This is a genomic window from Pseudomonas amygdali (assembly GCF_002699855.1).
Taxonomy (GTDB): Bacteria; Pseudomonadota; Gammaproteobacteria; order Pseudomonadales; family Pseudomonadaceae; genus Aquipseudomonas; species Aquipseudomonas amygdali.
Genome location: NZ_LKBW01000068.1, coordinates 1 through 57671, shown reverse-complemented (window position 1 = coordinate 57671; position 57671 = coordinate 1). Strand labels below are relative to the sequence as shown.

The window sequence follows — 57671 nt, the reverse complement described above, 5'->3', positions numbered from 1 at the left end:
AGTGCCACCGCCACGCGGCAGTACGCTCAGAGTTTCTGGTTCGGGCAAAGCCCGCTTCATGCTCGACAGCCCGGTGCTTTCAGTCGAACAGAACCCGGCTGGCGGCGTGTGGCTGAACACGCCCAAAGCGCGTATCGAGGCCGATTTTGTGGTGTTTGCCACCGGGTTTCGTACCGACTTCCGGCAGCGCCCTGAATTTGCCCCGTTTTCGTCGCAGATTCGCGTCTGGCAGGATCGTTTCGAAGCGCCGCAAGGCGAAACCGACAGCGAACTGGCGGTGCTGCCGGATTTGGGCAATTGTTTCGAGTTTCAGGAAAAGACCCCCGGCGCCTGTCCGGGGCTGAACCATATCCATTGCTTCAGTTACCCGGCAGCGCTGAGCTATGGCGCGGTGTCCGGGGATATTCCTGCCATCAGCGAAGGCTCCAAGCGTCTGGCCCATGCCTTGGTCGGGCAGCTGTTCAATGAGGACATCGCGCTGCATTTCGACACCATGCTCGATTACGCCGAACCGGAGCTGCTGGGCGATGAGTGGGTGGCCAGCCAGCCGACCGCCGAAGAGCTGCGCCAATGATCGGCTGGGCGTTGCGCAGGCTCACTCAGTCGTTGCTGGTCATTCTGTTGATGACCGTGGTGGTGTTCGTCGGCCTCAACGCCATCGGTAATCCGATGGATATTCTGGTTGGTGAAGACCTCAATCAGGCCGAACGTCTGCAGGCCATCGCTCATCTGGGGCTGGATCAGCCGCTGTGGCAGCAGTACCTGATTTTTCTCAAAGGCGCGGTTCACGGCAATCTTGGGCAAAGTTTTGTGTACCACGAAGATGCAATGCGCCTGATTCTGCAGCGCTTGCCCGCGACCTTTGAGCTGGCGTTCAGCGCCTTGTTTCTGGCCGTAGTCATCGGTGTGCCGTTGGGCATGTTCGCTGGTATGTACCCCGAGCACCCGCTTTCCCGGCTGATGATGGCGGCCAGCATCGTCGGTTTTTCGCTGCCGGCGTTCTGGGTGGCATTGATGATGATCATGCTGTTCTCGATCACGCTGGGCTGGCTGCCGGCCAGCGGTCGGGGCGAAACCCGTGAATGGCTGGGTGTGCAATGGTCATGGCTGACGCTGGACGGTTTGCAACATCTGCTACTGCCTGCGCTGAACCTGGCGCTGTTCAAGATTTCGCTGGTGCTGCGCCTGACCCGTGCCGGAGTGCGTGAGGTGCTGCCTCAGGAATTCGTCAAATTCGCCCGGGCCAAGGGCCTTTCGCCGATGCGTGTGATGTGCATGCACGTCATGCGCAACACCATGATCCCGGTGGTGACGGTGCTGGCCATGGAACTGGGTTCGACTATCGCCTACGCCGTGGTAACCGAGAGCATTTTTGCCTGGCCCGGTGCCGGCAAGCTGATCCTCGACAGCATCAACATGCTTGATCGCCCGGTGGTGGTCGCTTACCTGATGGTGGTCGTGGTGATTTTCGTGGTGCTCAACCTGATCGTGGATGGCCTGTATTACCTGCTGGACCCACGCGTACGCATCGAGGCCTCCCGATGAATGTCATTGAAAAAGCCCCGATCGGCAGCACGCTGTTGCAGGCTCAATCGCCATGGCGGCGGGTGCTGACCGAGTTCTTCAGCTCACCGACTGCGGTGACAGGCCTGATGGTCCTTTTGGTCATTGTGCTGGTGGCTGTCCTGGCACCCTGGATCGTGGTGCAGAACCCCTACGACCTGATGCAGCTCAACGTGATGGATGCGCGAATGCCGCCAGGCAGCCTCAATATGGACAGCGGCTATACCTATTGGCTGGGCACCGACGGACAGGGTCGCGATCTGGTCTCGGCGATTATCTATGGCCTGCGCATCAGCCTGTGGGTCGGCATTGGCTCGGCGCTGATTGCGGCAGTGATCGGCACGTTGTTGGGGCTTGTATCTGCGTATGTCGGCGGCTGGGTCGATGCCTTGCTGATGCGTCTGGTCGACTTGCTGCTGTCATTCCCGGTCATTCTCATGGCGCTGATGATTCTCGCCTGGCTGGGCAAGGGCGTCGGCAACGTGATGCTTACCCTGATAGTGCTTGAATGGGCCTATCACGCCCGTACAGCGCGTGGTCAGGCGCTAACCGAAAGCCGTCGCGAATACGTCGATGCAGCGCGCGGGCAGGGCGTTGGTCCGCTGCGCATTGTGATCGGCCACATTCTGCCCAACTGCCTGCCGCCGCTGATCGTGATCGGCGCGCTGCAAATCGCCCGCGCCATTACCCTGGAAGCGACCCTGTCGTTTCTCGGTCTGGGTGTGCCGGTGACCGAGCCTTCACTGGGGCTGCTGATTGCCAACGGCTTTCAGTACATGCTCAGTAATGAATACTGGATCAGCCTGTTTCCGGGGCTGGCACTGTTGATCACCATTGTGGCGATCAATCTGGTCGGTGACCGTCTGCGTGATGTTCTCAACCCGAGGTTGCAGCGATGAGCCAGCCTGAGGTGTCAGCACAGCCAACCCTTGATGTGCGTGGCCTATGCACTTCGTTCCATACCCGCGCAGGCGTGCTGCCAGCGGTGCGTGATGTGTCCTTGAGCGTGCAGCCGGGGCGTATTCTCGGCCTGGTTGGTGAGTCGGGTTCGGGCAAATCGGTCACCGGGTTTTCGATTCTCGGCCTTGTCGATGAGCCAGGGCGCATCAGTGGCGGGCAGGTGCTGTTCAAGGGGCGTGATCTGACCAAACTGTCTGCCTCGCAACTGCGCGGCATTCAGGGCAACCGGGTGGCGATGATTTTTCAGGACCCGATGATGACCCTCAACCCGGTGCTGCGGGTCGACACGCAAATGATCGAAGCGGTGCGCGCGCATAGCCCGCTCGGCAGGCGAGAGGCCCGTGAGCATGCCAGTCGTACTCTGGCGCTGATGGGCATCGCCAGCCCTGAAGAACGCCTGCGCGCCTACCCGCATCAACTGTCTGGCGGCATGCGCCAGCGAGTGGCGATTGCCATCGCGCTGCTGCACGCCCCGGACCTGATCATTGCCGATGAGCCAACCACTGCGCTGGACGTCACCATTCAGGCGCAAATTCTCAGTGAGGTGCAGAAGTTGGTACGTGAGCAGGGCACCTCACTGATCTGGATCACCCATGATCTTTCCGTGATTGCCGGGCTGGCTGATGACGTGGCAGTGATGTACGCCGGACGCATTGTCGAACAAGGCCCGGTCGCCGAGGTGCTGGATCGCCCGCAACATCCTTATACACAGGGGCTGATCGACAGCCTGCCAAGTCGCAACAAGCGTGGCCAGCGCCTGCGTCAGATACCCGGCATGGCGCCGGACCTTCTGTCTATGCCTGCCGGCTGCGCCTTTGCGGCGCGCTGCTCCAGAGCGTCGCAGATATGTGTACAGAGCGACCCCGAACCCCACGAGGCGGGACCGCGCCAGACGGTTCGCTGCTTTCATCCGGGAGCTGCCGATGCCCAGTGATCTGATTCCCCTTATCGAGCTGCACCAGGTCAGCAAGACCTTCGGCAAACCGGTGGCCGAACACTCTCTTCAAGGACTGCTGCAGCGACTGCACCTGACCCGTCCGAAACCGGTGAGCCATGCTGTGGATCGAGTCGATCTGCGGATCATGCCTGGCGAAGTGGTCGGGCTGGTGGGCGAGTCGGGCTGTGGCAAATCGACCCTTGGGCGCATGGTCGCGGGGCTGCTGCCGGTCTCGTCAGGTGTCGCATCGGTGGACGGCAAGCCGCTCGACAGCCTGACCACGCAGGAGCGCAAGGCGCTGCGCCTGAAAGTACAGATGATTTTTCAGGACCCGTCGTCAAGCCTCAACCCGCGCCTGAGGGTCGACCGTATCGTCGGGGAGGGCGCGCTGCTGCATGGCCTGACCGACCGCAAAGGGGCTGATGATTACGTCAGTGCCCAGTTGCAACGTGCCGGGCTCAGCCCGCAGTTGCGCCAGCGTTATCCTCATCAATTCAGTGGCGGTCAGCGTCAGCGCATCGGCATTGCCCGTGCACTGGCGGTGCAGCCGGAACTGTTGGTATGCGACGAGTCGGTAGCAGCGCTGGACGTGTCGATTCAGGCCCAGATCCTCAATCTGTTCATGGACCTGCGCGACGAACTGGGGCTGACCTATCTGTTTATCAGCCATGACCTGGGCGTGGTCGAGCACCTGTGCGACCGCGTGGTCGTGATGTATCTGGGCCGTGTGGTCGAGACGGCATCGGTCGATGACCTGTTTGCGCGTGCCAATCACCCGTATACCCAGGCCCTGCTGGCGCAGATCCCGCGCTTTGCTATCCGCAGTACCTGTTATGACGCGATCCAAGGGGAAATCCCCAGCCCGCTGAACCCGCCAACCGGGTGTCATTTCCACCCTCGCTGTCCGCACGCCATGGCGCGCTGCCGCGAGGAAGTTCCAGCGCTGAGGGAGGTTTCGCCGAACCACCAGAGCGCGTGCCATTTGAATGATCAACGCTGAACGAGCGCCTGAAGCTCGTCACCCTCTGCCATTGCGTACAAGGAATCACCCATGAAACCACTCGTTCGTTCGTTGTTAGCGTCGGCCCTCGTTCTGGCCGCTGGCAGTGTCTCGGCGCAGGACTTGCGTATCGGTTATGCCGACCCGGTATCGTCGCTCGATCCCCAGCTCAACAACTATGCCGGCGACCGTTCGGTGGCGCTGCATGCCTTTGAATCGCTGGTCAGCCGCCGCGATGACAAGACCCTGCCGGGCCTCGCCAAAAACTGGAAGGTCGTGGACGACACCACCTGGGAATTTGCCCTGCGCGCTGACGTGAAATGGCAGGACGGCACGCCGCTGACCGCCGACGATCTGGTCTTCTCCTTCGAGCGCGCCCGCAGCGTACCCGGCAGTGTCGCGTCTTATGCAGGTGCCATGCGCACCGTTGAATCGGTCAAGGCCAAGGATGAGCACACGCTGATCATCAAGACTCGTCTGCCCAATGCCAACCTGCTGCCGGACGTCGATTCGATCTACATTGTCAGCCGCCATGCAGGTGCGACCGCCAGCAGCGCCGATTACAACTCGGGCAAGGCCATGATCGGCACCGGCCCTTACCGGTTTGTCTCATTCGTGCCGGGTGATCGCACGATCTTTGCCCGTAACGACAGCTACTGGGGCGCGAAACCAACCTGGGACAAGGTTGATTTTCGCTTCATCGCCAACGCCGCCAACCGTACTGCGGCCTTGCTGGCGGGTGATGTGGACGTGATCGACAAGGTGTCGCCCACCGATGTGGAGCGCCTGCGCAAAACGCCGAGTGTCAATGTCTTCGCCTATCAGGGCTTGCGTGCGCTGATCATTCAACCGAGCTTCCGTGCCGGGCCGAATGAGTTCATTCGTGACAACGCAGGCAAGCCGCTGGCCGAAAACCCGCTGCTGGATGTGCGGGTGCGCAAGGCGCTGTCCCTGGCGATCAACCGCCCGGCCATCAATGAACGCATCATGCAAGGCACCGTCACCGAGGCCAATCAATGGATGCCGGCCAATACGCTCGGTTACAACCCGCAGATCAAGAACATTCCCTATGACGTCAAACAGGCCAAGGATCTACTGGCGCAGGCAGGCTTTCCCGAAGGCTTCCAACTGACTGTGCATGTGCCAGGCGACCGTTATCCGCAGGCACCGGAGGTCATGCAGGCGGTGGCGCAATTCTGGACGCGGATCGGCGTCAAGGTCCAGCTGGAGGTATTGCCGTGGGCTGTGTATGCGGGCAAGGCCAACAAGAATGAACTGGCGATCAGTGTGATTGCCTGGGGCAACGGGACTGGCGAAGCGGCATATGCTCTGACCAACATTCTGACCACGGTCGACAGCAGCAAGGGGCAGGGCGCGTCCAACTGGGGGCATTACAGCAATCCGCTGGTGGACAAGGCACTGGCTGATTCGACCGCCGAATTCGACGAGGCCAAACGGCGCAAGATTCTTCAGGACTCGGTTCAGGTGTTCAGCGACGACGTCGGCATCATCCCGCTGTTCCACTACCAGAACATCTGGGCGGTGCGCAAAGGCCTGAAGGTCGAGCCGCTGGTCAGTGACCGCACGGCGGCAACCATGGTTACCGAACAGCCTTGATCTCCTTTCATTCCCGCGCCGCTTCTTGAAGCGGCTGCGCGCATGCAACCACAGCATTGCAGGACCTGTCATGACATCGACCACTGAACATTCAACGCCTCCGGACACTCTGGATAGCCTGTTGGGCATCGCGCCAGGCAGCCCGTTGCACGCAATTCGGCATGCGCGGGACAAGGTCGCAGTGGCGACCCAGGGTAGTCAGGATTTGTTTTTTGCTCCGACGCTGGAGCACAACCTGTCGTTGAACGAGCGTCTCTGGGTTGCCTATTACGCGACCCTGCTGAGTCTGCAACCGACCCTCAGCGAGCATTATCTTTCGCAATTGCAGGCGACTGGCGCGCAGGCAAGCGTACTGGCCGATGTGAGCGCCAGCCGAATCGACATTCTTGAGGACCCGCGCCTGGCTGCGATCCTGCGCTTTACCCGCACCCTGATCGAATCTCCGGTACACGGTGATCAAAGCGCCTTGCAGGCATTGCAACATCAGGGCCTGAGCACCGCTGAAATCGTAGTGCTGGCACAACTGATCGCATTCCTGTCCTATCAAGTGCGTCTGGCCCCAGGGCTGGATGCGTTAAAGTCTGCCGGAGCAGCCTGATGAGCGAACTGATTGAAATTGAAGGTTTCACCAATCAAGTACTGGGCTGGAAAGCCTGGCTGCCAACCGTGGACCTGAACAGCGCAAGCGCCGGGCAGGTTGCGGTGCTTGAAGAAAGCCACCCGCAGGCCAAGACCTCGGATTACTACCTGACCCTGGCACATCACCCTGACATCCTTCGTCAGCGCTCACAGGCGTTCAACGCGATCATGTACGCACCGGGTGGCCTGTCGCGCGCCGAGCGGGAGCTGGCGAGCACTGTCGTGTCGCGGATCAACCGCTGCGTCTATTGCGCGTCAGTGCACGCGCAACGCTTCGAACAACTGGCCAAGCGCAATGATGTTATCGCCCAGGTATTTGCCGACCCCCATACGGCAGGTACGACCGCGAGTGAAAAAGCCATCGTGCAGTTCGCCATCGACCTGACGCTCGAGCCGGCCTCGCTCAACGCCGGGCATATCAATGCACTGCGCGAGCAAGGGCTGGACGATGCACAGGTGCTGGACCTGATTCACGCCATCTCGATATTCGCGTGGGCCAATCGGCTGATGCTCAATCTGGGAGAACCAGTGTTTCCCGAGGTTTAAAGACTGCGGTGTTCTCAATCGCTGCCGCGCTTCAGTAATGGCCGGGGCGAAGTCTGGCCCGGTCGTTGCAGGTTCGCTGTACTAGTGGATAAGCGACCTGGTCACGATTGAGGTAATGGAATGCTGATAGCGCACATTTCTGACACGCATGTACGACCCAGAGGGCTGCTCTATCAAGGCGTTGTCGATTCGAATGCAATGCTGGCGGCTGCCGTCGACACGATAAACGCCCTGGATCCGCCGCCTGATCTGATCCTGTTCAGCGGTGATCTGGTGGACGAGGGGCGACCCGAGGAGTACGCAATGGCCCGAGAGCTGCTGCAGCCGCTGCGCCAGAGGCTTTTGATGATACCGGGCAACCATGATCATCGGCAGAACCTGCGTAGTGCCTTCCCGGAGCACGATTACTTCATCAATGAGGAAAACTGCAGCTTCGTCGACTCGGGTTCCGCGCCGATGCGCATCATCGGGCTGGATATCAGCGTGCCCGACCAGCACCACGGCGACATGACCGATACCGCCACCCAATGGCTGGATCGTACACTGGCGCTGGAGCCTGACAAACCGACGTTGATCATGATGCATCAGCCGCCGTTTTCAAGTGGCATTCACTGCATCGACGCCTATCGCTGTGAAAGGGGCGAGCGGCTGGCCGGGGTGGTCTCCAGATACCCGGCTGTCGAGCGAATCGTCTGCGGTCATATTCATCGTTTCATGCAGCTGCGCTTTGGCGGCACGCTGATGTGCACGGCCCCGAGCACGACGACGGCCATTGCCTTGCAACTGCGCCCGGATGCTGCCGACGCTTCCTATGTCGAGCCTCCCGCGCTGTTGCTGCACCACTGGAAGGCCGACACCGGTCTTATTACCCACTGGGTGCCGATAGGCCGTTTCGAGGGGCCTTTTGACTTCGCTTGAACCGACATATGAGCCTGGCAGCCATGCGCTGTCAGGCCACTTGTTCCTTGGCCAGATTGACCAGAATGATGCCCGCGATGATCAGGCCGATACCGCTCACGGCCATTAACGTGGGCACCTGTTGATAGCGAAACGCGGCAATGACAGTGATCAGCGTAATGCCCAATCCTGACCACATGGAGGTGATCAGGGACATGGGCAAGTCCCGTTGTGCATACCCCAGGCAGACGATTCCGAGCCCGTAGCCCGCGATAGAGGCAATAACCGGGACCCAACGGGTAAACCCGTTACTTTCTTTCAGTGCGATGGTCGCCACTGTTTCAGCGACAATTCCTGCAAGCAGGAACAAATAGGCTTTTATGAGCATGGCGGCAGATCGCTTTTCAGGCATTCAGGAAGGGAGAGAAATGATGCGGTCGGCGTAAAACCCGTTGAACGGGGTGCGCAGGGACACCGAGTAAGCGCCGGTCGATTGGAATTCCAGCCAGTCGCTTTCCCTGATATCGCTGGCGAGCGAGTAGGGGAAGGCCAGGCGATCCATGCTGTCGCAGGTGGGGCCGAAGATATTGAACGTGTTTTCCGCAGCACCGGTGTAAGGGGTGCCGTCTCGCCACACGCGTGCGGGAAATTGCAGCCACTGCTGGGCTGAGAGCAAACCGCCAAAAATACCGGCACCACAAAAAACGCTCTGTTCACGTCTTGAAAGCACCCGTGCAAATAGCGACATGCCGCCGTAGACCAGGCCACGACCCGCTTCGCAGATCAGGTTCAGGTCCTTCAGTGTCGGGCTGGTCTGGATATGGTCGCAGACTCTGCCAACCAGGTCTGGCGTGTTACCCATGGAGTTCAGGTAATTACCCGGAAACCCGCCACCGATATCCAGGTGCCTGACGTGCTCGGCGGTGTCGCGCACAATGGCATCGGCGTCATTGAGGGCCGCGAGCCACGGGCCGTCTTCAATGGCTTGCGAACCGACATGGAATGACAGCCCGAGTGACCAGTCGGTGCTGGACGCCACTTGGTGCACCAGTTGCGTCGCTAACACCGGACTTGCCCCGAATTTTCCTCTGAGATCATAAACCGCCGTCGACTCGGAGGGTGCGTAGCGCACGAACAGGCTGATCGTGCTGTCGCGTTCGGGCAACACGTCCCGCAACTTCGAGAGTTCCTCCTCACTGTCGAGCACAAATGAACGCACGCCATACCGATAGTAAGCCTCGTGCAGGCAATGGCGGGACTTCACTGGGTTCATCAGGTATTGAACTGCATTGGGCAGCGTGTTGTGTACCGTCTGCACCTCTGCAAGCGACGCCACGTCAAAATGATTGATACCACCCTGGCTCAAGGCTTCAAGTACTTGCTCAAGTGGATTGGCCTTCATTGCATACAGCACGGTACCTGGAAAACAGCCACTGAATTGCTGCGCATTCCGGGTGATCCAGCGCGGGTCAACGGTATAGAAGGTGTCGTTGGTGTCGTTGGTGTCGTCGGCTAATTGTGCAAGAAGTGTGTCCACGTTGAACTTCCCTGGCTTCGAAGTGTGAGCAGAGCTTGAGCAAGCTTCGTGCCACTGCTTTATCAGACGGCTGAACAAACTTAACGGCAGTGATCTAATAAACATGTATACAAGACGATAAGCCAAAACAGTGCGATTTCGACGCTATCGAGTCGGCGTGGTGCAGTTGCTTACGTGCCCTGAAATAATAAACATGGATAGCACTTTGCTACTTCTAAAAGTGGCTTATACATAATTCGATACATGTATTAAAGTTGTCATATTTAGAAAGCTTGCGTAAAAAAGTCAGTTAATTTAAAGGCTTGCCGATCTTTCAGTCACGCTTCAGGCCGGCGTTGGCGATTATCTGGCACCTTGCCAATACACGATGATCAATAACGGTGGCACTCCACTTGCTGGGTACAACATCGTGAAGTAATGGGGCTTGTTCCATTGCGTCAGCGCTCGCGTTAACGACGACAAAGTAATTCATGGTCATGGATCAGGCAGGGGGTTGCTCGGCAAGCCGAATAGCAGCCCCAATGAAGTCACCGTTATCGAGTGGAAGGTGTACATGGATTTTCGTGCTTTTTATTCAGGCAACGCCCTGCAGTTTCTGGCCTCGCGCCAACTTGCTTTTTCTGAACTGGAAGAGGTTGTAAAACGCCAGTATGCCGATGCACAACTGGCGCTGATCAGCAGCTCTCCCGTACATGGCATCGCTAATGCGGCCAGTGATATAGACCTGATATGTGTGACCGATGATCGGCAGTCCGATCAATCGATGGCCTCGCAGATTTACCACAATGAACACCATATGGAAGTGGTGGCATTTGCCCGCGAAGAAGTTCACAACGCGTTCTCCCAACTGGCGACGAACGCACACAAAACCATCGCACAGAAACTCGTTGCGTTCAAGCAGTGGGACAAACAGCAGGCGGTATCGCGAAAGTACCTGGAGCGCCTGGTCTGCGCGGTGTCGACCGATCAGTCGCTTCCTTATCTGGACAGTCAGAAGGACTTGAGTTCGATCTGGTCGGTGGCAGCGTTCGACGACTTCCGCCAGAGCGCCTGCTTTTCAGTGCTGGCCTGGCGCAGTGGCGAATACCGCGCGGCCGCCGCCTATGCCTGCAACGCCGCACTGCTTCTGATGAACGCGACGCTGGCCAGCCACGGCTGGGTCAACTCCAATCGCAAGTGGACACTCCTGCGATGGGACCGCGCGCTCAACCGGCACGGCATGCTGAATGACGACGTCCTTGCCCGTGCCATCGGGCAGCTGTGGCAACGCGCCTATCCTGCCTGCCTGCCTGCCTGCCTGCCTGCCTGCCGCAATGGATTGCAGGGGGCAGGCCTCATGCAATTGTGTGAATTGACCCAGCTCGCCGAGCAAACCTTTGCCTGCGAAGCGGACTATGCCGCGTTAAAACCAGGTATCGAGCGTTCCGCCGCCAGTGCGTTTTTGCCGGGGGTCGACTTTGTGCTCACCGACGATCAACAGGCGACGCTATTGGCACGTCTGGATGTGCCAGAGCTGTCCAGCACCCGCCCGATCGATCTTGCCGAGCAATCACCTGAGGCTGCCGCCTGTCTTCTGCGCGCTGCGCGTGCCGGACTCGTCAGCTTCTCACTCAAGGATCACAACCCGATGCAGGGAGCACACGCATGACTGCAATTTCAGCACAGGCAGCCGGTCGCCAGTGGTTTCCCCGGCTGAGTGGCGGCTATGTATACCCGGCAGGGCCTTACGCGCAAAAGCTGATATCGGTGGCCTGGTTGCTGATGACCGAGCTTGAAGCCTATCTGGAGGACCTCGAAGGCGCGGCGAACGAGCCTCAAGTGGTGGATGCGCTGAGAATCAAGCTGGCTGAATTGATGGTCGACATTGACTGCCGACTCGCCGGTGCCGACACCCCGAACGAGTTGCACCAGTTCGCCTTGTTCAGTGAATACGGGCTCACAGACGTGGTTGCTCACTCCGGGCCAGTCGCCGTCGAATGGCTGGGCGTCCCCACGGATACCGATGCCGACCGCGGTGATGAGGCGAGCCGGTTGATCGAGCTGTTCAAGGAAGTTCTGCAGGCCTTTCCCGGAAAGCTGTTCAACCCGTTGCTGCCGGGTACTCAGGGCCAGGTCCTGCGGACCCTGCGTGACTGGGACCGCTCCTGCCGCCTGGCAGGACGCGATGCTGCCTTTCTGGCTCCTTTGATGAGGTCTCTATGAACAGTCATGTCATGACCGCGCCTGCAGTGCCGGTGCGCAAATCATCGTTTGTCGAGCGTTACGGGGCGGTATTCGGCCGAGAGCAAGGCCTGATGCTGCGAATGGCAGGGCTTACCGCAGCCGAGCACTCGGCCCAGGGTTCGTGGATAACCGATGACACCGGCCGGCGCTGGCTGGACTTTGGTTCGTTCGGCCTGCACTTGCTGGGCCATCGGCACCCCGCGGTGGTTGCTGCTCTGACGCGGCAAGTGACGTCGCTGGGCCTTTCCAGTCGGATATTGGCCAACGAACCCAGCCTCAGCGCAGCCGAGCGCCTGGTGGCCTGTGTCGGTCGGCCGGGCAATGGCGTGCTGTACGGCAACAGCGGTTCGGAGGTCATCGAAGCGGCGCTCAAACTGGTGCGCATGCAGACCGGCAAGCGGCGAATCATCGCGTTGACTCATGCTTATCACGGGCGCACGAGTGGTGCGCTGGCGGTCAGCTATGGCTACAGGGGGCACGCCTCGATGATGCATGCCGAAGATGTGGTGTTCATCGATGCCGGTGATCTGGACGCTGCACGCAAGACACTGGCAGAAGGCGATATTGCAGCGGTCATCGCCGAGCCTGTTCAGGGAGAGGGCGGAATCAGGCCGGTGGACCTGAGCTTTCTGGGAGAACTTGCCGGGCTATGCCGCGAGCATGACGCGTTCATGATTCATGACGAGATTCAGTCAGGTCTGGGGCGCAGTGGTTCGTTGGTTTGCGGCGCGCCAGCCGACATCATCGTGTTCGGCAAAACCCTGGGCGGTGGCGTGTTCCCGGTTGCCGCCGCCATTTACGACAGCAGTCGGTTCGGCGCGCCCGCGCGTGATCCTGTCGTGCATGCCTCGTCCTATGCGGGCAGCGCCCTGGCCGGGGCAGTGGTCAACGCGGTGCTCGACGTGGTTAGCGATCCCGCATTCTGCGAATGCGTCAATGAGCTTGGGCAAGTGGCCATGGAAATCCTGCGCAAACGTCTGCAGGACTGCCCGGCAGTGGCTGAAGTACGCGGTAGTGGCCTGATGATCGGTGTGGAGTTCACCTCCAGCAACTATGTGGCGCAGACCCTGATCGAGGCCGCACACCGCAACGTGCTGCTGGCTTTCTGCCTGAGCACAACCCGGGTACTGCGGGTTTATCCCGACGCGACCATCACCCGGGACGACCTCGAACAGGGCATCAACAGTTTCTGTGATGCCGTCGATGCGGCCTATCGTTCCATCCAATGACGGAGATTTCCTATGCCTGATGTATCAACCAGTGTGCTTCTTGGTGACTTCGAGCCTGGCGAAGTGTGGCCGATCCTCTCGGACTTCGCCCGCTATCCCGACTTCATGAGTGATGTGCTGGAGGTGATCGTTCACCCCCGGCAGAGTGAATATGTCTCCAGTACGTGGCGCGTGCTGATCAATGGCAGCGAGCTGACCTGGACCGAGCAGGACTGGCTCTTGACCAACGAGCGCATCGAGTTCAAGCAGACCGATGGCGACCTTGAGGTCTGGTACGGCGAGTGGCTGCTGATACAACGCGCCGATGGCTTGCATGTGGACCTGAATGTCACCTTCGACCTTGGCATCCCGTCGCTGGCCGAGGTTTTGCACCCCATAGGCGAGCGCGCGATTCGCGCCAATAACATCCAGATGCTCGACGGTATACGCAATCAATTGCTCGCTCGCCGTCATCAGCGGGTTGCGGCAGGGGGCTGTTGATATGCGTTCGACACTGATCATTACCGGTGCCAGCGGCGCACTGGGCTCCTGGTTCGTGCGCGACTGGCTCAGTCAGCATCCGGAGTCGCATGTCATAGCCTTGTGTCGTTCCGGGCAAGCTGCCAGTCGCTGCCTGCAAGACTTGCCAGTGGACAGTCGCTCGCGACTGGAGTGCCGGATCGCCGACCTTACCGACGCCGCTTCCCTGAATGCGCTGGTGGACGCCATGCCAGCCATCGAGTGCGCCACGGCGGTCCACCTCGCTGCCGATGTGGCCTGGGACAAGACGTTCGAAGAGATGCATGAGCTGAATGTCGAAGGTGCGCAGCTGTTCTGCGGTTTTGTCCAGAAACTGGTGCGCAAGCCTCACTTCATCTATGTGTCCACGGCTTTCACGCAGTGTGAAGGCTGGACCTATCGCAACGGTTATGAGGAAAGCAAGGCCGCTGCGGAGCGGGGTTTACGTGAAACCTTCGGCAGGCAAATGCCGATTTCCGTGTTCAGTTGCAGTCTGGTCATCGGCGCTACGAGCGACGGCGCAATCAGCCGTTTTCATGGGCTGTATCCGTTGATCCGCTTCATCAATACCTTTTCACCGCCGTTTCTGGTCGGCAACCGCCAGGGGCTGTTTGACCTGGTGCCTATCGACTGGGTGGTCGACGAATTGATCCACCTGGTCAGTCATTGCGTGGCAGGTGGCGACGCGCGCGAGGTCGTGGCGTCGGCAGGAGATGCGCGGCTGCCTTATGAGCAGGTGATCCGCATCATCGAGTCGCGTGTCGACCGGGCGCGCCAGGCAGCAGGCGTTGCGCCGCTTACCCCGGCACCGATACTGCGCAGTCGGCAATGGGCGTTCCTCAAGCGCTCGCTGGTTGCATGGCGGCCGGAGGGTATTTCAACCAGAGATTTCCGCTATTTCGAGCGCTTGTTACAGATCTACGGCGTGTACGCCGAAAGCGATCTGGTCAGGCCCCCGTTGAATGTCCGGCACCCGGCACCCAGCGCAGAAATATTTTTACCCAGAGCGGTGGATTACTGGCTGGCTCATGCGCCCGATGCGCGGCTCAGCCTCGACAGGCTTGTCGCGAAATCAGCGGCAATGCACGGTTAGCAGGCCCTTTCAACGATTGAACGGGAGATGAAAGATGGAAGACACAATCGAACTCGACACGATGGACAGTGGCGCTTACGACCGACGCTCCGAGCGCGCTACGCTGGCACGTGACAACCTGTCACTGACCTCGGATCTCAAGCAACTCAGCAACTGGCGGCAGGCATTGCAGATAGGCGTGCAGTGGGCGGTGATTGTCGCTGCTATTACCTTGGCCGAGATCAGCGACTCGACGCTGGTTTGTCTGATCGCCGTAGTAGTCATTGCGACGCGACAGCACGCGTTGCTGGTGCTCATGCACGACGCGGCGCATTTGCTGATCAGCCGTGACAAGCGGCGCAACGACCTGATCTCCAACGTCTTTCTGACGTTCCCTCTGACATTGAGCACGTCACGTTATCGGGCTCACCATATTGCCCATCACAAGCACCTTAATACGCCGACCGACCCGGACTACGCCGATGCGTTCGCACCGCCAAGTTCGGGGTTGTTCTGGCAGGCCTTGCTGCGCGACATCAGCGGGTTGTCGACCCTGCAATCGTTACGCACGATGGACAGTTTCAGCGTGATCGGGCTTTTCACCAGCCCTTCGCCCGCGACCCGCACCGAGCGCTATCAGGCTTTGGCTTTTTATGCCTGTGCAGTGCTGCTCATCAGCGCTTTCAGTGCCTGGCCGGGCGTGCTGTTGTACTGGCTGGCACCGCTGGTGTTCTTTCTTCCGCCGATTCTGCGCATTCGCAGTCTGTCGGAGCATGCCGGGCTCTCGACCCAGAGCGTGAAGCGCGATGCACGCAGCGTCAGTCCGGGCTGGCTGGAACGAGGATTGTTTGCACCGTGCAATATCAACAGGCACTGGGAGCACCACCTTTTTCAAGAGGTCCCCAGCTATCACCTGGGCACCTTGTCCCGACGCCTTGCTCAGCGCCTGCCAGGCTCGGCCGCCGCCTGCAACACCGAAGGTTATCTCTGGGGCGCGCGCAGCATGCGAGCCGAATTGTACGGTGCGAACGGACAGGCACGTGCCGTGGCGTCTCTGGATCAGGAGGCTTGAACCCATGATGCTGACCGGTTCTGAAATAGTGAAAATGCGCGAGGTCGGCAGTGTCGTCATCGAGCCTTTCGACCCCATTCATGTCGAGGTCAATTCCTACGGCTGTCACCTGGCGGATCTGCTTCTGGAGTACCGCAGCGACCGCATCGATCCTCACGGGGAGCTGGAGGTGGTCGAGCATCATATTCCACCCGAAGGCTTTGTGTTGTACCCCAACCGCTTTTACCTGGGCGCCACGGCCGAGCAGATCGGCGGTATCGATTTTGCCAGTGAGCTTTACGCCAACGTTTCCACCGCCTCCTGTGGCGTTTTCATTCAGACCAGTGCGCCGCTCGGCCACACCGGCGCGGCCATCAGCTGGACCCTGGAGATCGTCGTTACCCAGCCGGTGCGGGTCTATGCCGGCACCAAAGTGGCCAAGGTCTGCTTCTGGGCAAACTTCGGCCTGACCACCTGTTATGCGGGACGCTACTTGGGCTCCAAGAGCACCGTGCCCTCGAAAATCATTCTGGATTGACCATGATACTGACCGGTAGTGAAATCGAAAATCGTGTGCGTTCGGGTGAAATCGTCATCAGTCCGTTTTCCCATGAGAACGTCAATCCCAACAGTTACAACTTCCGCCTGCATGACCAGATGAAGGTCTACGAAGACGATGTGATCGATGTGCGCACCGAGGCGTCCACCCGAACCATCGAAATCGGCCCGGAAGGCTATGAATTGCAGCCGATGAAGCTGTACCTGGCTTCAACCATAGAAACCATGGGCAGCACCCATTTCGTACCCACTTATGCGGCGCGTTCCTCGATTGCAAGACTGGGGATGTTCATCAACCTGTCGGCCCCACTGGGCGACATTGGTTTCGTCGGACGTTGGACCTTGCAGTTATATGCGTTGAACCGCATCCGTGTTTACCCCGGCATGAACATCGGTCAGATGATGTTCTGGAACGTCAAAGGCGATATCGAGCTGTATTCCGGGAAGTACCAGGGCGCGACCGAAGCCTTTGCGTCACGCATATTCATGGATTTCGAAAAGACGCCACGCCCACAGCCACTGGTGGTGCCCAATCTTGCGCCGTTTCCGGTTCTGGCAGCCCAGGAGGACGTTGATGCAGTCCCGGATGCACTGGCCAGTGGGCCCGCTCGGAGAGCCACTGACCTTCCACTGATAGCAGGAGGCCGTCGTGTCCAGTAAATACTCAACCCTGCAACAGCTTGCCGATACATTGCCGGTGCCGCCCCTGAGCGCACTGGACGATGCAGACTACCGCGTGCTCTGGCACGACTTCGAAGACCGCAAGCAGGCTATTGAAGACACGTTGAAAACCGTGCGCATCACCGCAGGTGCCTTCCTTGACGAACACATGGACAGAATCGCCCGACTGGCCGAGTTTGAATGGAGTGAGGCTGCTGACAGCCATCTCCAGGCGCTGCTTGAGCAAGCGAGCTTTGATGCCGGCAGCGAACTTGCCGTACGTTCTTCGGCGAATATCGAAGATGGTAATCAGCACAGTTTTGCCGGGATTTTCAGCACACACCTTTCGGTGCAGGGTTTGCCAGCGCTCAAGACGGCGGTGCTCGATGTATGGCGCTCCGGAGTTTCCCGCCAGGCCATTCTGGAACGCTTGCGAGCTTCGATGCTGGAAACGCCGGTAGAGATGACGGTGATCGTGCAGCGCATGGTCAAGGCCCGCTTCGCAGGCGTAGCCTTCAGCCATGATCCGTTGAGCGGGGAGGCAGTAACGCTGATTGAAACCGTCGCATCGCTGGGCGAAGCGATGGTCTCCGGGGTAGATAAGGGCATGTCGGCGCGGGTCAGCGACCAGCAATTGCTGGGTTGTGACCCCGCGCTGGAGCCTCACAAGGCGTTGCTGCTGGAGGTGGCGACACTGGCTGCCAATGCATCTGCGGCGCTGGGGCTGCCCGCCGATATCGAGTGGGCGGCGGATGACCAGAAACTCTGGCTGCTCCAGGCAAGGCCCGTCACCAGCCTGCGCGAAGCACGCAGCCTGGAGCCGGTCCTTGAATGGGCCGAACTGTATATCGCCAGTGATGATGCGCTGATGGATTTCCGGCCATTGCCTGCCTTTGCGCAGTATTTTCGAAGCAAGCGCCGCCCGCTGGCGTTGTTCGCGCAAACCCACGGCGTTTCTGCGGGCCAGGCGCTGTTGGTCAAGGCAAACCGTCAGGGACTGGTCGAGCCAGCAATGAGCCAGGTGCTTTTGGATCGACTCAATACCGATCAGGTCGTGCTGGACTTCTCCGATCAGGTACGCCAGCAGATCCTCGAGCGCGGCGCATTGCTTGAACGACTGCTTGAGCTCAGTGATGAGCGTGTTGTGTGTTTTGTGGCCCGCGAGTTTCTGAAAGGTGAAACAGGGCTTATCACTCAGGCGTGCGATGACGGCTCCACGACCTGCGAATGGTCATCGGAAGGCTTGCTGGCGATCAATCGCGGCATCGCCGGAACGCAACGCGCCCGGCTGGTAGCGCACGATCCGACTGGCCCGGCAGATGCCCTGCAATTGCACAGCATTACTCACGCCGCCGGCGAACTGTTGGGCTCGGTGCAACTGGAGTGGGTGAGAGCGGGCCAGCAGCTGCACCTGATTGATTTCTCGCCGTTGTCGACGTTCGTGCAGGTAGAGGACTCAACGGAGATCCGCCTGATTTCTCCAGGTTATGCCGACGGGCCGGTGGTTGTAGTGACTGCCGGGCGGCAACTGGAAGAACTGAGTATCTCGGCCACCGTGTCGATCAACTCGATCCCCACGTCCAGCTCTCTGGGGGCTGAACTGGAGGAGCTTGAGCGGCAACTGCGTGCTCATGACGGACAAGCCATTGTCGTCTCGCCACGCCCTTATGCTGCACTGGCGGCGTTGCTGCCGTTCGCGCGCGGGTTTGTCTTCGAGCAGGCGTCCATGCTTTGTCATCTTTCGATCCTGTTGCGTGAACACGGCATACCTGCCGTGGAGTCCGAGGCGCTGTATCAACAGGGTCTTGCCGGACAACGGATCACTTTCAGTCAGAGCCAGAAGGCGCTGCCTCACGCTGTCAACGAAGTACGGGAGCTACAATGACTACGGATATTTCACTGCTGTTCTTCGATCCGCACACCCTCAACGGCAGCCTTGATTCTGCGCTGGTTGCAATTGTCGACACAGAGGCTGCGCTGGCCCGTCACTCGGACAACGGTCTGTTCATTCCCAGTGGTACGTTGCATGCGCAGTGGCTTTCCAACGCTCATCACACCCATGTGCCGATGCCGATGAAGGACTTCGACTTTCAAGTCTTCAATGCCGGGCAGCGCAAGCGTACGCAAGACAGTCGCTCACGCATGCATGTGCTGGACCCGACGCTTCACCGTCGGCCGTCCGATCAGGCGCTGATGGCCACTCTGGCGGTGACGCATCACCTCGGTAAATGCAGCGTTTATCACTATATCCATGAAGGCGAAGCCGGTGCCTTGTTCCTGCACCTGATGGATGTCGAACCGGTAGAACGTGCTTCCTGGAGGGTTTGGCAACGTTTGGCCAGATCCGCCGCTGCGCGTGTGGCCGCTTCGCAACCGATGCTCAGCGATGACTGCTGGTACGTGCGCTGGCGCCCGGAAATGGAGCTGGAACGTAAATTCACCTCGTTTCAGATACCTGACATGTGGCAGTTGTCCACCGCGATGCACAAAGCGTTCGGAGAGGGCGCTTTCAAAGACCTGGTGCTGGAAATCGACCGTGACTTTCAAACCTACGACTATGAATCGCACATTTTCGAAGTGACGGGTGACCCGCTCGAAACCGGTTACATCTCGTTCATTCCTCAGGCCGATGGGCTGATGGCGGTCAAACGCAAATGGTTTCTCGAAAACGCCGAATTGCGCCGCGAGGACTTCAACACCGATCAGCCGGTAGCGTTTGCCGACATCGAAAGTCACGCCCGCTCGATGACCTCGGCAAATCTGTGTCGGCTCAAGCCGTTCAGGCGCACCCGGATCGACATCAATTTCGAATCGCTGAGGACCGGCAATGGTTTTGGCGCGTATTTCGATGTCTGCCGCATGGTTGACGGCAGCGCAGAGTTCGCCCAGGTCGAGGTCGAGTATTGCCGCAGCAGAACGTTGAAGAAGACTTTGAAACCGTATCCAACGTGATGCGTGATTTTCTGGCGGAGCGAACCCTGCCGTTTCAGCAGGATCTCTATTCGAAACTCGACTTTGCCCGTGAGGCGAGTCGGCTCTGAATTCACTTTGCCGGGGAGATAATCATGTCGCAATCCACGACCACGCAAACGGCTATTGTGTTTGGTAGCTGGAAGATCCGCCATCAGGAGCCTTTCGGTAGCGATGACCACACGTTGTATGCCATCGCTGCGGACACGGCGTTGCTGGGCGAGCTGACCGCGGTCGCTGACCTGCGAGGCAGCCACCGGGTTCTGGCCCGCTGGGACGCCGATGGGGCAATGCTTCTTGATGATGAAAACGGTGATCTGGGTGACGAAACTTGCCACAACCTGTCCGGAGCCGCCATCCCGCTTGCGATCATCACGTTACAGGCGGACCACGTATATATCAGTCACCTGCTGAATCGCATTGATGTGCATCGTTCGCTTTTCGTACAACCTCCGCTTGAGATCGAGCAGCCCGCAGTACCGCAGAACCTGTTGATGGCGCTGCGCGACGCGTTCGAACGTAACCACTTGGCGATCAACAATTGGGAATGTCGCTACGCCACCACCGAGCAGACGTATGTCGAGTCCTTCGAACTGCCCCCCGACTGCCATGCGCGGATGCTCGGCGAGGCCTGGTTCGATGCCAGTTTCAGCCCGACAATGGCGCCGTTCACCAGCCAGTGCGGTGACGAATTTCAGGTCTGGGATCATCAGGTTACCGCCGCCCGGGATGAGGACGGGGGCTATGTGTGGGTCGAGCATTGCAGCCGCAAACGCAAGCTGGCGGTCAATGAACCCATCGTGCAGTTGTTTCGCAGTGCGCCCGGCAGCTTGTCGGGCACGGTGAAGCACCTGGCGCTGGGCTCACCGACGCTGGAGGCCATGGCCATGAGCGTTGACAGCACATTGCAGGCACTTGGCGAGTATCGACGTTATGCATTCAGTGCGCCGTGCGAATCGGTGCAAAGCGGCAACCTGTTCGTGATCACGTTCGAGACCTGCACGCCGCTAGCTGCGCATTCGGTAAGTACGACACGCGGTGAAGTGCGCTTTCTCAAGTCCCGAGGCGTAATAGACCCTCAGGCAATTAACGCCGATCTGCACGAGCTGATGACGCGTCTGCACGCGTTTCTGGACGAGCGTCGCCAGGAATGCTGGCCGCTGGCCGACCGTTTTGCATTTCTGCACTCGCCATCGCCCTTTATCACCACCCGGGAGAGCCTGTACTCATGAGCCGCTATCTTTGCAATGGACGCTATCGATTCGAACTGGATGATCAGACCTCGGGCTCCGCACTGGCGCAGCGGCTGCGAGTGTTCCTGGCACCTTACTTTGCCGAAGTCGCGGACGACGGCCAGACCACCGTCGACTTGAGGGTCCGGCTGCACGACAGCACCGCCTTCAAGCCGGAATGGATTGGCCTCTGCGTCACCCCCGACATCATTCGCGAAACCTATGCCCCTGGTTTTACCCTGCGTGTTCTGCGTGGCCACGACCCGCAGGCCGGTCTGGACTATGCCTGGGATGCCGATACGCAGGTCGGCTACCGGATTGACCGGGCGCGTCACACTGTGGATTTTCACGGCGACGAAAATGCATTCATTCACTTGATCGAGCTGGTGCGCTACTACGGCCTGCTGGTCGAGCAGGCCAAAGGCAGTGTGATAATGCATGCGTCGGCGGTGGTCGGGCCGGACGGTGGAATCGTTGCCATCGGCGGTGCGAAGGGAGCTGGCAAGACCACTACCATGCTGGATCTGGTGCTGTCCGAGGGGTATCTGTACTTTTCCGGTGACAAGCTGTTGCTGGACTGCATCGACGGCCGGGTTCGTGCCCGTGGCTGGCCGGATTACCCGCATGTCGGTGTCGGCACGCTACGTACACACCCCGAACTGGCCAAGCGACTCGATCTGGCTGCGGTGGCCGATGACCTGTCGATTGCACACACCGAAAAACGCCTGTGCATGCCTGAAACCATGCGCGCCGCACTCAAGGCCAGCCCTGAAGGGTGTGGCTGGCTGCAAACAGTCGTACTGCCCAATGTAGCGGCGCGGGGCAAGTTGCAGATCCATGCGATGGGGCACGATGCGATTCTGGAGCAAATCCACTCGCCCACGCTCTTTGAGTGGCCGCACCGTTTCGTGACCTCAACCTGGCACGGCCTGCTTGACGCCACTTCGCTGACCGATACCGTGCCAGCGCAGATCGTCCGGGGGCTGCTCGGCGTGCAATGGCAAAGTCGTGTCGGCGTGACGCGTGAACTCATCAGCGCCTGAGATAAGGAGATCCCATGAACCACGCTACCCAATTGCGTCTGGCCCTGGTGGCCCCCAGCGGCTCCGGGAAGAGCACGACCGCTCAGTTGCTGCGTGAGCATTTCGAAGAGGCCGGGCTGTCGGTAGAGGTCATCAAGCTGGCCCAGCCACTGTATGAGTTGCAAGGCATGTTTTACGAACAGGCCGGGGTGGAGCTGGCAAGCGGCAGTCAGAACCAGCGCCTGCTGGAGTGCATCGCGCGCGAACTAAGGGTTCTGGACGGTCAGTCGCTGGTCAAGAACTTCGCACGGCGGTTGATGCAGTCCCGCGCGCAGGTTGTCATCAACGACGACCTGCGCGATGACACCGTCGACTGGCCGTATCTGTATGAGCAAGGCTTTCAGGTGATCAAGGTGCTGGCCGATTCATCCTTGAGGCAATTGCGTCTAGGCCTGCGCGGCGACATCAGTGTGGTGGAAAACAGCGCGCTTGATCTACAGATGCGCCGGATCGACGCGGATTACGTACTGCCCAACAGCGGTTCGCTGGCGCAACTGAAGCAGCGTGTTGCAGTGGTGGGCCGATGGGCAATGCACGGTGCTCAGCGCCGGATAGCTTCATGAAAGGCGCTGATCCGTTGATCTGGCTGTTGATCGACGGGCTGTCGTGGGAGCTGGTCAACCGTTATCGGACAAGAAAACCTGAACAGCCCTCTGCGCGCTGGCCGTGCTACCCGCTGTTGCCGTTGTCGCCCAATTGTCAGACCCCGCCATCGTTGCTGTCGATTTTCAGCGGCACACAGGTCAATGAGCACGGTTTGACCGGTTATCTCGTCCCGGCGCCGACACCTCGGAACAGCCTGGCCGTGGCGGATGCCTTTCAGGCCTGGCCGCGTGATATAGACATGGTTTGGGACGAATGGGCGCGTCAGGGCATTACTTTTCGCCTGTGCGCGGTGCCCTTTGTCCAGCCGGACAGGCTGGGCAGCGCATTGCTCGGGCAAAGCTGTGTGTATGAGGGCTTTTCCGTACCTCCCGAGTTGATCGAAAACGGCGGGCACCTGCGCATCGAGAGGCTGGGCATGGCTGCCAGGGTCAGCTCGCGCGATGACGGTGCAATGCTCGACTGGCCAGCTGAGGATGGCCGTGCACCCTGCTGGTTACCGCTGGGCAGTACGGTGCACTTGCCGCTGCCGGAGAAAGGGCCTGGCAACGTTTGCAAGGCAATTGCGCTGCGTGCCGTATGTGTCGAAAACCGGATAAGTGTGGTCAGTTTCGGCTACCAAGAGGTTCAGGCGCTGGATTTGCAGAGTGACAAAAGCAAGGCTTATGTGGCCAGAGACCTGACCGTGCTTTATCGCAGCGGGCAACTGGTCAAGCGGCTGGATGAAGGCGGGCAGGGCACAGCGGAGTGGCTGTTGCTGGAACTGATGCGGGAGATGCATGAAAGCTTTTGCAGTGACATTGTCGGCGCAGTCCGGGCGGGTGATGCACAGCGAGTCATCGGTTATTACCCGGTGGTCGATCTGCTTTCGCATCATTTGCTCAAATACCTTACGCCAGACTGGGCCAGTGAGCGCATGCGCGAGGTCGGGCAACAGTTGTTCGATGAAGTATCGGGTTGGGTCGACGAGCTGATTCAGCGCTGCATGGATGCGGCGGGTGGCGAGGTACGCTGCGTCGCTCATTCGGATCACGGCATGGCCCCGGTCCATCACGACCTATACCCCAATGCATTTTTCGAGCGTCAGGGCTGGCTGGTCTATGACTCGGCGTGCGTGCCGGATATGCATAAAAGCGCGGTAGTCTTTCATCCGGCAGACAACGGTCTGCTGCTGTTCAATGAGGCGCGGCTCGCGATGTCGGGGCATGACCCCCGTTCAGTCACCGAAGCCTGGCGGCAAAGCCTTGCGCAGCCTTTTCAACATGAATGGACGATGTTCGAGTACCCGGGCGAGCAGCGTTTCCCCGAAGGCTGGACGGGCTCCTGCTATTGGCAGGCTCCAAGAGGGGCCCGGCTGATTGCGGCACGTTCAGAGCACTGTGTCCGCCTTAGCCGTAAAGGTGGCGACCACACGGTGTGTGCCTCTGACCCGTGGTTGCGTGGCGTGGTGCTGGATGCCAGCAGCACGCCATTGCCACGTCCTGCCAATCCTGAACTGACATTGCCCGAGATTCGCCAATGGCTGACTGCCACGTTGTGAAACCTGCCCCGATCATTTCAGCCACAGGGAGCTTATCCATGAATTTTGACAGCCTGCTGTTGGACATCGACGGTACACTCATTCTCAAGGGACAGCCTTTACCAGGTGCAGCCGAGGCACTGAGTTTCGCCAGGGCTCAGGGGCTGCGCCTGCAACTGCTGACCAACACCACGGCAAAGATGCCGGAGGCCCTGGCGCAAGAGCTATGTCAGGCCGGAATCGAGGTGGTCCCCGACGAAATTCAGACTGCCACAACGGCCTGTGTGGGCTATTTGCAGCAGCATGCGCAACTCAAGTGCCATCTGCTGGTGCCCGACTCGATCAGAGCGGCCTTCAACGGCATTCTTACAGACGATACAAACCCTGACGTGGTGGTCATCAGCGATATTGGCGAGGCATTCGATTACGCAACGCTGAATCGCTGCTTCCGCATGCTGCGGGGCGGCGCTCGTCTTATTGCGTTGCAAAAAAACCTGTTCTGGTTCGATCGTGATGGGGAGCGTCTCGATTGCGGCACCTTCATCGTCGGTCTTGAGGCCGCAGCGCAGGTGCAGGCGTTGGTCATGGGCAAGCCGTCACCGATGTTTTTCGAGGCTGCCCTGCGCAAACTCGATACCTGCGCCAGCCGCACCCTGGTGGTGGGTGATGATGTTTTGACCGACTGCACCGGGGCGAAAGCCGTTGGTGCCAGCAGCCTGCTGGTGCGTACCGGGAAATATGATCTCGCACTTTTTGATGCCCATAGGCACAACGTGGATGCGGTGATTGACGGCATTGCAGATTTTCCGCGCTGGTGGGCGTCCGGCAATCCCGCAGATCGTCATGACCAACGTTAAGTAACCGGATTACAAGGACGAATCATCAATGCAGACAGCATGTGCCAAAAAGTCGAAAGAACGCCCGGAAAATATATCGGAGCGGATTTACGCTCGCATCAAAGAAGACATTTCCGAATTTCGTCTATTACCCGGCGAACGATTTACTGAAGGTGAGGTGGCAGAACGCGTTCAGGCCAGTCGTACACCGGTCAGACAGGCATTGTTCCGGCTGGAGCAGGAAGGGTACGTGGAGGTTTATTACCGCAGCGGCTGGCAAGTACGTCCCTTTGATCCCCGACATTTCGAAGAGTTGTATGACGTGCGTGTGGTGCTTGAACTGGAGGCGCTTGCCAGGCTGGGCTTGATGGACCTGAGCGTCGAGCCGCTGATTGATGAACTAACACGCACCTGGCTGGTGCCGAAACACGAGCGATTGAGGGACACCGATATCCTGGCCAGATTGGGCGAGCGGTTTCATTGTGCGTTGGTAGAGGCGGTGGGTAACCGGGAAATGGCGAGGCTGCATTACGAGATCACCGAGAAGACCCGGACTATCCGCCGTCTTGAGTTCAGCGCCTCCAGAGTCGATGCAACGTACGAAGAGCATGGCAGCATTCTTCAGGCCCTCTTGCAACATCAACCTCAACAGGCTCAGCAGTTGCTGGAAGCGCATGTCGAACTCAACAAGGAGGAAGCGCGCAGAGCCACCCAGCATGTTTTACGTCGCGCGCGGCATTACGCCGAGAAAAGCCGCGAGCCCGCCAGGCTGCGCGTGCAAACACAATGAGCGATGGCTGCGGGGCTGCGCGTTTCGGTCGTTTGATGAATCACCGGTAGCGCAATGCCTCCAGCACCTGAATCAGGCGTCCGGCTTCGATATGCTCGGCGACAAGGTCATGCGGAATGTAACTCCGGCCGAAGCCATCGAGTGCAGCATCCAGCAGTGGATAGACCCCGTTGAACGTGACCTGACCGGTGACACGCACGTTCATGCTCTCGCCATCCTTGGCGAACTCCCAGCGAGTGGGCCATCGCATTGATGCGGATCTTGCCGGCAGGCGTATCGCGCAGGTCGCTCAGGCCTGCCAGTTCGATTTCGATTTCATCGCCTCGGCGTTGTCCTGACGCAAATCGGCGAGCACGACGTGCCTGCCCGCACTGACACGCCGTGCTATGGCTTGCCCTATGGAGCCTGCACCGATGACTACGGTGACTTTTCTCGGGTCTTTCATGAACAGTTCCTCGGTGAAACGCGAGCGAATCCGCGTGTGCAGATTCGCTGCGTGATGTCCGGATCACCTTATAGCGCTGTCATTTGGTCAACAATGGGGTGTTATCGGGATAGGCTCATGAAACTGCTTCATGAATGAAGGTGCCTATTCACACTGGACTGTCATGTAGCCGCTCATACCAGCCTCGGCTGCACTGAATCCGCCAATTGCGTCAGGATCAGGCAGCACGACACCGCGCCGGCATCCAGCACGCCAAGCGATCGTTCGCCCAGGCGACTCGCTCGGCCTATCTTCGCTACCAGATCACGGGTTGAATCACGCCCTTGTGATGCGGCGCTTTTCATCGCATCAAGCGCCGCGCTGAATGATTCACCCCGTGCGTGGGCCTGCTCGAAGGCTTCGACGGCCGGAATCAGCGTATCCATCAGGCATTTATCGCCGACGCCGGCTTCGGTGATGTCCTGCAGTGAAGTGAGGCCGCCACGCAGCAGTTTGGCGAAGGCCGCGGCATCGATCTCCTCGCAGCCGCGTACCTGATCGGCCATGCCGATAAACAGGCTGCCATACAGCGGGCCCATGGATCCGCCGATGCCTTCCATCAGGCTCAGGGTCAGCTCATCCAGCGCCTCGGCGAGGCTCAACTGGCGGCCTTCGATGGTACGACCGCAGTGGGCGAAGCCCTTGGCCATATTGATGCCATGGTCGCCGTCACCGATCGCGCCATCTACTTCGCTGAGGTATTCGCGGTTGGCGACGATCACGCTCACCAGGTCGGCAACGATGGCAGTGCCATGTTGGGTAGAGAATTGCTCGCTCATGGTTCACTCCGCCTGGGTCATGCCGATGGAACGGCAAGGGTGGTCGATCAGGGTTTTCAGTTCGGCGTCCAGGCCAAGCAGCGTCAGGGTTACCCCCATCATCTCCAGCGACGTGAAGTAATTGCCCACGTAGCAACGATGGATTTTCAAGCCCCGAGCCTTGAGCAGACGCTCGACTTCGGCGTAGAACACGTAGAGTTCCATTACCGGTGTTGCTCCGAGGCCTGAAACCAGCATGACTACGCTGTCGTCCACGCTGAAATCCCGGTCGGCCAGAATCGGCGCGAGCATGCGTTCTGCCATGGCCGCCGCAGACTCGATGTCGATGACTTCGATACCCGGTTCGCCATGGTGACCGATGCCCAGCTCCATTTTGCCGTCGGGGATCTGAAAGTTGGGTTTGCCGACCGCCGCGATGGTGCAGGGCGTCAGGCCGATACCGATGGATCGGCATTGATCCACGGCCTTTTGCGCGACACGGATCACGCCGTCCAGATCGTAACCGTGTGCGGCGGCAGCGCCACCGACCTTCCACATGAAAATTTCCCCGGCCACGCCACGACGCTTGGCGATATCGGCTTTCGGCGCCGAGGCCACATCGTCGTTGGCCACCACGGTGCGCACTTGCAGGTCTTTGCTGGCGGCCATTTTCATCGCCAGCTTCACGTTCATATTGTCGCCCGCGTAGTTGCCGTACAGGCAGGCGATGCCTGCACCGTGATCGGCCGCGCGAAAGGCGTCGAAAAAGCTCTTGGCAGTAGGCGAGGAAAAAATCTCGCCGACCGCTACCGCATCTACCAGCCCTGGACCGATATAGCCGAGAAAGGCCGGTTCATGACCCGAGCCGCCGCCGGTAACGATACCGACGCGCCCTTGCTCCGAAGGCCGGGTTTTGCTGATGACCCGTGGATTACTGTCACTCTGCGTCAGTTCGGGGTGCGCGACCAGAATGCCGCGCAGCATGTCCTCGACCACCTGGTCCGGATCGTTTATCACTCGGTTCATAACGCAATTTCCTGTGTTCTTTTTATAAGGATCGGGTGGGTCAAGGTTGCAGAACGACCTTCAATGATTTGTCGCCACGCTCCATGACCGCGAACGCCTCCTTGAACTCCGCCAGGGGGAATTTGTGCGTGACGACATCGCGCATGTCGATCTTGCGGTTGCCAATGAAGTCGATGGCGCGCGGGTACATGTAAGGCCCCAGATGGGAGCCGAGTACGTCCAGTTCCTTACGGTCGCCAATGATCGACCAGTCCACCGTGGCCTCGTCGTTGAACACGCTGAACTCCACAAAGCGCCCAAGTTTGCGCAGCATCGCCAGGCCCTGATTGACCGCCTTGTGATGCCCTGTGGCTTCTATATAGATGTCGCAGCCGTAGCCGCCGGTTATCTCACGGATCTTCGCCAGCACGTCGACCTCGGCCGGGTTCCACACCTCGTCAGCGCCCATGCGCAAGGCGAGGGCGGCGCGCTCGGGTTTCATGTCCAGCACGATGAGTTTTTTCGGATTGCGCATACGCACTGCGCCAATGATTCCAAGGCCCAGCGTGCCCGCACCGGCGACCACCACGATGTCGTCGAAATCGACATTGGCTCGTTCTGCCGCGTGCAACGAGCAGGCCAGTGGTTCGATCAGGATCGCTTCGTCCGGGGCAATCGAATCCGGCACTTTATGGATGATGCCTTCTTTGGTGAAGATCATGTACTGGGCCATCGCGCCCAGCACGGGACGATCTGCTCGGAAATCACCCGGTCGCCGATCTGCACGCCACGCTTTTCTGCGCCTGGGCCGAGCGCGACCACCCGGCAGACAAATTCATGGCCCGGAATCATCGGTGGTTTGACGTAACGGGGCTGCTCGGCATCGCCCCAGAATGACGGAGCGCCGCGGTAGGTCTTGATGTCGCCCATGCAAATCCCGCACAGCTCTACCTTGGTGAGGATTTCGTCGGGGCCTGGCGTCGGCACATCGACGGTCTCCAGCCGGTAGTCTTCCGGGCCATAGCAAACCACCGCTTGCATGGTGGACGGAATCACGGGAGAGAGTTGTTCGGCAGTGCGTTCAATGACGGTGGACATGACGATAAACCTCGCAACAGAAAAGTGAATTACTGGATGCTGTAGCCGCCGTCGATCACCACGTTTTCGCCGGTGATCATGCTGGCGGCATCGCTGAGCAGGTACAGGGCCAGCCCGGCTATTTCCTCCGGCTGAGCGAAGCGGCCTGCCGGGATCTGCGATTTGGCCCGCTCTCCGACTTCGCCCGCCCAGGCTTTTTTGCCCAGCGCGGTTTCGACGATGGTGGGTGAGATGGCGTTGACGTTGATGTGCGGTGCCCACTCCATGGCCAGTACTTTGGTCATGCCGACCACGGCAGCCTTGCTTGCGCAGTAGGCGACATGCCGGTCCAGGCCGATTACGGCAGCCTGCGAAGCGAGGTTGACGATGCGCCCACTGCCTTGGGTGAGCATGTGCCGGGCGCAGGCCTGCGCCACGAAGAAACTGGCCTTCAGATTGATATCCAGAGTGGTGTCCCAAGCCTCTTCGCTGACATCGACAGCCTTGTCCAGCACGGCAACACCAGCGCTGTTGACCAGATAGTCGATGCGCTTGAAGTGCTCAAAGACGGTGTCGATGGTGCTGTTGACCTGATCGATCCTGCGCAGATCGACCGTGATGCCGATGTTCCCGCTGCCAAGGCTGGCAGCCACGTCGACCACTGTAAGGTCGCGGTCCAGAAGTGCCACCCGAGCGCCTCGCTCGACCAGCAGGCGGGCACAGGCAAGACCAATCCCTGCGGCCCCGCCGGTGATGACCGCGCAACGGCCATTGAGATCGAAGGCCTTGTTCCAGAATTCAGACATGAAAATGACTCCTTTAGCGCTGTTTTTTAAGACTCAAACACGTCAGCTTTTGATTCTGGCCGAAGGCCGTGGGAGCGAACCGGGCGACGCCTCGCTTGTTCGCGAAGAGGCCGGTATGAACGCCGAAAATGCGTCGTTTGAAACACTGTCTTCGCAAACAAGCGAGGCGTCGCCCGGTTCGCTTCCACGCCCTTCGGGCAGAAGCGGGAATCTCAGACCGGTTACTTGCCGCCGCTGACCTGTTGATACAGCGCATCGGCGTTGGCGTCGGTGACCGGTACCCAAGGCAGGATGTAGTTTTTGTCCGTGCCGTCACCCCATTTGACGTCCTTGGCGTAGCGCTGCCAGATCACCGACTGTGGCTTGTAGTCTTTCCCGGCCAGGGCGCGCAGGGCGACATCCAGTGCGCCCTGGGATTGCGCCTGGGCGTCTTGCAGGAAGGTGGTGATTTCATTTTTCTTCGCAGCCTGAATGGCATCAGGCATGCCGTCGATGGAGGTGATCGGCACGTCCGCAGGCTTCAGGTTGCGGGACTTCACCGCTTGCAGGGCCCCGAGAGCCATATCGTCGTTCTGCGAGATGATCCCGGAGATACCGCCGTTCTGATGCGCGTTGAGCCAGTCTTCGGTCAGCGTCTGGGCTTCGGCACGTGACCAGTTGGCGGTTTTCTTCTCAATGATCTTGATGTCCGGGTGTTTGCTCAGGACTTCCAGCTCGCCTTTTTCACGATCAATCTGGGCTGACTGGCCAATCGGACCCTGAATGATCACCACGTTGCCTTTGCCTTTGAGCTTGTCGACCATGGCCTGCGCCTGGAGGCGACCGCCCTCGACATCGTCGTTGCCGACGTAGGGCACTTTGTTGCCGGCAACCCGGGTGTTGGAAGCGATCACTGGAATGTCATTCTCCATCGCTCTTGCCACGGTGCCGACACCTGCCTTGGTGTCGATGGGCACAAAAATGATCGCATCGTAGTGCTGGGTGATCATGGTTTCGATCTGGTTGTTCTGGGTCAGTGCGTCGTAGTTGCCGTCGAACACGGTGATCTTCACGGTGCCGTCCTTGACCGCCGGATGCTCCTTGAGCTCACGCACCCAGTTCTGCATGAACTGGCCCTTGAGGCCATACACCGCCGCGCCGATCTTGTAGGTCTTGCCATCGGCGGCCATGGAGATACTGCTGGCAAGCAGGGAGAACGCCGCGACCGCGGCCAGGGATGTACCGAATTTCATGATGAGAACCTCGTTATTGTTGTAGTCAGTCGTTCATGCCGGTTTAGCGTTTTTTCTTGCGCCACACGTCAATCAACACCGCAAACACGATAATCAGGCCCTTGGCGACCTGCTGGTAATAGGACGACACGCCGAGCAGGTTCAGGCCGTTGTTGATCACCCCGATCAGCAATGCGCCGAACAGTGTGCCGACGATGCTGCCGGTGCCACCCGACAGGCTGGTGCCGCCGATGACCACCGCGGCGATGGCGTCCAGCTCATAAGACATACCGGCCTGGGGCAGGGCGGAGGTAGTTCTGGCGGACAACACCACGCCAGCCAGTCCCGCCAGCAGCCCGGAAACCACGTACACCGAAAACATCACCTTGCGCACACCGATCCCGGAGGTGCGTGCGCTCTTTTCGTTGCCCCCGACGGCGTACACATAGCGGCCATAAGTGGTGTAGCGCAGGACCATCCAGAAAATCAGCGCGACCACGGCAAAGATGATGATGGGCACACCAATCGGGCCGACCCTGCCGATGCCCAGCGCCAGATACTCTTCGGGCAAGTCCGTCACCGGGCTGCCGTCATTGAGGATGAAAGTCATGCCACGGGCGATACTGAGCATGCCCAGGGTGGCCACAAACGGCGGGATTGAAAGGTTGGCGACCATGAAGCCGTTGACCACGCCGAGCATGGCCCCGGCGAACATCCCGGCGCTGACCGCAGCCAGAAGGCCGTAACCCTGTGTCGCCACCAGCGCGCTGCACAACCCGGCGAACGCCAGAATAGAGCCGACGGAAAGGTCGATGCCCTTGGTCAGGATGACGTAGGTCATGCCGACCGCGAGAATGCCGTTGATCGAGGTCTGGCGCAGGATGTCCATCCAGTTGCGCCAGGTCATGAAATATTCGCTGGCAAAGGCCATCACCAGGCACAGCAGAATGAACACCAGCGGCAGGCCAAAGCGATCAACGGACAAGCGCAGGCGGCTGCGTGGCGCAGTGGTGGCAGGGGCGACAATGGTTTTGGCATTCATGAGGCAAGACTCAGCAGGACTTCCTGGGAAAGATCGGCATCGCTGCTGATAGTCACCAGCCTGCCACCCTTGAACACAGCGATTCGATCACTCAGGCGCAACAGTTCCGGTGCTTCCGACGAAACCACGATGGCGGCCCCGCCAGCGCGTACGAACTGATCCAGCAGGTGATAGATTTCCTGTTTGGCGCCCTCGTCAATGCCTCGGGTCGGCTCGTCGCAGAGCAGGCAGACCGGCTCGGTCGAAAGGCATTTGGCGAGAACCACTTTCTGCTGGTTGCCGCCGCTCATCGACGCAACGGGCAGATCCAGTGATGCGGTCTTGATCTGCAGGCGCCTGACCATGTCTTCGGCCAGCTTGTGCTCTTTGCGCGCATCGATCAGCGACCAGTTCGACAGCTGTCTATAAGCCGACAAGGCGATGTTGGAAAGAATGCTGCCACTGAGCACCAGGCCGCTGTCCTTGCGGTCTTCGGTGACCAGTGAAACGCCTGCGCGGATGGTTGCCTTGGGCAGACCGATCGGCATGGGTTTGCCTTGCAGGGTGACACTGCCCGAATCGGGCGTGGTCAGGCCGTACAGGCAGTTGAGAAACTCGCTGCGACCCGACCCCATCAGCCCGTAGATGCCGAGAATTTCACCGTGACGCACGTGCAGGCTGATGTCTTCGAATTCGCCGTTGCGGCTCAGGCTTTCGACATTCAGGCAGCACTCGGCGGCGCATTCACGACTCACCTTGTGGTCGATGCGCTGCAACTCCTGGCCCACGATACCGCGCACCAGGTGTGCCCGGTCGATATCAGCCATGCGTCCGCTTTCGACGAAAGCGCCATCGCGAAAGATGCTGTAGTCGTCGGCAATCTGCGCCAGCTCGCTGAGGCGGTGAGAGACATAGATGATGCCTGCGCCTCGAGCAGCCAGTCGGCGGATGGCCTTGAACAGGGTTTGCGCCTCGCGCTCGCCAATCGCCGAGGTGGGCTCGTCCATGATCATCACTTCACAGTCGTGACTGAATGCCTTGGCTATCTCCACCAGTTGTATCTGCTTGTATCTGCGCCACACTCAGCAAGTGCATGGGGCTGGTGGCGTCGACATCGAACTCCAGCTCTTCCAGCAGCTCGCGGGTGCGCCGATTCAATTCCTTGCTGTCAACGATGCACCCGGCCCTGCGCGGTTCGCGGCCCAGCCAGATGTTCTCGGCGACGGTCATGAAGGGGATCGGCTCCAGTTCCTGGGTGATCATTGCGATTCCGGCTGCGAGGGCGTCGCCAGGACGGCTGAACTGAACCGGTTCACCATTGAGCAGGATGGTCCCGGCATCGCGCTGGGTGATGCCCATCAGAATACTCAGGAAGGTGGACTTGCCCGCGCCATTGCCGCCACACAGGGCATGCACGCTTCCGGCTCGCAATGACAGACGCCCATCGCGCAGGGCGGGGATACCGGCGTAAGCCTTGGTGACATTTTCAGCCTGGAGCAGTAATGGCGTAGCCATTGGCGTGTCCTCGTGCTGTGAATTCTTATTAGGTGTACTGATTCGTTGCTCAGTGAGCATATGTGTATCAAATGAAATTCTGATCAGTCAATCTCTTTCATATAAAAGTTTTAAAGCGTCGATTTCTGGCTCCGCTCATCGCAAATGAGAGCTTTTGCCCAGTGTTCATGCAAAAAAGCCGCTTGACAGTGCGTCGTTAATGCCCGAGAAATGACTGATCGGAATTTCACCGATTGAACATTTGGTCAGACAATAAGAACTCGACAGCGGAGCCTGATGCCATGAACACACCTTTCCCGGTGGCTATCGGATGTGATGAAGCGGGTTATGAACTCAAGGAACTGTTGAAGCGCCATATCGAGTCACTGGGTTATCCGGTGACTGACTTCGGCACTCATTCCACTGCGCCGGTGCTCTATCCGGACATCGCTCTGGCGGTCGCCACGGCGATCAATGCCGGCCAGCAGCGGCTTGGCGTGCTGGTCTGTGGTACTGGAATAGGCATGGCCATCTCCGCCAACAAGGTCCTTGGCATTCGTGCAGCTCAGGCTCACGACACCTACTCGGCAGAGCGGGCACGCAAGAGCAACGATGCGCAAATTCTTTCCGTCGGTGCACGGGTGATCGGTGCGGAACTGGCGAAAAGCATCGTCAAATCGTTTCTGGAGTCGGAGTTCGAGGCGGCTCGCTCCGGCGCCAAGGTCGAGCGTATTAACGCGATAGAGCGCGACGAGCATCAATAGAGAGTGGACGGCACAGGGCGGGAGTAGGGAGAATGCGCCTTTGACGTCGAAACGGAAGCTCGTCCACATGAGTGACAGTACCGAGCGCATGACCAGCGACATCGATCTGATGACTGAAGTCGCGATGCTCTATTACCTTGAGAACGTCACTCAGGAAGCCATCGCCAAGCGCTTTGACCTGTCGCGCGCAAAAGTCAGCCGGCTGCTCAAGCGCGCACGCGATGAAGGTATTGTCGAAGTGCGCGTGCTGCAGCACCCGGCAATGAACAACGAGCTGGAGCTGGCGCTGGTAGAGCGCTTTCAGCTCGACAGGGCGCTGATAGCAGTCGACCACAGCGACCCTGACACCCAACGTTCGGCGGTCGCCAGCCTGGTTGCCAACTACCTGAACAAAACCCTGAGCGATGGAATGATCGTTGCCGTCGGCATGGGCCGCAATGTCGGCGCAGTGGCGGATAACGTGTTTTTGCCGGTCACGCGCAACTGCACATTTGTCTGCGCCATTGGCGGTTCGCTCAAGGCTGGCGAATACATGAACCCCGATCATATCTGCCGCCGTCTGGCGCTGCGCTTCGGTGGCGAAAGTGAAAGCCTGTACGCGCCTGCCCTGGTGGCCAACCCCGAGCTGTGCAGCATTCTGATCAGCAATGACACTGTGCGCTCCACACTGGACCGTGCCCGCCGCGCAGACATGGCGCTGATTGGCATCGGTGACATGAGCGAAAACAGCAACATGGTGCGTATGGGCTGGTTTTCTCCGCAGGAGATTGCCCAGGCCAGATTGTCCGGTACCGTGGGCGACATGATGGGCTATGATTTCATCGATATTCACGGCCAGCCGGCAGTCAACGCCATTCAGGGCAGGGTTATCGGCCTGACCGTGCAAGAGCTGTTTCGTATCCCGGATGTAGTGGCCATCGCCAGCGAAAACACCAAAGCAGCGGCCACGCTGAGTGCATTGCGCTCAGGTGTGATCAATACCCTGGCGACCACAGTCACTAACGCCCATACCATCCTTGCGCTGGATGACGCGACGCGCAAAAACTGAATCGACACGCAGGATGGCGTGGCGTCGAAAAAGCTTTGCAGCGCAAGGTCATAACAAGAAAGGACAAGGACGATGATTCTGAAAGTGACAGGTATCGTGATCGCGATACTGAGTTTTATTCTGCTGTTCATGGGTGCGCAACTGGTCGCTGCCGGGGGTTCTCCTGCCTACTCGATCATTGCTCTGGTCTTGCTGGTCACGGCAACCCTGATCTTTCTGAAAAAGAAGTCGGCGCTGACCCTGTATGCATTGCTTATGTGGGGGATTCTGATCTGGATCATCTACGAAGTCGGCTTTGACAAATGGCAATGGATCCCCCGCGGTGATCTGTTTGCGCTGATCGGCCTCTGGCTGGCGCTGCCCTGGGTGGTGCTGCCGCTTTATCAGGCAGGTTCGAGCTTCGATAACCGTCGTTTTCATCCCTTTCTCGGCAGTACGCTGGGGGTGATGCTGGTGATCGTGGTTGCGCTCATGTTTCATGACCCGTACCCGCTTCAAGGGCAGATCAGTAATGCAACGCCCACCCGTAGCGCCGAGTCGGCAGGCAAGGACTGGGCGGCTTATGGCGGGACCACTGCCGGTCAGCGTTTTTCCAGCCTTGATCAGATCACCCAGAAGAATGTCGGCAAGCTGTCGGTCGCCTGGGAGTACCACACCGGCGACCTGCGTGACGCAGGCAAGGATGCGGGCGAGTACACCTTTGAAGCGACGCCGCTGAAGATCAACGACCGGGTGTATGTATGTACGCCGCATAACGAAGTGCACGCGTTGAACCCGCAGACCGGGGAACTGGCCTGGAAATACACGCCCGAGAAAAAACGCTCCTACTTGCAGCAGCATCAGACCTGTCGGGGCGTCAGCTATTATTCCGCTGCATCCAGCTCGACTGGCCAGGCACCACAGCCCGCTCAATGCGCAAAACGCATCATCACCGCCACCGCAGATGCCAGGCTGGTCTCGCTTGATGCAGACACTGGTAAATTGTGCGGCGATTTCGGCAACGGTGGCGTGATCGACTTGAGCGTCAACATGGGCGAGATTCGTCCACACGCGCTGATGCAGACCTCTGCGCCACTGATTGCAGGCGAGTTGATCGTGATTGGCAGTTCGGTGATGGATAACGGCTACGACGACGGCAACCCGTCCGGCGTCATCCGCGCCTATAACGTCATGACTGGCCAGCTGGTGTGGAACTTCGACCCGCAAAACCCCGACACTACCCAGCCGATAGCGGCCGACCAGAACTATCCGCAGGACACACCTGTTGCCTGGGCAACCCTGAGCGCTGATGTTGAAAACGGTCTTGTGTACGTTCCCTTCGGCAATGCCTCGCCCGACGAAACCGGCACCCGGCGTGACCCCGACAGCAACTCCGAGAAGTTTCGCGATGCGCTGGTGGCGCTGGACTTGAAAACAGGTGCGCTGCGCTGGAAGTTTCAGTCGTCGAACAATGACCTGTGGGATCGCGACAACCCTTCACAGCCGTCGCTGCTTGCTGTGGGAAAAGACGGCAACAGGCAGCCTGCATTGCTGTTGCCGACCAAAGTCGGGAATATCTTCGTGCTCAACCGCCTGACCGGCGAGCCGATAGTGCCTGTTGACCAGGTCAGTGTTCGCACCGAAGGCGCGGTTGCGGGCGAGCGTTTTGCGGCGACCCAGCCGGTCTCGAGGCTTAACTTCATTCCCCCGGCGTTGACCGAGAAGTCCATGTGGGGCATTACGCCTTTCGATCAGATGGCCTGTCGGATTACCTACAACTCACTTCGTTATGACGGCAATCCCTGGACACCTGCGACAGAGGCGGGCTCGCTGATCTATCCCGGCAACATCGGTGTGTTCAACTGGGGCTCAGTGGCGGTTGATCCTGACCGCCAATTGCTTATTGCAGCACCGGTACGCCTTGCTTATATCTACAACCTGATCAAGCGACCCGATCAGGACGCGCAAAAGCGTTTGTTCACTCAGGAAGGCAAGCCGTACTGGAACGAAAACTTCAACGGTGACTACGCCATTCGCATCTCAAGGTTCGCCTCCAGCCTTGGCATTCCCTGCACCGCGCCACCATGGGGAACCCTGGCAGGGGTTGACCTGGACACCGGCAAAACCGAATGGATACGCCGGGTCGGCATCGCCAAAAACCTCAAGACCAGCTTCATGCAGGAGCGTTTTCCAGTCGGCTTTCCGATGGGCATGGTAGCCCATGGTGGTCCGCTGGTTACCGCAGGTGGTCTGGTATTCCATGGGGCGACAGCGGATAACTTCTTTCGCGCTTACGATGTGAATAACGGAGACGTGCTCTGGGAGCATGAATTGCCGGCTGGAGGGCAAGCGACGCCTTCGACCTATACCGGCAGTGATGGCAAACAGTACGTGATCATCGCGGCTGGCGGCCACGGATCGCTTGGTACGACACTGGGTGACAGTGTGATTGCGTTCCGGCTTGATTGAGATCGGGTCAGGGCAGGGGAAAGGGCCGGAAAGGCCCTTTTCAGCATCCGTATGATGCCTGCGCATTGCGTCAGGCAGTATCAGCCGCCTGCCATCCAGCGTGCCAGGCCATGCCGGCCGCTGACGCCGAGTTTGGCGGTGGCGCGCTTGAGGTAGGTTTCCACCGAGCTGTTCTTCACCTTCAGGCGCTGCGCCATTTCGGCCACAGTGCCGCCGGTCAGCAAACCCAGACACACCTCCTGCTCGCGTGCGGACAGCGTGACCGAATCCTGTGCCAGCCTGCCACTGAATGCCTGATCCAGAGAACCGGGCTCCGGCTCGATACTGGGCTTGCGATGGCCTGCCTGGGCAAGGATTTGTGCATGATGCTCGACCAGCGGCAACAGGGTGTCGGAGAGACTCTTGAGCAATGAAAGCTCGGTCAGGGAAAACGCGCGCAGGGAAGTCAACCTATAAACGCAGATGATCCGTCGACGGTCACCGCTGCTGGAAACGAGATTGCACTGGTGAGTGTTTTGCTGTGGGCGTTGCGCGTCAAGCGGGGTTTTGAGCTGGACCAGCAACGGTGCCTGCATGTGCAGAATGCTTGATAGCAGAGGATGGTCAGTTGTTTCGGTGCTCGGAGGATCGTGCTGCAGGCCGGCGCTGCCGAGTAGATTGATGCGACTGATACTGCTTTGACGCACGTCCAGTGTCCATTCACTGAGCTCAAGCCCGTGAATAGGCACCAGCGAACCCACCAAGTGCAACATCTGCTCGGAAAATGTGCCGGCACCGGTACTGGAAACCAGTTGAGCCAATTGCAGATAGAAGCGTGGATCGTCGCTGTATTCGAAATGTTGCGCCGTGTTCATCTTGAGCTTTCCTGATTCCGACCGCGCAAAAAGGACCTTGGTCGACTGCTGCGCGGTAACTACTGATTGCAATAACTGACAAGCCTGATGACTGGACTGGGTCTTTGGTATTCAGCCAAAGCTTTTGTCGTGCGTCTGTAACGGAAAACGGGGACAGATTTTCAACCTGCCAAACATGTATGAGCGATAAAGAGTGGCAATAAGCCAGTCGCCGGGGTCTGTCCGGGTTTAAGGGGCCATACATAGGCAAGTCGGCAGTGCTTAATCCGCGGCTTACCTGTCAAGAAGGATCTTGAGCCATGTTTGCCCCAGTTTCCCTCTGACCGCTGCTCAGCGTGATATCTGGCTTGACCAGATCAGCCGTGGCGATTCTCCGCTTTACAACATCGGCGGCTACCTGCAACTGACCGGGCCGGTTGACCCGGCGAATCTGCATCGAGCGCTGGAACAACTGGTTGCCGCTCACGAAAGCTTGCGCACAGTGCTGATGCCGGGAGCAGGGGCGGATGGCTTGCCGCTTCAGTCATACGCTGCTGTCATGCCGCTGACCCTACCGTTACACGACTTCAGTGATCACCCCGAGCCGACCCGTGCAGCGCAAGCGCTGGTCAATGACTACATGCGGCGTCCATACGCACTGGATGGCAGCCCACTGCTCGATTTCCGCCTGATCCGTCTTGCCCAGGATCAACACTGGCTGGTGGGCCAGGCCCACCATCTGATTCTTGATGGTTGGGGCTTCGGCCAGTTGTTCAAGTCCCTTGGCGAGCTTTACAGCGCATTGATGGCAGGTGAATGCCTTGAACTCAGTGCGCCAGGTTACCGAGCCTTCATTGCCGACGACGCGCAGTACCAAGCGTCGAAGAGCTATTCGCTGGACAAGGCCTATTGGCTGGAAAAATACCGTGAACTGCCGGAACCGTTGCTGGTATCGCGCTACCACAACCGTCGGGCGACAGATCCGGCGCCGTCCCATGCCTGGGTGCAGGCACTTCCCCAGGCATTGCATGTGCGCATGAAGCAATTTGCCGAGCGCCACAATGCGTCGGCGTTTCATGTCTTGCTGGCGGTTCTGCATGTCTATTTCACGCGCACGGCGCAACGCGACGAATGGATTGTGGGCTTGCCGTTACTCAACCGCAACGGCGCGCGCTTCAAGGCCACCCTCGGCCACTTCGCGCAGGTCAGTGCGGTGCGCATGGCCTTCGCCGACGGGCTGGACTTCGGTGCTCTGGTGGTCGAGGTAGGTGATGCGCTGAAACGTGACTTCCGTCATCAACGTTTCCCCCTGAGCGAGCTCAATCGCAGCCTGGAGTTATCCCGCGAGGAGCGCGCGCAGTTGTTCGAAGTCTCGGTGTCCTACGAGCTGGAAGACCACGATTACTGCTACGGCGAAGCTGAGGCACACACGGTAAAAGTCTCCAATGGCTATGAGGCCACGCCGCTGGTCATACACTTGCGCACCAACAGCTACAACGACGATGCGGCGCTGCATCTGGTCCACCATCGCGCCTGGATCGAAGATGCCGAAGCCCAGGCCATCGCCGGGCGTCTGCTGCACATACTGGAGCAGGGCCTTGAAAGCCCGACGCTCAAGCTTCAAGACTTCCACATTTCAGCGCCAGCCGAGCAATTGCAGATACAGGCCTGGAACCAGACTGAAAAAACTGCTGCCGACGAGCAATTGATTCATCGACGCATCGAGCAACAGGCACGAATCCGCCCATATGCGGTGGCAGCGGTTTATCAGGGGCAGCACCTGACCTACGCGCAACTCAACCGGCAGGCCAATGCGCTGGCCCAGCGCCTCATCTACCAGGGCGTACGGCCTGACGACCGGGTTGCCATCGTTTCCCGCCGTAGCCTGGAGACCCTGGTCGGGCTGTTGGCGGTCCTCAAGGCTGGGGCTGCCTATGTGCCCATCGACCCGTCACACCCACGCGAACGTTTGCATTACCTGCTCAGCGACAGTGCGCCGGTGGTGGTGTTGACGCTATCAACGCTGATCGACCGTCTGCCACCGCTGGCAATGCCGCTGATCGAGTTGGACCACTGCGCAGACGGCCAGGGGGCTGACAACAATCCGCAGGTAGCGGGGCTGAGCAGTGACAATCTGGTTTACGTGATCTACACGTCGGGCTCCACCGGTCAGCCGAAGGGCGTGATGGTGGAGCATCGTACGCTGGCCAATCTGGTTGACTGGCATTGCAGTGCGTTCGATGTGAAGGCAGGCAGTCATACGTCCAGCTTGGCCGGATTCGGCTTCGATGCAATGGCTTGGGAGGTCTGGCCGACCCTGTGCGCTGGCGCAACCCTGCACCTGGCCCCGGTTCAGGACAGCGGGGAGGACATTGAAGCGATGCTGAACTGGTGGCGTGCCCAGCCGCTGGACGTCAGCTTCCTTCCGACTCCAGTGGCTGAGTACGCCTTCAGCCAGGACGAAGAACATCCGACCCTGCGCACTCTGCTGATCGGCGGCGACCGCCTTCGTCAATTTGTTCATAACCGCCGTTATGCGGTGGTCAACAATTATGGACCGACCGAAACGACGGTAGTCGCCACCTCTGGCCAGATATTGGCCAATGGCTCGCTGCACATCGGCGGCCCCATCGCCAACACACGGGTTTACGTGCTCGATGAGCAGTTGCAGCCAATGCCCGTGGGCGTTCCCGGTGAGCTTTACATCGGTGGCGCAGGCGCTGCGCGCGGTTACCTGAACCAGCCGCAATTGACCGAAGAGCGGTTTGTCGTCGACCCGTTCAGCGATGTCGAACAAGCGCGTATGTACCGCAGCGGTGACCTGGTGCGCTGGAACGCCGACGGGACCCTGGATTACCTGGGGCGCAACGATGATCAGGTGAAGATTCGTGGCATGCGCATCGAGCTGGGAGAAATCGAGGCGATGCTGGCCAGCCTGGAGGGTGTCAAGGATGCGGTGGTACTGGTTCGCGACTTGCAGCTGCTGGCCTGGTTCACTGAAACGTCTGCGGTCGACACCGACGCACTGAGCCCTGCGATGCGGGCGCGACTGCCGGGTTACATGGTGCCGCGCGCGTTCACGCGTCTGGCTTCACTGCCGCTGACGGCCAACGGCAAGCTTGACCGTCGCGCGTTGCCTGACCCGGACCCGGCGTACCTGCTGGGGCAAGCCTATGAGGCACCTAAGAGCGAGGTGGAGATCGCAATGGCGGCCATCTGGGCGCGAGTCCTGGGTGTGGAGCGGGTAGGGCGACACGATAACTTCTTCGAATTGGGCGGTCATTCCTTGCTGGCCGTGAACCTGGTCGAGCAACTGCGCAAGGCGGGGCTGACGGCAGATGTGCATGCGCTGCTCAGCCAGCCGACACTGGCTGCGCTGGCCGCTTGGCAAAACGATGCTCAGGCATTCAAGGCACCTGCAAACCTTATCCCGCCAGGGTGTGCCCGGATCACACCGCAGATGTTGAGCCTGGTCTCGCTTGAACAATCGGCCATTGATCGGATTGTCGCCAGCGTACCGGGCGGCGCTGCCAACGTGCAGGAAATCTACCCGCTGGCACCGTTGCAGGAAGGCATTCTTTACCATCATCTGACCGCCGGGGACAGTGATCCCTACCTGTTGCAGCCGCAGTTCGCGTTCGCCGACGTGTCGCGGCTGAACGCTTTCTGCGATGCATTGCAGCGGGTGATCGAACGCAACGATATGCTGCGCACCGCGTTGTTCTGGGAAGGTTTGCAAACGCCGGTGCAGGTGGTCTGGCGTCAGGCTCCCATGCTCGTTCAAGAGACAGCGTTGCACGACCTTTTCAATGCCCCACGCATGGACCTTACTCAAGCACCGCTGCTGCATCTGGTTTATGCCCATGACCCGGCCAACCACAGGATTGCGGCGGTTCTGCGTTACCACCATGTGATCATGGACCATATTGCCCTTGATGTACTGAGCCATGAATTGCAGGCCGTACTGCTGGGCAACGAAGCTTCGCTCGTCGCGCCCGTGCCATACCGAAATTACATTGCCCACGTCCTGCAAGGGCCTGGCGACGAGGCCCATGAAGCGTTCTTCCGCGAGCAGTTGGGCGATGTCGATGAGCCAACCCTGCCTTACGGCCTGGTAATGGCATCGGCAGATCAGATTCCTGGCGAGGCCAGACTCACACTGGACATCGCCCTGTGCCGTCAGGTTCGTGATCAGGCAAGGCAACTGAGCGTCAGCGCCGCTACTTTGATGCACCTGGCCTGGGCTCAGGTCCTGGGGCAGTTGTCCGGGCGCGACAGCATGGTATTCGGCACCGTACTGCTTGGACGGTTGCGCGGTGGCGAAGGCGGCGAGCGGGCCTTGGGTGTGTTTATCAACACCTTGCCGCTGCGCATGAACCTGGGCGGGCATTGCGCGCGCAGTGCGGTGCTCGACCTGCACGCTCGTCTGGTCGGCATGCTCACCCACGAGCATGCTCAGTTGGCACTGGCCCAGCGATGCAGCGCCTTGCCGGCTGGCGCGCCGCTGTTCAATACGTTGCTCAACTACCGCCACAGCGCTGTGCCTGAGGTCGATGACCAGGCAAGCAACGCTGCATGGCAAGGGATTGAGGTCGTGCATGCAGAAGAGCGCAGCAACTACCCGCTGACCCTGTGTATCGATGACTTCGGCGATGCGTTCAGCCTGACTGCCCAGACTGCGCCGGGTATTGATCCGCAACGGATTTGCGCTTATGTGCAACAAGCCCTTGTCCATTTGGTGCAGGCACTGGAGCAATCGGAAACGGCTTTGATCGAATCATCGGTGCTGCTGGGGCTGACCTACAAGCCACCGCAGGGTGAGATTGAAGTGGCTCTGGCGCAGATCTGGGCTGAAGCTCTACAGATTGAACAGGTAGGCCGCCACGACCACTTCTTCGATCTGGGTGGGCATTCCTTGCTGGCCATGCGCATGGTGTCGCAGCTGCGTCAACAGATGGGCATGGAGTTGCCGTTGGGCGAGCTCTTTGCGCTGGGCGAGCTGGCTGCCGTCGCCAGTGCGCTGGCCGGTGCCGGGCGCAGTGAACTGTCGTTGATCCTGCCTGCACCGCGTGATCAGTCGTTACCGCTGTCGTTCGCCCAGCAGCGCTTGTGGTTCCTGGCGCAGATGGAGGGTGGCAATGAGGCGAACAACATCCCGCTGGCCCTGCGCATACGGGGCTTGCTGGATGTAGCTGCGCTGACCGCTGCGGTATCACGGATCGTCGAGCGCCACGAAACCCTGCGCAGCCGGTTCATCGCCTGCGAAGAGGGCGCAGAGGTGATGTTTACTGCGTCTGCGGCCATGCCGGTCCTGCATGTTGAAGATCTGCGTCAAATGCCGGAAACACTGGCCGAACGTGTTGCTGTAGAGGCTACCGCAGCGTTCGATCTGACGCGTGGGCCGCTGATTCGTGGCTGCCTGCTACAGGTGGAAGACGAGCAGCATGTGTTGTTGCTGACGGTGCACCACATCGTCGCCGACGGTTGGTCGCTGGGCGTGCTGACTCGCGAATTGCTCGCGTTGTAACCGGCATTGCATCAAGGCAAGGACGATCCCCTGCCAGTCCTGGCTATTCAATACGCCGACTATGCGGTATGGCAGCAGGGCTGGATGAGCGGCGAGCGCTTGCAACATCAGGCAGCCTATTGGCGACAAGCCCTGGAAGGCGCACCGACGCTACTGACGCTGTCTGCCTGCCGACCGGCCCCGCCCGGCGCAGCAGGACTTCGCCGGTGCCAGCCTGAACGTGCGGCTGGACGGTCCACTGACGGCAGGCTTGCGAGCGCTGGCGCAACGGCAAGGCGTCACGCTGTACATGACCTTGCTGACCGCATGGGGCGCATTGCTGGCGCGTCTTTCCGGTCAGACCGAAGTGGTGGTCGGCAGCCCGATTGCAGGACGCGGTCGTGCGGAGCTGGAAGAGCTGATCGGGCTGTTCGTCAACACCCTGGCCGTGCGCATCGATACACCCTCGGCGCTGACCGGTAATGCATTGCTGGCACAGGTCAGGGAGCGGGTACTGGAGGCTCAGGGTCATCAGGACCTGCCACTCGAGCAGGTGGTGGAAATTGTCCGGCCGACCCGCAGCCTGGCTCACTCCCCGTTGTTCCAGACCACGCTCAACTGGCTGGCCGGGGAAACCTCGTTACCGGACATGGACGGTTTGTCGCTGAGCGTGGTCGAGCAGGAGAGTCAGGTCTGCAAGTTTGATCTGTCGTTGAACCTCGGCGAGCAGGGCGATGCGCTGTTTGGCACGCTGGAATACGCAACCGCGCTGTTCGATGAGCCCACGGTGCAGCGCTATTACGGCTATTTCGAACAGTTGCTGCATACACTGGTGAATAATGAAAACGCGGTGCTGGGTGATATTCCGCTGGTGGGTCCGCAGGAACGTGAGTACCTGCTCGAGAGCCTTAACGCCAGCGCGGTGAGTTTCCCGCAAGGTCAAACCGTTCATGGCCTGATCGAAGCTCAGGCCGCACGTCAGCCTGAAGCAGTCGCTGCCCGGGTTGGCGAGCAGTCGCTGAGCTACGCAGAGTTGAACCGCCAGGCGAACAGCCTTGCCCATTATCTGATCAGCCTTGGCGTGCGCCCGGACGATCGGGTGGCGGTGATTGCGCGCCGCGGGCTGGACACGCTGGTGAGCCTGCTGGCGATCCTCAAGGCCGGTGCCTGCTATGTGCCGGTGGCTCCGGCGCATCCCGAGGAACGCCTTGGCTACTTGCTGACCGATAGCGCACCGGTGGTGGTACTTACTCAACAGACCTTCATCGCACGCTGCTTAGCTGACGACGTTCATTGTCCGAAAACTCATGCGCAGGCAGCGCCCTGAAGACGGTTATCTTGCAGCTGAAGTTCTCCGAGGCCTGCGCGGGATAAAGATGGATCGAGTCGCTGAGCAACAGGGTGCCGGGTGAGGACGTCACCGTTTCGTTGAAAACCGTGGGTGCCGACGCGGGCAACGTTTGCCATGGCTGTGGCAGTGAGGAGAGGTGGGTGGCATCCACGGCAAGCTGAGTATCGATAAGCTTGTGGAACATGCTGGAAAAATGGCCGCTGCCGATGCTGGCTATGGCCCTGCCTATGTGGGGTAGTAGTGTGTGTGGCATTGAGTCATCCATGATTTCAGAAATGCTGACACTAGCTTAGACGTTAAACGCAAACAGCGGTCACATCAACTTGGCCGTGGGTGATGTGGCCGCTAGATGCCCGTGTTAGATGCCTTTTAGAACACGGCTAGTTGAAGTGAGCCAAGAATAACGATCTGATGTTACATAATACTGGGTCATCACAAACAGTGATTATCGTTGGCGGTTCGAAAGGCAGGGCAGGCGGGCATATCGAGCCGGGGCGACGTCCTGTCACCTGACGCGGTTGCTCGGCAAGCGTCTATTTGCCGAGCATGAAGCGGGTTACAAGGCGTGTCAGCCGTCCATAAGGTGCCGAGACCTTGTCAGACATGTTGAAGCGACTCAACTTGAGAACACCGCGTGCATGGGACAGACGAACGAAGCCCTCATAGCCGTGATAGGCCCCAGTGCCACTTTGCCCGACGCCGCCGAACGGCAGATCATCCTGAGTCGCGTGCAGCATGGTGCCATTAATGGTCACACCACCGGATTGTGTCCGGTTCAGCACCTGATTCACGGACGTCTGGTCGTTTGAAAAACAGTAAAGGGCCAGAGGCGCGGGGCGATCATTGATGAAGGCTATGGCTTCATCCAGGGAGTCATAGGCAAGTATCGGCAGCAGCGGACCAAAAATCTCTTCCTGCATCAGGTCCGCATCGAGCGGTACATCCGTGAGCGCCATGGGCGCAATTTTACGTTCGAGGGTCGACACCGACGCACCGTGTTGCCATGCTTTCGCCCCTTTTGAGAGGGCCTGATTAGCCATGCTCACGAGGCGGTCGTGGTGGCGCTGAGAGATGATCGAGGTGTAGTCCGGGTTACCTTCGAGTGTCGGATAAAGTTTTTTCGCAGCGGCCAGCCACTCGCCGGCAAAACTGTTTACATGTTCGCGCGGGACCAATATGTAGTCGGGTGCGACGCAGGTCTGCCCAGCGTTGAACAGTTTGCCGATAGCAAGCATCCGTGCCGCTTTTTTAATCGAATAGTCGTCGCAGATCACTACCGGTGATTTGCCGCCCAGCTCCAGTGTCACCGGCGTCAGGTTACGCGCAGCCGCCGCCATGACATGGCGACCTACATGGGTCGACCCGGTGAACACAAGGTGGTCAAAGGGCAGCTCACTGAACTGGCTTGCCAGCAGGGCATCTCCCGTGACCACTGTGACCTGTTCGGCAGAGAAAGTTTCACCCAGCAATTGCCGGAGCAGCTCAGAGGTTCTGGGGGTCAATTCCGAAGGTTTGATCATCACCCGGTTGCCCGCTGCCAGTGCCTCTATCAAGGGCACCAGCGTCAGCGTCAGTGGATAGTTCCAGGGCGCGAGAATGCCGACTACGCCCAGCGGCTGATAAATGACCCTGGCAGTCGCGGGCTTGAAAACAATACTCACCTTGCGTCGGGAGGGCCGCATCCACGCCTTGAGATGCGAGCGGATATGCTTGATGCCATTGATGACAGGCATCAACTCGCCGAGCCTGGTCTCAGCGAACGAGCGGTTGCCGAAATCTGCGCTGACCGCTTCGAGCAACCTGTCCTGATTGTCGCTGACCACTCGCAGAATGGCGTTGAGGTCGGCGATTCGTTGAGCGTAAGAGGGCACCCCTTGAGAGCGAGCTGCAGCTTTCTGCGCCTCAAACAGCTCGGTTAGCCCCGGAGCGGGAGACGGCGTAGTGGGCGTGATCCTTGCGGGCTGATTCATGAAGCTGCTCCTGTGGCTGCGTGTTTTTATAAGATAGATGCAGTGTTGCGATTACGTTCTGGCTCACGTAACCGTACAGAACCATCGCCAACCGATGAAGGGGCGATCCGGCCGGTTCAAGTGGCCGAAACGGTCAACCTGTTTTCGCGTATTCATTTGTCAGGTGCAGGTTCGGGATCAAGGCGATCCAGATGGCTGACGATCATTGCCGCTACCATGGCGCAGGTCTTCGCAGGGTCCAGGGGCTCATCGAACAGCAATTCGATGGTGGCGTAAATCATCTCGACCGCCACACGGGCAACCATTGCTATTTGCTTGGGGGCAGCCTCGGGAATAGCGCTGGCGATGATCGTGGCCTGGGCTTTGGACACCCTGCGGTGAGAGTCGAGCCGCACATGCTCCAGCGCAGGAACCGCCCTTAAAGCCTTCAGCGTCCACATGCCGCCCAGCGTGGCTTCGGTAACCCGGTAAGTATCCAGAATCAGTTCGGCAAGCGCCTGCTCCAGAGCCTGCGGCGTACCTGCGATCAGCTCGGGGGTGATCCAGTGATCAATCCGCTCGTTCTGTTTCTCCAGCAAACGTTCGCCAAGAACCGTCAACAGCGCGTACTTATTGGGGAAATAGCGGTACAGCGCTGGCGGTGTAAGGCCAGCCCGTTCGCACACCAGATTGGTCGACAAGCGCTCTATACCGACCTCGCACAAGGTGTTTGCGGTGGCGACCAGAATACGTTCGTAGGTTTCAGTAGCGCGTTGCTGCGCAGGCAGCTTCTTGCGCTCGGCGGTTTTGCCTGCGACCTGCGCAGGAAAGGGTTCAGTTTTCAGCCTGGCCATAAGTACCTGTCAAAAAAGAGTGGGGCGTCAGCAGGACGGTCGAAAAAAACAGTTGCTCCACGATAAAATGATAGCTATAACTATCGTGTAGCGATGACTATCATAACTGAAGCGTCGTTAGTGTTTCGGTCTGTTAAAACAAAAAATAAAAAAAGGTGACGCTATGAACGCACGGCAATGGCTTTTCCTCTCTTCTGTTCTGATGTGCTCCACCGGTATTCATGCTGCTGCGGGACCGCTGGAGGCAAAGGGCCTTTGGTTGACGGCGGAAAAAGACGCCGTGGTCAAGCTTGACGACTGCGCAGACAAGGTAGGCGCCATCTGCGGGCAGGTTGTCTGGGTCAAGGATGTTGCCTCGACGTCGAGTGACTGCGGTGTACAGATTCTACAGCTGACCCGCTATGACCAGGATGCCTGGCGCGATGGCTGGGTGTACGACCCCCGTGATCAGAAAAAATATAAGGGCGCTGTCCGGGTCAAGGACGGACGCCTCAATGTAAGGGCTTTTGTCGGCACCGAAGTTCTCGGCAAGACAGAGCAATTCGAGCGTATCGCAACACTGCCTCCTGCCCCGGTTTGCAAATTGTAAATCCGGCCCTTCAGCGTGGGAGAGAATCATGCGCACTTATACAACTCGCTATGTAATGGCTGCAGCATTGTGCTCCGCAGCAGGCAGCACCCTGGCTATCGCCGATGAAATGTCGAGCTATGCGGTGGATATCACCGCCAAGGCCAGCTCGGACATTCGCACCCGCGGCATTTCCGATTCCCTGAATCGCCCAGGGGCCAGAGTAACCATTCAGGTCGCTCATGAAACAGGCCTGGTGGCGCTTGCCGAATTTTCTACGGTCAGCAAGAAGCAGTTCCTCGACGGTGATGGTCTGGGAGTGCTGCTCGCAGGGGGTTATCGCTTTGGCGATCCCGATGCCTGGCACTATGGTGTAGGGCTGGCGGCGGAGATGTTTCCGGGGGCTCAGTTCAAAGCGCCCAATCGCTTCGACTTCGAGACCTTCACGCCGGGCGATGAGCATACGACCAATTACAACAGTCAGTTTGCCGTGCTGGAAATCGGTTATGGCGCACTTGAAGGCCGAATTGCCAGGGTGCTGTCGAAGAACTACCGGGGTGCCAACAGCGGTGGCGTGTGCGGGGCGCAATTGCAGTTCCGTGAAGACCCTACCAAAGGCCTGGAATGCTACGCCAAGGGTGACCAGAACTCCCGAGGCAGCATGTTGTATGACCTGGATTATAAATACGCGCTGGGCATCAATACCAACCTCAAACTGCACGCCGGTTATCAGCAGATCGCCAACTTCTCGGAAGCGAACTTCGCTGACTACGGCGTAGGTCTGGTCCATCACTGGTGGGGCTTTGACTGGGGACTCGACTGGGTGACGACCAAGACTCGGGCGCGTGAGCTGTATATGGCCGAAGACGACGGACATGTGCGAACCACGGATGGCAATCGCTGGGTGGCGTCGATTTCCCGCACATTCTGAGTAGACCTTTATGACTTCGCTTTTCATTTCCCGGACGCCTGAGGCGGTTACCGGCCTGGAGCAACTCGTCCTCGCGATTGACTTGGGAACGTCCGGCTGCAAGTGCGCACTGGTCTCCATGGAGGGAGACATCCGTGCCTGGGCGTTTCACGGTGTGCCGTTGCATGTCAGTGGCTTGAGTGCAGAACAGGAGCCGGAGGACTGGTGGAATGCTTTCATGCTTGGCGCCCACGAGTTACTGGGAGCCGACCCGCTCAGACGTCGTCAGGTCGTGGCCATCTGTTGCTCCACGCAAAGCGAAGGCACGGTCTGTGTCGACCGCAATGGGGCCGCGATTGGCCGGGCACTGCTGTGGCTGGACAAGCGCGGCGCCGACTCCATCAAACAGCGAATGGGCGGAGGCTGGTGCAATCTGGGCGGCTACGGGCCACTCAAGCTCTGGCGTTCGTTGCGACTGACAGGCGGGGTGGCGTCTCTGTCCGGGATGGACTCGGCCGGGCACATGGCCTACATCCTTGATCATGACCCTGCACGGTATGAAAAGACCCACAAGTTCCTGAATGTTCTCGACTACATGAACATGCGGTTGTCGGGTCGTTACTGTGCGACAGGCGACTCGATGCTGACCGCCTGGATTACCGACAATCGGGACCCTCACCGCATTCGCTACGATGACGGGCTGATAAGGGCGCTGGGCATCGACGCTGGCAAACTGCCTGAGCTGGTGGGCTCGACCGAAGTCATTGGCACATTGAAACCCGAGCTGGCGGATGTACTGGGGCTACCTCGATCCACGCCTGTGGTTGCGGGTGCCGTAGACACTTCGGCAGTGGCTGTTGGTGCCACGGTACGTGACTTTGCTCCACACCTTTACCTGGGCACCTCGTCCTGGGTAGGCGCTCATGTACCGTTCAAGAAATCCAGTGTTCGCCACCATATTGCTGCGGTTCCCAGTGCGGTCAAGGGCCGTTATCTGGCAATGGCCATGCAGTCGGCTGCAGGTGCCAACCTGTCGTTTTTGCGTGACAAGGTGCTTTACCACCCGGACGAGCTGTTGAGCGATGAGCAACAGCCGGATGTGTATGCCTTGCTTGACCGTATTGCAGCGCGCGTGCCGCCTGGTTCGCGGGGGCTGATCTACACGCCATGGCTGTGTGGCGAACGCTCCCCGGTTGGTGATCCGAGCCTGCGTGCCGGCTTGATCAACCTGAAACTCGAACATTCCAGGGAAGACATTATCCGGGCCTTCATGGAAGGCGTTGCCCATAACACACGCTGGATGCTGGAGCCGTTCTCGCGGTTTATCGGCCAGTCGAGCGAAATCATCGTCGCCACCGGCGGCGGAGCGCAATCGGATGTGTGGTGCCAGATCATGGCCGATGTCTGCGGGCGGGTCATTCAGCAACCGCACAATCCTATTCAGACCAACGCCCGCGGCGCTGCGTTCATCGCTGCAGTAGCGCTCGGGAAGTTGCAGTTCAACGATCTTCCGACAATGCAAAGGCCGCATCGACTGTACGAGCCAGCCCGCTCAACCCGAAACCTGTATGACGACCGCTTCGCCACGTTCAAGGAAGTCCGCAAACGCCTGGCACCACTGTATCGCAGGTTGAACCCATCGCAGGAGACGACACCATGAACAATGTCCAACAACAGATCGTCGACCTGTCGCGGCACCAATCACGCCGCGGCTTCTTCGCCGCCACCGGCGGCAACCTTGCGCTGCGTATCGACGCGCTGCACATCGCGGTCACACCGTCGGCCACCGATTATTTCAGTATGCGACCGGAGGATGTCTGCGTCCTGCGACTCAAGGATCTGCAGCAACTGTCAGGTGAACGTTCGCCTTCGGTGGAAAGCGAGTTGCACGCCAAAGTCCTGCGCAGTCGCCCAGATGTCAATTGCAGTATCCATACCCACCAACCCCTGGCCAGTGCCTGCACATTGTTCGGCAAAGCGCTGGACGTGCCTTACCCGCCGCTATGGAAGTCGCTGGGCAAACGCATTCAACTGGTGGGTTATGCGCCGTCCGGGTCCGGCTGGCTGGCCGGCAAGCTCGGCAGGGCCATACGGTCGGATCACAACGTTTACCTGATGCGCAATCACGGCGTTCTGTGTTGCGGTGCGGATATCGAAACCACCCTGACGCGCCTGGAGGACCTGGAAACATTCTGCCGTGATCATCTTGTCAACCAGATCAAAGTCAATACCCGTGGAAAACCTGAGTCACGCGCTGCAGTGGCCCGCCTGATCAATGCCCTGACCAGTTCCAGCTCGCACGCACTCAGCCCTCAGACTTTTTCAGAGACTCAATCATGAACAAACCTCTTGATCCTGCCAGCATGCCTGCAATTCCCGAATCGGCTGTATCGCAATGGCCGGACGTCGATTCCCTCTACCGCCGGTTCGACGAACTGGTGAAGCAGCCCATTCGCCCGATCAAACGCGAAGCAATGAGCAAGGTCATGGGCTATTTCGACGAGCGCTGTCAGGGCTCCAAGCGTCTTTCCGAGGCAGCCAAAAAAGTCATACCGGGAGGTGTGCAACACAATCTTGCGTTCAACTATCCGTTTCCGCTGGCCTTCGCCCAGGCCAAAGGTGCGCACCTGACGGATGTCGACGGCAACCGCTACACCGATTTTCTACAGGCGGGTGGCCCCACTTTGTTGGGTTCGAATCACCCGGCCATTCGCAAACAGGTCAACCGTATTCTCGATGAATGCGGGCCGGTGACCGGCTTGCTGCATGAGTACGAGGTCAAGCTCGCCGAACTGGTCTGTGAAGTGATGCCCGGTGTCGACATGCTGCGCTTGCTGGGCTCGGGCACTGAAGCGGTGATGGCAGCGGTACGCCTGGCACGCGCCTACACCCGCAAGAAGTGGGTGATTAAAATCGGCGGCGCCTATCACGGCTGGAGCGATCAACTGGTCTACGGCATGCGCCTGCCGGGTACCGGTCGCATGGAGGCGGTGGGTATTCCGCGAGGTGCCACGGCAAACACCCAGGAGAGCCCGCCCAATAATCTGGATGCATTACGCCGCAGGCTGCAGATCAATCGCCTTCGTGGCGGCACTGCAGCGATTATGGTCGAACCCTTTGGCCCGGAAAGTGGCACACGCCCGGTACACGCCGACTTCAACCGACAGTTGCGTGCACTGTGTAACGAATTTGGCGCACTGCTTATTTTCGACGAAGTAGTCACCGGGTTCCGTGCGGGTCTGGGCGGCGCACAAGCTTATTTCAACGTCATGCCGGACATCACGGTACTGGGTAAGTGCCTGACGGGAGGCTACCCGATGGCGGGTGCCATTGGCGGACGCAGAGATGTGATGCAACTGCTTGCCGGTGGCATTGGTACATCTTCCCGAAGGGCGTTCGTAGGAGGGACGCTGTCGGCCAACCCGCTGTCGTGCGTCGCCGGTTATTACGCGCTGCTGGAGGCGCGCCGCCTGAATGCGCCGGCGCTAGCGGGCAGGGCGGGCGACCGCATGCGCGCAGGACTTGATGAAATCATCAATCGACGTGGCTTGCCTTATGTTGCCTACAACATGGGCTCCATCGTGCATCTGCAGACTTCCGGTGTGCTGCTGCTCGACACCAGTAATCCGCTCAAGCTGCTGAGGGCTCGCAATGAGGCCAAGACCCGCAAGCACATGATGGAGGAGATGGGGGCTGCGTATACCGCTCATGGCCTGATCACCCTCGCGGGCAGCCGTATCTACACCAGCCTGGCAGACACCGACGACGTCATTGATGACGCGCTCGAGCGGTTCGACGCCGTTTTTCAATTGGTGTGAGGTGAGCACCATGCACGATTTACTTCGAAAACAGTGGTTTGAGCTGCGCGAACGGATGATGGGTCAGGTGGACTCACACAGCAGTATTTCATTGCGCTTGCCAGGCGAACAGGGCATGTGGCTGGGGAAACTCGACGACCTGGCACCCCAGGCTGTCGCGTTGTCCGATTCCGCAGAGGACGAGCGCCAGACCCACGCGGCGATCTATAGGGTTCGTGCCGATGTCGGCGCAATCCTGATCGGCGGTGGGGCCTTTGCAAAAAGCCTTGTCGATTTTGGCGGGGTCCTGCCGATTCTATTTGATGAGCAGGCGCGTCATATAGGCCACATGGGGTCGCCCGCCAGTGCTGACCGGCCCCTGGCATGTGCATTGACGCGTGGCGGCAATGCCGCGGTTATCGATGGAACTCCGGTTGTGATGGGCACCACAGGCCCTCGAATGGTGCTCAACGCAGAATTGTTCGAGAAATGCGCGAAAGCCTACACCCTGGCCAAGGCGTGCGGCACACACCTCACGCTGCTGCCTTGGTGGGTGGTGCTGGTCGCCAACGGAAGGCTGATGAAAGACGAGAAGCGGGCGGCGCAGTGCTTTGCCGAAGGCAAGATCCCACCAGAAACCCGCGGTTACTAAAACTTCTCAAGAGGCGCATGCCATGCAAACGTCGTCCGCTGTAACTCGCAGGCATTTGAGTGCCGCATTGGCACTGGGCTCTGTCGCGGTACTGATGGTGGGGCTGCAACCATTGCTTCTTGGCGAATTACTGGCGCAAGACCACGTCTCACTGGAAGGTGTCGGGCTGGTCGCGATGGGTGAAATCGTCGCGCTGGGGCTCGGTGTGGTGCTGGGCGACCTGCTGCGCTCGATGCTCAACCTGCGTCTGCTGACGGTCATCGCCATCCTGTGCGCTGCCGGAATGGATCTTGTCACGGCCAATGTCACCGGCGACGGGCCGTTGACCGCTGCACGCGCGCTGGCGGGGCTGGCCGAGGGGCTACTGTTATGGGGGGCCGTGAGCCTGATCGTTCAGGGGCCTGCGCCGGATCGGGTCGCAGGTGTGTTCATGGTGGTCCAGACACTGGCTCAGGCGCTGATAGCTGCAACACTTGCATACCTGATATTGCCTGATCAAAGCGTCTACGCAGGCTTTGTGTTTCTTGGAGTTCTGACCGCAGGCTCCGTGCTGTTCGTTGCCTGGCTACCCAAATGCCTGCCGCAACAGCCTGACAAACAACCAGAAGTATCAGGCTTCAAATGGAACCTGAAGCAGGTGCTGCTATTGATGTTGGTGTTCATGCAGCTCTCGGCGGTAGGCGGTCTTTGGGCGTACTTGGAACCGCTGGGCATTCACGCAGGGCTGGATGCGCACTCGGCTCAATTGCTTGTCTCGGCGATGCTGTTCATGCAGGTCCTGGGCGGCTGTCTGGGCATTTTGCTGGTGCGCCGGGTGCCTGACTATTCGATGCTGGCCGCCGCCGCACTGCTCTTGGCGAGCATTGCGCTGGGCATGTACACAACGGCTGATCAGGGCGTAAATGTATTTCTGGGCCTGTGCGGTCTTTTTGCCCTGATCTACCTGATGCTGACGCCGTTTCAGGTGCGCATCGCGCTTCAAATCGACCCCTCGGGACGCATCGCCGGGCTCATTCCGGGCATGCAACTGCTCGGCTGCGCATTCGGACCGCTATTGGCGTCGCAGTGGGTATCAGGCGACAACGCTCAACCGGTGCTGCTGGTCAGTGTCTGGCTGTCGGTCACGGCGCTGTTTCTGGTTGCGCTGTTGCACCGGCGGGCAGTCAGTCGAAGGGTTGGCGTTGCACGCAGAGCTTGAACCGTGCGCGAGCAGCGGCGGCGGGGGCATTGCAGTTGAAAGGCACGCCGCTTTCGGAGTTGTTTTGAAACTGGTGGTGCCTGGATCGTTCAGGTGATGCTGCTGACATGCAGACTACCGCGACGCATTTGGGCACTTGCCGAAAGCGCTATGCCTCTACAGCTTGTGACATCGAGCGCAGATCCACCGCAGGCGGGAAATGGCACCTCATGATCCGTAATCCACATACCGCGCCATAAGGTTAGGGCGGCTAAACGTATCGATCGCATAAATCCGCTGCCACATGGCATCGACCTCGGCCTTGAACGTGGCGTCATCCATGTCGACCCAGTAGCGAGGGTCGCGACCGCGCTGCTGATCGTAGCTGGCAGTGACCGGATCCAGGTGCCGGTATGGTTCAAACAGTGGAATGTCCGGAATCGGGCCGCTGGTGTCCATGTAGTTTTGCAGGAAGTCCCAGAGTGCGCAGGGGCGTTGCTGGAAGTCGTCGGCGTTCATCAGCATATGAAAATTGATCTTACGGTCTTCATAGCGATGCTGAAGCAGTAGCCCGTAGGTAGGACCGTGAAGATTATGGGTGGTGGTCATGTAGGCATCGAACTCATAAAAAGGCGCAACGAATTCGTCGATCACACCTTCTTTTCGATGGCGTTTATAGTCGAATATAGTGACCAGACCGGTTCTGCGATTAAGCTCCCAGAGTGGGCCTTTTGGGGGGCGGAGCCAAACCAGAGGGAAATGGTAAATGACAACGTGGCCTATAAGCCAAAGCAGTAAAGGGCTACCTAAATACAACGGGTAGGCCCCTAAAAGTAAGTCTACGGTTACCGCCTGCCATGGTTTATGGGATACCGATATCAGAGACAGGTGTGCTAGCACTATGAAAGGGGAGAGCACGATGAATCCTCCTTTCCCGAGTTGTAATGAGATCAGCCAAAACCGTGACCAGCGTGGAAGAGGCGCAAATCTGAAATGCTCGTGGTCACACTTATTGTGAAGTTCGACTTCTTGATGGAGTGCCGGCATATCGGTTCCAGCTGTTTTGTTTTTCTCTTTTTCTTTCGCTACTTGCTCCCAGATCCTCATTTTTTCTGGGGTGGACTCCTCAAGGAGTTTCATTGATGTCGTCTGTTGAGTTTTTCCCCAAGGGAGTCGGGCCGAGCAAGAGTGATATGGCTCCGTGCGCAATGATGCCTGCTCGGGAATATTGCCAGGTCGGTAGGCCAGGCTTTCGTAGTGGCGCTCATTCGGATCAATCATTGGAAGAGGCCTTGTGAGCTTCTTCGTCAGCCCAGAATGGCTGGTTGATTTTGTTAAAGTTGGCCGTTGCCCAATCTTGGCTATATTGAGTCGGGTCCTTGATCGGCGGAGCAGGGAAATAGCGTTGCTCTCCTCCGCGGGTCAAGATGAATTGTGCCCTCACTGCCCATTGGTAATAGTGTCTACTGCTACCAGTAGGTGAAGCTTGACTAGCTGGCGTGGCAAAAAATAACTCCAATGCGTCCAGGTGAAGACGCTGGGCTTTGGGCGCTTCAGATCTGTCAGCGATTTCAATTCCTGCGCGATAAGGTACACCCTGATTATTCGCTCTTTCGGTAATCCGGCACAGCTTGCAGACAGCGTGAATGCTCAGGTTTTCGAGACTGCCGATAAGTCCCGGCAAACGACTCTGCAGGCGAATTATTGTGTCCGCGCTACGTATGGCATGCGGTATCTCTGTGCGAGGATAAAATGCGGCTTGTGGCTCATAAACCGGGTTTTTTTCTATTGAGATGCTGATGCCGGCAAGCAGGCTTGTCAGTCGGTAAAAGGCCTCTGAAGGTTCCTGTAAATACCGGTCAATTGGGGAGTATCAGTTTTTTTGTGTTCGGGCTGGTTAGGGCCTGCCGTCAGGCAGGCCCTTGTTTTACCAGCTCGG

General features: G+C 59.1%; 48 protein-coding genes and 6 pseudogenes (1 of these 54 running past the window's edge). 37 read left to right on the top strand and 17 right to left on the bottom strand.

Translation table 11 applies throughout. From position 1 onward, the window contains the following. The 9 genes from AO277_RS07280 to AO277_RS07240 all read left to right on the top strand — a co-directional run. A protein-coding gene (locus AO277_RS07280) for an NAD(P)-binding domain-containing protein (RefSeq protein ID WP_044317981.1) crosses the window boundary here: on the top strand, positions 1 to 574 show its 3' portion. The gene continues 887 nt to the left of window position 1, outside the view; 574 of the gene's 1461 nt are visible here — the last part of the coding sequence; its start codon lies off the left edge, out of view; its stop codon occupies positions 572 to 574. Then, positions 571 to 1545 (top strand): ABC transporter permease, encoded by a 975-nt coding sequence (locus AO277_RS07275; protein ID WP_002553733.1) that lies wholly within the window; start codon positions 571 to 573, stop codon positions 1543 to 1545. The genes AO277_RS07280 and AO277_RS07275 overlap by 4 nt, the downstream gene beginning before the upstream one ends. Next, entirely contained in the window at positions 1542 to 2462 is a 921-nt protein-coding gene (locus tag AO277_RS07270) for an ABC transporter permease (RefSeq protein WP_044317980.1), read from the top strand. Before AO277_RS07275 ends, AO277_RS07270 begins: the two co-directional genes overlap by 4 nt. After that, positions 2459 to 3457 carry an ABC transporter ATP-binding protein gene (locus AO277_RS07265; RefSeq protein WP_002553736.1) on the top strand — a complete coding sequence of 333 codons (999 nt, stop codon included), beginning with the start codon at positions 2459 to 2461 and terminating at the stop codon, positions 3455 to 3457. Before AO277_RS07270 ends, AO277_RS07265 begins: the two co-directional genes overlap by 4 nt. After that, positions 3447 to 4460 (top strand): ABC transporter ATP-binding protein, encoded by a 1014-nt coding sequence (locus AO277_RS07260; RefSeq protein WP_044317979.1) that lies wholly within the window; start codon positions 3447 to 3449, stop codon positions 4458 to 4460. Before AO277_RS07265 ends, AO277_RS07260 begins: the two co-directional genes overlap by 11 nt. A 51-nt stretch (positions 4461 to 4511) precedes the next feature. Beyond that, a complete protein-coding gene (locus AO277_RS07255; protein ID WP_044317978.1) occupies positions 4512 to 6077 on the top strand; it encodes an ABC transporter substrate-binding protein in 1566 nt (521 codons plus the stop codon). A 70-nt stretch (positions 6078 to 6147) separates the two neighbouring features. Beyond that, positions 6148 to 6675, top strand: coding sequence for a CMD domain-containing protein (locus AO277_RS07250; protein ID WP_044317977.1), 528 nt, complete (start codon positions 6148 to 6150; stop codon positions 6673 to 6675). After that, positions 6675 to 7262 (top strand): peroxidase-related enzyme, encoded by a 588-nt coding sequence (locus tag AO277_RS07245; protein WP_044317976.1) that lies wholly within the window; start codon positions 6675 to 6677, stop codon positions 7260 to 7262. The genes AO277_RS07250 and AO277_RS07245 overlap by 1 nt, the downstream gene beginning before the upstream one ends. Positions 7263 to 7382: 120 nt before the next feature. Beyond that, the gene (locus AO277_RS07240) at positions 7383 to 8180 is read left to right on the top strand and encodes a phosphodiesterase (protein ID WP_005732073.1); all 798 of its coding nucleotides are present in this window, start codon (positions 7383 to 7385) and stop codon (positions 8178 to 8180) included. A 31-nt stretch (positions 8181 to 8211) separates the two neighbouring features. Here the strand turns inward: AO277_RS07240 and AO277_RS07235 are convergent, their stop codons facing one another. Together AO277_RS07235 and AO277_RS07230 are read right to left on the bottom strand one after the other, a co-directional pair. Continuing rightward, positions 8212 to 8547, bottom strand: coding sequence for a DMT family transporter (locus AO277_RS07235; protein ID WP_004662130.1), 336 nt, complete (start codon positions 8545 to 8547; stop codon positions 8212 to 8214). Positions 8548 to 8571: 24 nt separating this feature from the next. Further along, entirely contained in the window at positions 8572 to 9696 is a 1125-nt protein-coding gene (locus tag AO277_RS07230; protein WP_044317975.1) for a type III PLP-dependent enzyme domain-containing protein, read from the bottom strand. Between the two features lie 553 nt (positions 9697 to 10249). Here AO277_RS07230 and AO277_RS07220 point away from each other — a divergent pair. The 16 genes from AO277_RS07220 (at position 10250) to AO277_RS07145 (ending at position 26019) form a co-directional block, all read left to right on the top strand. After that, the gene (locus AO277_RS07220; protein WP_044317984.1) at positions 10250 to 11344 is read left to right on the top strand and encodes a DUF6001 family protein; all 1095 of its coding nucleotides are present in this window, start codon (positions 10250 to 10252) and stop codon (positions 11342 to 11344) included. Next, positions 11341 to 11898, top strand: a complete 558-nt coding sequence (locus AO277_RS07215; RefSeq protein WP_044317974.1) for a DUF6031 family protein — start codon at positions 11341 to 11343, stop codon at positions 11896 to 11898. Before AO277_RS07220 ends, AO277_RS07215 begins: the two co-directional genes overlap by 4 nt. Beyond that, positions 11895 to 13148, top strand: coding sequence for an aspartate aminotransferase family protein (locus AO277_RS07210; protein WP_044317973.1), 1254 nt, complete (start codon positions 11895 to 11897; stop codon positions 13146 to 13148). The genes AO277_RS07215 and AO277_RS07210 overlap by 4 nt, the downstream gene beginning before the upstream one ends. Before the next feature lie 12 nt (positions 13149 to 13160). Beyond that, the gene (locus tag AO277_RS07205) at positions 13161 to 13628 is read left to right on the top strand and encodes a type II toxin-antitoxin system RatA family toxin (protein ID WP_016981296.1); all 468 of its coding nucleotides are present in this window, start codon (positions 13161 to 13163) and stop codon (positions 13626 to 13628) included. Between the two features lies 1 nt (position 13629). Continuing rightward, positions 13630 to 14739 (top strand): SDR family oxidoreductase, encoded by a 1110-nt coding sequence (locus AO277_RS07200; protein WP_044317972.1) that lies wholly within the window; start codon positions 13630 to 13632, stop codon positions 14737 to 14739. 34 nt (positions 14740 to 14773) lie between these two features. Next, positions 14774 to 15790, top strand: a complete 1017-nt coding sequence (locus AO277_RS07195) for a fatty acid desaturase family protein (RefSeq protein WP_044317971.1) — start codon at positions 14774 to 14776, stop codon at positions 15788 to 15790. 4 nt (positions 15791 to 15794) lie between these two features. Beyond that, positions 15795 to 16307, top strand: coding sequence for a dCTP deaminase (locus tag AO277_RS07190; protein ID WP_004667600.1), 513 nt, complete (start codon positions 15795 to 15797; stop codon positions 16305 to 16307). 2 nt (positions 16308 to 16309) lie between these two features. Continuing rightward, a complete protein-coding gene (gene dcd, locus AO277_RS07185; protein ID WP_005732083.1) occupies positions 16310 to 16987 on the top strand; it encodes a dCTP deaminase in 678 nt (225 codons plus the stop codon). Continuing rightward, positions 16977 to 18872, top strand: a complete 1896-nt coding sequence (locus AO277_RS07180) for a PEP/pyruvate-binding domain-containing protein (RefSeq protein WP_044317970.1) — start codon at positions 16977 to 16979, stop codon at positions 18870 to 18872. The genes dcd and AO277_RS07180 overlap by 11 nt, the downstream gene beginning before the upstream one ends. After that, positions 18869 to 19939 (top strand): hypothetical protein, encoded by a 1071-nt coding sequence (locus AO277_RS07175; RefSeq protein WP_257214195.1) that lies wholly within the window; start codon positions 18869 to 18871, stop codon positions 19937 to 19939. Before AO277_RS07180 ends, AO277_RS07175 begins: the two co-directional genes overlap by 4 nt. A 113-nt stretch (positions 19940 to 20052) precedes the next feature. Next, positions 20053 to 21189 carry a hypothetical protein gene (locus tag AO277_RS07170; protein ID WP_044317968.1) on the top strand — a complete coding sequence of 379 codons (1137 nt, stop codon included), beginning with the start codon at positions 20053 to 20055 and terminating at the stop codon, positions 21187 to 21189. After that, the gene (locus tag AO277_RS07165) at positions 21186 to 22232 is read left to right on the top strand and encodes a hypothetical protein (RefSeq protein WP_044317967.1); all 1047 of its coding nucleotides are present in this window, start codon (positions 21186 to 21188) and stop codon (positions 22230 to 22232) included. The genes AO277_RS07170 and AO277_RS07165 overlap by 4 nt, the downstream gene beginning before the upstream one ends. 14 nt (positions 22233 to 22246) lie before the next feature. Further along, a complete protein-coding gene (locus tag AO277_RS07160) occupies positions 22247 to 22834 on the top strand; it encodes a hypothetical protein (RefSeq protein WP_004642676.1) in 588 nt (195 codons plus the stop codon). Beyond that, positions 22831 to 24414 (top strand): alkaline phosphatase family protein, encoded by a 1584-nt coding sequence (locus AO277_RS07155; protein WP_044317966.1) that lies wholly within the window; start codon positions 22831 to 22833, stop codon positions 24412 to 24414. The genes AO277_RS07160 and AO277_RS07155 overlap by 4 nt, the downstream gene beginning before the upstream one ends. A 38-nt stretch (positions 24415 to 24452) precedes the next feature. Next, positions 24453 to 25250: an HAD-IIA family hydrolase gene (locus AO277_RS07150; protein WP_044317965.1), complete on the top strand. Its 798-nt coding sequence runs from the start codon at positions 24453 to 24455 to the stop codon at positions 25248 to 25250. A gap of 28 nt (positions 25251 to 25278) precedes the next feature. Next, positions 25279 to 26019 (top strand): GntR family transcriptional regulator, encoded by a 741-nt coding sequence (locus AO277_RS07145; protein WP_005732092.1) that lies wholly within the window; start codon positions 25279 to 25281, stop codon positions 26017 to 26019. Positions 26020 to 26077: 58 nt separating this feature from the next. Here AO277_RS07145 and AO277_RS07140 read toward each other — a convergent pair. The 9 genes and pseudogenes from AO277_RS07140 to AO277_RS07100 all read right to left on the bottom strand — a co-directional run. Then, positions 26078 to 26251 (bottom strand): annotated as a pseudogene (locus tag AO277_RS07140) (LysR family transcriptional regulator); the annotation flags it as partial. A 57-nt stretch (positions 26252 to 26308) separates the two neighbouring features. Then, positions 26309 to 26464, bottom strand: a complete 156-nt coding sequence (locus AO277_RS28420; RefSeq protein ID WP_162837021.1) for an NAD(P)-binding domain-containing protein — start codon at positions 26462 to 26464, stop codon at positions 26309 to 26311. A 173-nt stretch (positions 26465 to 26637) separates the two neighbouring features. Beyond that, positions 26638 to 27282: a dihydroxyacetone kinase subunit DhaL gene (dhaL, locus tag AO277_RS07135; RefSeq protein ID WP_044317964.1), complete on the bottom strand. Its 645-nt coding sequence runs from the start codon at positions 27280 to 27282 to the stop codon at positions 26638 to 26640. Between the two features lie 3 nt (positions 27283 to 27285). After that, positions 27286 to 28287, bottom strand: a complete 1002-nt coding sequence (locus tag AO277_RS07130; protein WP_044317963.1) for a dihydroxyacetone kinase subunit DhaK — start codon at positions 28285 to 28287, stop codon at positions 27286 to 27288. Between the two features lie 40 nt (positions 28288 to 28327). Next, a pseudogene (locus AO277_RS07125) lies at positions 28328 to 29364 on the bottom strand (zinc-binding dehydrogenase). A gap of 29 nt (positions 29365 to 29393) precedes the next feature. Then, complete coding sequence (locus AO277_RS07120; RefSeq protein ID WP_005732100.1) at positions 29394 to 30149, bottom strand: SDR family oxidoreductase; 756 nt, start codon at positions 30147 to 30149, stop codon at positions 29394 to 29396. A 221-nt stretch (positions 30150 to 30370) separates the two neighbouring features. Further along, positions 30371 to 31381: a substrate-binding domain-containing protein gene (locus tag AO277_RS07110; protein WP_005743692.1), complete on the bottom strand. Its 1011-nt coding sequence runs from the start codon at positions 31379 to 31381 to the stop codon at positions 30371 to 30373. A 43-nt stretch (positions 31382 to 31424) separates the two neighbouring features. Beyond that, on the bottom strand, positions 31425 to 32402 hold the full coding sequence (locus AO277_RS07105; protein ID WP_005743693.1) for an ABC transporter permease: 978 nt from the start codon (positions 32400 to 32402) through the stop codon (positions 31425 to 31427). Then, positions 32399 to 33896: pseudogene (locus tag AO277_RS07100) on the bottom strand (sugar ABC transporter ATP-binding protein). Before AO277_RS07100 ends, AO277_RS07105 begins: the two are co-directional and overlap by 4 nt. Positions 33897 to 34177: 281 nt before the next feature. On the opposite strand from AO277_RS07100, the gene rpiB reads away from it, so the two are divergent. The 3 genes from rpiB to AO277_RS07085 all read left to right on the top strand — a co-directional run bounded on the left by rpiB (position 34178) and on the right by AO277_RS07085 (position 38135). Beyond that, positions 34178 to 34639 carry a ribose 5-phosphate isomerase B gene (gene rpiB / locus AO277_RS07095; RefSeq protein ID WP_044317962.1) on the top strand — a complete coding sequence of 154 codons (462 nt, stop codon included), beginning with the start codon at positions 34178 to 34180 and terminating at the stop codon, positions 34637 to 34639. A gap of 67 nt (positions 34640 to 34706) precedes the next feature. Then, positions 34707 to 35687 carry a sugar-binding transcriptional regulator gene (locus AO277_RS07090; protein ID WP_044317961.1) on the top strand — a complete coding sequence of 327 codons (981 nt, stop codon included), beginning with the start codon at positions 34707 to 34709 and terminating at the stop codon, positions 35685 to 35687. 72 nt (positions 35688 to 35759) lie between these two features. Beyond that, positions 35760 to 38135 carry a membrane-bound PQQ-dependent dehydrogenase, glucose/quinate/shikimate family gene (locus tag AO277_RS07085; RefSeq protein ID WP_044317960.1) on the top strand — a complete coding sequence of 792 codons (2376 nt, stop codon included), beginning with the start codon at positions 35760 to 35762 and terminating at the stop codon, positions 38133 to 38135. An 80-nt stretch (positions 38136 to 38215) separates the two neighbouring features. Here the strand turns inward: AO277_RS07085 and AO277_RS07080 are convergent, their stop codons facing one another. Further along, complete coding sequence (locus tag AO277_RS07080; protein WP_044317959.1) at positions 38216 to 38989, bottom strand: helix-turn-helix transcriptional regulator; 774 nt, start codon at positions 38987 to 38989, stop codon at positions 38216 to 38218. Between the two features lie 289 nt (positions 38990 to 39278). On the opposite strand from AO277_RS07080, the gene AO277_RS07075 reads away from it, so the two are divergent. Next, positions 39279 to 44495 (top strand): non-ribosomal peptide synthetase, encoded by a 5217-nt coding sequence (locus tag AO277_RS07075; RefSeq protein ID WP_099258842.1) that lies wholly within the window; start codon positions 39279 to 39281, stop codon positions 44493 to 44495. Positions 44496 to 44715: 220 nt separating this feature from the next. Beyond that, positions 44716 to 45747 (top strand): annotated as a pseudogene (locus tag AO277_RS07070) (condensation domain-containing protein); the annotation flags it as partial. Here AO277_RS07070 and AO277_RS28980 read toward each other — a convergent pair. The 3 genes and pseudogenes from AO277_RS28980 to AO277_RS07055 form a co-directional block, all read right to left on the bottom strand. After that, positions 45743 to 46078, bottom strand: a pseudogene (locus AO277_RS28980) (helix-turn-helix transcriptional regulator); the annotation flags it as partial. The pseudogenes AO277_RS07070 and AO277_RS28980 sit on opposite strands and share 5 nt — an antisense overlap. Before the next feature lie 280 nt (positions 46079 to 46358). Continuing rightward, positions 46359 to 47795, bottom strand: a complete 1437-nt coding sequence (locus tag AO277_RS07060) for a coniferyl aldehyde dehydrogenase (RefSeq protein WP_044317957.1) — start codon at positions 47793 to 47795, stop codon at positions 46359 to 46361. A gap of 152 nt (positions 47796 to 47947) precedes the next feature. Continuing rightward, the gene (locus AO277_RS07055; RefSeq protein ID WP_044317956.1) at positions 47948 to 48628 is read right to left on the bottom strand and encodes a TetR/AcrR family transcriptional regulator; all 681 of its coding nucleotides are present in this window, start codon (positions 48626 to 48628) and stop codon (positions 47948 to 47950) included. 163 nt (positions 48629 to 48791) lie between these two features. On the opposite strand from AO277_RS07055, the gene AO277_RS07050 reads away from it, so the two are divergent. The 7 genes from AO277_RS07050 to AO277_RS07020 are packed head-to-tail and all read left to right on the top strand — an operon-like array spanning position 48792 to position 55753. Then, the gene (locus AO277_RS07050) at positions 48792 to 49217 is read left to right on the top strand and encodes a DUF2147 domain-containing protein (protein WP_005732110.1); all 426 of its coding nucleotides are present in this window, start codon (positions 48792 to 48794) and stop codon (positions 49215 to 49217) included. A 28-nt stretch (positions 49218 to 49245) separates the two neighbouring features. Further along, positions 49246 to 50127: a TorF family putative porin gene (locus AO277_RS07045; RefSeq protein ID WP_010210556.1), complete on the top strand. Its 882-nt coding sequence runs from the start codon at positions 49246 to 49248 to the stop codon at positions 50125 to 50127. A 10-nt stretch (positions 50128 to 50137) separates the two neighbouring features. Further along, a complete protein-coding gene (locus AO277_RS07040; RefSeq protein WP_044317955.1) occupies positions 50138 to 51766 on the top strand; it encodes a xylulokinase in 1629 nt (542 codons plus the stop codon). Beyond that, entirely contained in the window at positions 51763 to 52446 is a 684-nt protein-coding gene (locus AO277_RS07035; RefSeq protein WP_044317954.1) for a class II aldolase/adducin family protein, read from the top strand. The genes AO277_RS07040 and AO277_RS07035 overlap by 4 nt, the downstream gene beginning before the upstream one ends. Continuing rightward, positions 52443 to 53924: an aspartate aminotransferase family protein gene (locus tag AO277_RS07030; RefSeq protein ID WP_044317953.1), complete on the top strand. Its 1482-nt coding sequence runs from the start codon at positions 52443 to 52445 to the stop codon at positions 53922 to 53924. Before AO277_RS07035 ends, AO277_RS07030 begins: the two co-directional genes overlap by 4 nt. A gap of 10 nt (positions 53925 to 53934) precedes the next feature. Beyond that, a complete protein-coding gene (locus AO277_RS07025) occupies positions 53935 to 54555 on the top strand; it encodes a class II aldolase/adducin head domain-containing protein (RefSeq protein ID WP_005732115.1) in 621 nt (206 codons plus the stop codon). Positions 54556 to 54577: 22 nt separating this feature from the next. Further along, positions 54578 to 55753 (top strand): MFS transporter, encoded by a 1176-nt coding sequence (locus AO277_RS07020; protein WP_044317952.1) that lies wholly within the window; start codon positions 54578 to 54580, stop codon positions 55751 to 55753. Between the two features lie 207 nt (positions 55754 to 55960). Here AO277_RS07020 and AO277_RS28415 read toward each other — a convergent pair whose 3' ends face one another. Both AO277_RS28415 and AO277_RS07010 read right to left on the bottom strand, forming a co-directional pair. Next, the gene (locus tag AO277_RS28415; protein ID WP_044317951.1) at positions 55961 to 56872 is read right to left on the bottom strand and encodes a hypothetical protein; all 912 of its coding nucleotides are present in this window, start codon (positions 56870 to 56872) and stop codon (positions 55961 to 55963) included. A gap of 133 nt (positions 56873 to 57005) precedes the next feature. Further along, a pseudogene (locus AO277_RS07010) lies at positions 57006 to 57596 on the bottom strand (hypothetical protein); the annotation flags it as partial. Positions 57597 to 57671: the final 75 nt, after the last annotated feature.

Bases quoted from the DNA above. Each gene is read 5' to 3' on its own strand.
- AO277_RS07275 (WP_002553733.1), top strand. From the start codon at position 571: ATGATCGGCTGGGCGTTGCGCAGGCTCACTCAGTCGTTGCTGGTCATT.
- AO277_RS07270 (WP_044317980.1), top strand. From the start codon at position 1,542: ATGAATGTCATTGAAAAAGCCCCGATCGGCAGCACGCTGTTGCAGGCT.
- AO277_RS07265 (WP_002553736.1), top strand. From the start codon at position 2,459: ATGAGCCAGCCTGAGGTGTCAGCACAGCCAACCCTTGATGTGCGTGGC.
- AO277_RS07260 (WP_044317979.1), top strand. From the start codon at position 3,447: ATGCCCAGTGATCTGATTCCCCTTATCGAGCTGCACCAGGTCAGCAAG.
- AO277_RS07255 (WP_044317978.1), top strand. From the start codon at position 4,512: ATGAAACCACTCGTTCGTTCGTTGTTAGCGTCGGCCCTCGTTCTGGCC.
- AO277_RS07250 (WP_044317977.1), top strand. From the start codon at position 6,148: ATGACATCGACCACTGAACATTCAACGCCTCCGGACACTCTGGATAGC.
- AO277_RS07245 (WP_044317976.1), top strand. From the start codon at position 6,675: ATGAGCGAACTGATTGAAATTGAAGGTTTCACCAATCAAGTACTGGGC.
- AO277_RS07240 (WP_005732073.1), top strand. From the start codon at position 7,383: ATGCTGATAGCGCACATTTCTGACACGCATGTACGACCCAGAGGGCTG.
- AO277_RS07235 (WP_004662130.1), bottom strand. From the start codon at position 8,547: ATGCTCATAAAAGCCTATTTGTTCCTGCTTGCAGGAATTGTCGCTGAA.
- AO277_RS07220 (WP_044317984.1), top strand. From the start codon at position 10,250: ATGGATTTTCGTGCTTTTTATTCAGGCAACGCCCTGCAGTTTCTGGCC.
- AO277_RS07215 (WP_044317974.1), top strand. From the start codon at position 11,341: ATGACTGCAATTTCAGCACAGGCAGCCGGTCGCCAGTGGTTTCCCCGG.
- AO277_RS07210 (WP_044317973.1), top strand. From the start codon at position 11,895: ATGAACAGTCATGTCATGACCGCGCCTGCAGTGCCGGTGCGCAAATCA.
- AO277_RS07205 (WP_016981296.1), top strand. From the start codon at position 13,161: ATGCCTGATGTATCAACCAGTGTGCTTCTTGGTGACTTCGAGCCTGGC.
- AO277_RS07200 (WP_044317972.1), top strand. From the start codon at position 13,630: ATGCGTTCGACACTGATCATTACCGGTGCCAGCGGCGCACTGGGCTCC.
- AO277_RS07195 (WP_044317971.1), top strand. From the start codon at position 14,774: ATGGAAGACACAATCGAACTCGACACGATGGACAGTGGCGCTTACGAC.
- AO277_RS07190 (WP_004667600.1), top strand. From the start codon at position 15,795: ATGATGCTGACCGGTTCTGAAATAGTGAAAATGCGCGAGGTCGGCAGT.
- dcd (WP_005732083.1), top strand. From the start codon at position 16,310: ATGATACTGACCGGTAGTGAAATCGAAAATCGTGTGCGTTCGGGTGAA.
- AO277_RS07175 (WP_257214195.1), top strand. From the start codon at position 18,869: ATGACTACGGATATTTCACTGCTGTTCTTCGATCCGCACACCCTCAAC.
- AO277_RS07170 (WP_044317968.1), top strand. From the start codon at position 20,053: ATGTCGCAATCCACGACCACGCAAACGGCTATTGTGTTTGGTAGCTGG.
- AO277_RS07165 (WP_044317967.1), top strand. From the start codon at position 21,186: ATGAGCCGCTATCTTTGCAATGGACGCTATCGATTCGAACTGGATGAT.
- AO277_RS07160 (WP_004642676.1), top strand. From the start codon at position 22,247: ATGAACCACGCTACCCAATTGCGTCTGGCCCTGGTGGCCCCCAGCGGC.
- AO277_RS07155 (WP_044317966.1), top strand. From the start codon at position 22,831: ATGAAAGGCGCTGATCCGTTGATCTGGCTGTTGATCGACGGGCTGTCG.
- AO277_RS07150 (WP_044317965.1), top strand. From the start codon at position 24,453: ATGAATTTTGACAGCCTGCTGTTGGACATCGACGGTACACTCATTCTC.
- AO277_RS07145 (WP_005732092.1), top strand. From the start codon at position 25,279: ATGCAGACAGCATGTGCCAAAAAGTCGAAAGAACGCCCGGAAAATATA.
- AO277_RS28420 (WP_162837021.1), bottom strand. From the start codon at position 26,464: ATGAAAGACCCGAGAAAAGTCACCGTAGTCATCGGTGCAGGCTCCATA.
- dhaL (WP_044317964.1), bottom strand. From the start codon at position 27,282: ATGAGCGAGCAATTCTCTACCCAACATGGCACTGCCATCGTTGCCGAC.
- AO277_RS07130 (WP_044317963.1), bottom strand. From the start codon at position 28,287: ATGAACCGAGTGATAAACGATCCGGACCAGGTGGTCGAGGACATGCTG.
- AO277_RS07120 (WP_005732100.1), bottom strand. From the start codon at position 30,149: ATGTCTGAATTCTGGAACAAGGCCTTCGATCTCAATGGCCGTTGCGCG.
- AO277_RS07110 (WP_005743692.1), bottom strand. From the start codon at position 31,381: ATGAAATTCGGTACATCCCTGGCCGCGGTCGCGGCGTTCTCCCTGCTT.
- AO277_RS07105 (WP_005743693.1), bottom strand. From the start codon at position 32,402: ATGAATGCCAAAACCATTGTCGCCCCTGCCACCACTGCGCCACGCAGC.
- rpiB (WP_044317962.1), top strand. From the start codon at position 34,178: ATGAACACACCTTTCCCGGTGGCTATCGGATGTGATGAAGCGGGTTAT.
- AO277_RS07090 (WP_044317961.1), top strand. From the start codon at position 34,707: ATGAGTGACAGTACCGAGCGCATGACCAGCGACATCGATCTGATGACT.
- AO277_RS07085 (WP_044317960.1), top strand. From the start codon at position 35,760: ATGATTCTGAAAGTGACAGGTATCGTGATCGCGATACTGAGTTTTATT.
- AO277_RS07080 (WP_044317959.1), bottom strand. From the start codon at position 38,989: ATGAACACGGCGCAACATTTCGAATACAGCGACGATCCACGCTTCTAT.
- AO277_RS07060 (WP_044317957.1), bottom strand. From the start codon at position 47,795: ATGAATCAGCCCGCAAGGATCACGCCCACTACGCCGTCTCCCGCTCCG.
- AO277_RS07055 (WP_044317956.1), bottom strand. From the start codon at position 48,628: ATGGCCAGGCTGAAAACTGAACCCTTTCCTGCGCAGGTCGCAGGCAAA.
- AO277_RS07050 (WP_005732110.1), top strand. From the start codon at position 48,792: ATGAACGCACGGCAATGGCTTTTCCTCTCTTCTGTTCTGATGTGCTCC.
- AO277_RS07045 (WP_010210556.1), top strand. From the start codon at position 49,246: ATGCGCACTTATACAACTCGCTATGTAATGGCTGCAGCATTGTGCTCC.
- AO277_RS07040 (WP_044317955.1), top strand. From the start codon at position 50,138: ATGACTTCGCTTTTCATTTCCCGGACGCCTGAGGCGGTTACCGGCCTG.
- AO277_RS07035 (WP_044317954.1), top strand. From the start codon at position 51,763: ATGAACAATGTCCAACAACAGATCGTCGACCTGTCGCGGCACCAATCA.
- AO277_RS07030 (WP_044317953.1), top strand. From the start codon at position 52,443: ATGAACAAACCTCTTGATCCTGCCAGCATGCCTGCAATTCCCGAATCG.
- AO277_RS07025 (WP_005732115.1), top strand. From the start codon at position 53,935: ATGCACGATTTACTTCGAAAACAGTGGTTTGAGCTGCGCGAACGGATG.
- AO277_RS07020 (WP_044317952.1), top strand. From the start codon at position 54,578: ATGCAAACGTCGTCCGCTGTAACTCGCAGGCATTTGAGTGCCGCATTG.
- AO277_RS28415 (WP_044317951.1), bottom strand. From the start codon at position 56,872: ATGAAACTCCTTGAGGAGTCCACCCCAGAAAAAATGAGGATCTGGGAG.